Source organism: Pseudomonas chlororaphis subsp. piscium, assembly GCF_003850345.1.
GTDB classification, from domain to species: domain Bacteria; phylum Pseudomonadota; class Gammaproteobacteria; order Pseudomonadales; family Pseudomonadaceae; genus Aquipseudomonas; species Aquipseudomonas piscium.
Genome location: NZ_CP027707.1, coordinates 1495873 through 1552227, shown reverse-complemented (window position 1 = coordinate 1552227; position 56355 = coordinate 1495873). Strand labels below are relative to the sequence as shown.

The window sequence follows — 56355 nt, the reverse complement described above, 5'->3', positions numbered from 1 at the left end:
GCCAGGCGGAACAGGGTTTCGCCCTCTCTCGGGAAGGCGTTGGACATGCCGGAGACCCAGCCCTCGGCGCCCACGGCGATGCTTTCCACCACCACGTCATCCAGGCCGGCGAACAGCACGAAGCGGTCGCCCACGGCATTGCGCAGGTCGATGAAGCGCCGGGTATCGCCGGAGGAGTCCTTGAAGCAGACGATGTTTTCGCAGTCCTGCAGGGCGATCAGCACGTCCGGGGTGACGTCGTTTTTGTAGATCGGCGGGTTGTTGTAGACCATCACCGGCAGGTCGGTGCCGGTGGCGATGCTGCGAAAGTGCGCGGCGGTTTCATGGGACTTGGCCGAATACACCAGGGCCGGCATCACCATCACCCCGTCGACCCCGACCTTGGCCGCTTCGCGCACGGTGTTGCGGGCGAACTCGGTGGTGAACTCGGCGATCCCGGCGATCACCGGTACACGACCGCCGGCGGCGTCCTTGGCGACCTCGATCACCGAGAGTTTTTCCGCGGTGCTCAGCGAGGTGTTTTCGCCCACGGTGCCACACACCACCAGGCCCGACACACCGTCGGCCACCAGGTTGCGCATGACGCTGTGGGTGGCGTCCAGGTCCAGGGAAAAGTCAGCTTTGAACTGGGTGCTGACAGCAGGGAACACACCGCTCCAGTGGATGGCTTTACGGCTCATGGTCTTGTCCTTGTTAGTTGAGTCGGTCGGGGCCGACAGGCGTTGGAAACGAAAAACAGATTCCGCCTTTCGCCGCCTCGCAGCTTGAGACTTTTCCCGTCTAAGCAAGACGAAATCGGCACATTTGCCCAATCGCCCACGGACCTTTTCTGTCCATTGCGCCTGCGCACTACCCTCCTTCGACCCGCCTGAAATCCCCTGCGCCAGCAGCCGCACCGCACACCTGTAGCCGCTGCCGAGGTACGAGGCTGCGATCGGGTTGGGCGGCATTCCGACGAAGCGGCCGCCAGCCCTGTGTCCTCGGTCTCTCTGACAAACCGAGTTGCCGGGTTTACGACTGCTGCGCAGCCGATCGCAGCCTCGTGCCTCGGCAGCGGCTACAAAATTGGCGCTGTGCCGATTTCGTCATCCGCCGCAGAGAAAACCCACAAGCGATACGGCCCTTTCCCGAGCCAATCTGTAGGCCTTTTCCGTCAGGTGATGCCATGAAAAAAATAACCGTCATCGATTCACATACAGGGGGCGAGCCGACTCGCCTGGTTGTCGACGGCTTTCCCGATCTGGGCAGCGGCTCGATGGCCGAACGGCTGGCGATCCTCCAAGAGCATCACGATCGCTGGCGCACAGCCTGCGTGCTGGAACCGCGGGGCAGCGACGTGCTGGTGGGGGCCCTGCTGTGCGAACCCCAGGCGGCGGATGCCTGTGCCGGGGTGATCTTCTTCAACAACAGCGGTTACCTGGGCATGTGTGGCCACGGCACCATCGGCCTGGTGCGTTCGCTGCATCACCTGGGCCGCATCGCACCCGGCGTGCACCGCATCGAAACCCCGGTGGGCACCGTCAGCGCCACCCTGCACGACGACCTCTCGGTCAGCGTGCATAACGTGCCGGCCTACCGTTACCGCAGCGCCGTCGAGCTGCAGCTGCCCAACCACGGCACCGTCCGCGGCGATATCGCCTGGGGCGGCAACTGGTTCTTCCTGATCAGCGAGCATGGCCAGCGCATCGCCCTGGACAACGTCGAAGCCCTGACCCACTACACCTGGGCTGTGCGCGAAGCCCTGGAGGCCGCCGGTATCAGCGGTGCCGACGGTGGCGTGATCGACCATATCGAGCTGTTCGCCGACGACGAGAATGCTGACAGCCGCAACTTCGTGTTGTGCCCTGGCAAGGCCTACGACCGCTCCCCCTGCGGCACCGGCACCAGCGCCAAGCTGGCCTGCCTGGCCGCCGATGGCAAGCTGGCGCCCGGGGCGGTTTGGCGTCAGGCCAGCGTGATCGGCAGCCAGTTCAGCGCCAGCTATGAGCAGGTGGGCGAGCAGGTTATCCCGACCATTCGCGGCACCGCCCATATCAGCGCCGAAGCCACCTTGCTGATCGAAGACAGCGATCCTTTCGGCTGGGGCATCCTCTCGTGAGCGAGCCGGCCGAAGCCGATGTACTGGTGATTGGCGGCGGCATAGTCGGAGCCGCCTGTGCCCACGAAATGGCTCGCCGTGGCCTGCGGGTGCGGGTGCTCGACAACGCCAGCGGCGGCGCCACCGGCGCGGGCATGGGCCACCTGGTGGCGATGGACGACAACCCCGCCGAACTGGCGCTGAGCCGCTACTCCATCGGCCTGTGGAACCAACTGCGCGCGCACCTGCCGGCCGCCTGTGCCTACCGCAATTGCGGCACCCTGTGGCTGGCCGCGGACCCGACGGAAATGGACCTGGCCCGGGCCAAGCAGGCGACCCTGGCCCGACACGGGGTGACGGGAGAATTGCTCGACAGTACAACCCTGGCCGAGCTCGAACCCATGTTGCGCAAAGGTCTTGGCGGCGCCCTGAAGATCCCCGGCGACGGCATCCTCTACGCCCCGGCCACGGCCCATTGGCTGTTGCACAACACACCGGGGATCAGCTGCGAGCGGGCCAGGGTCAGCGCCATCGCCGCCCAGCGCGTGGAGCTGGATGACGGACGCGTGCTGCGTGCCGAGTACCTGGTGCTGGCCAACGGTCTGGCGGCGCGGAGCCTGCTGCCGCAATTGCCGCTGCGGCCGAAGAAAGGCCATCTGCTGATCACCGATCGTTACCCGCAACAGGTGTCCCACCAACTGGTGGAGCTGGGCTACGCCGCCAGCGCCCACGCCAGCAACGGCACCTCGGTGGCGTTCAATGTGCAGCCACGGCCGACCGGGCAATTGCTGATCGGCTCGTCCCGACAGTTCGACACTCTCGACCCGGCCATCGAGCCCGAGGTGCTGACACCGATGCTGCAACGGGCCGTGGCCTATCTGCCGGGGCTGGCGCAACTGAACGGCATCCGCGCCTGGACCGGCTTTCGCGCCGCCACCCCGGATGGCCTGCCGATCCTTGGCGAACATCCACGATACAAAGGCCTGTGGCTGGCGGTCGGTCATGAAGGCCTGGGCGTCACCACCGCCCCCGGCAGCGGCCGTCTGCTGGCCCATCTGATGCTCGGCGAACGGCCGGATATCGACGCCCAGGCCTATCGCCCCGAACGCTTCGCCGAGCTGACCACCACCCTGACTGGAGGCGCCCCATGATCATTTACCTGGACCGTCAGGCGCTGACCGTGGGCGATGGCCTGAGCGTCGCCGCCGCCATCGCCGGCAGCGGCGACCCTCGTACCCGAACCTCCTGCACCGGCCAGCCCCGGGCGCCCTTCTGCGGCATGGGCATCTGCCAGGAATGCCGCATGACCATCGACGGCCGGCGCCAGTTGGCCTGCCAGACCCTGTGCCGCGAAGGCATGCATGTGGAGCGCACGCCATGAACCAACAGCGCCTGACCTGCGACATCCTTATCGTCGGCAGTGGCCCGGCGGGCCTCGCTGCGGCCCGGGCGGCAAGCCGCAGCGAGCTCTCCATCGTCCTGCTCGACGACAACCCGCGCCCCGGCGGTCAGATCTGGCGCAATGGGCCAGGCGTCGCGCTCCCCGGTATCGCCCGCGAAGCCTTGCAAGTGCTGGAGCATCCGCGGCTGCGCTACCTGCCGGGCACCCGGGTGGTGGCCGGCGCCGGCGCCAATGCCCTGCTCCTGGAAAATGCCGAGCAGGCTTTGCTCGTCCAGTACCAGAGCCTGATTCTGTGCTGCGGCGCCCGCGAACTGCTGCTGCCCTTCCCCGGCTGGACCTTGCCCGGAGTGACCGGCGCAGGGGCCTTACAGGCCCTGCTGAAAAACGGCCTGGCGGTGGCTGGCGAGCGGGTGGTCATCGCCGGTAGCGGGCCGTTGCTGCTGGCCAGCGCCGCCACCGCCCGCCAGGCCGGTGCCCGGGTCGAGGCGGTCCTGGAACAAGCCCCATTGGCCGCACTGGCGACATTCACCGCCGGGCTCTGGCGCTGGCCGGCCAAGCTCGGCCAGGCCGCCGGGCTGGCCACCACAGCCTATCGCTACAACGCCCATGTGCTCGAAGCCCTGGGCGACGATCGCCTGGAAGCGGTGCGTATCCAGCAGGGCGAGCAGGTTCGGGAAATACCCTGCGAACGTCTCGCCTGCGGTTTCGGCCTGGTGCCCAACACCACCCTGGCTAGCCATCTCGGTTGCCAGCTACAGGCCAATGCCATCGCGGTAGACCGTTACCAGGGCACCAGCCTGGCTCAGGTCTACGCGGCCGGCGAATGCACCGGGGTCGGCGGCAGCGAACTGGCGAGGGTCGAAGGCGAGATCGCCGGGCTGGCCGCCAGCGGGCAGACCCAGGAGGCCACCGCGCTGATCCAGCGTCGGGCCCATTGGCAGGCGTTCGCCGAGCGAGTGAGTGAAACCTTCGCTCTGCAACCCGCGCTTCTGTGCCTGGCACGACCTGATACGCTGCTGTGCCGCTGCGAGGATGTGCCTTACGCCGCCGTGGCTGGCGAAGCGGGCTGGAGCGAGGCCAAACTGCACAGCCGCTGCGGCATGGGCGCCTGCCAGGGGCGGGTCTGCGCCACGGCGGCACAGGCCCTGTTCGGCTGGGCCGCGCCGACACCACGAGCGCCCCTGGTGCCGGCGCGGATCGAGACCTTGCTGATGGAATCATCGACGCCCGGCGTGAAGTGAAGAGCAGACCGTTGCCGCTGGCCGCCCGCCAATGGCGCCGCGGAATTCAAGGATGAGCCAGTAGACCCAAAGTCGCGGGGCGCGCCCCGCCCCCTAACAAGAGCAGCCCTTGATGATCGACACCGCTCAGCTGCACCGCCTGCCCGAAGCCATCGCCAGCCAGGCGCCCGAGGACATTCACGACCTGCTGGGCAGCATGGCCCTGGTGATCCCGCTGCTCGACACCCTGCCCAACGCGGTGTTTTTCATCAAGGACCTGCAAGCCCGCTACCTCACCGCCAACCTGACCCTGGCCCAGCGCTGCGGTTTCAAGAACGTCACGCCGCTGCTGGGCAAGACCTCGGCCGAGGTGTTTCCCGCCGTGCTCGGCCCGGTCTATACCGAGCAGGACCAGCGCGTGCTGCGCCAGGGCATCACCATCAAGGGCCAACTGGAACTGCACCTGTACGGCAGCCGCGAACCCGGCTGGTGCCTGACCCACAAGCTGCCGCTGCACGGGCGCGACGGGCGGATCATCGGCATGGCCGGCATCTCCCTCGACCTGCAGGCCGCCCGCGACGCGCACCCGGCCTACGAACGCCTGGCCGCGGTGGACCGGCATATCCGCGAGCACTACAACGAAGCCATTCGCCTCGACGACCTGACCCACATCGCCGACCTCTCCATCGCCCAGTTGGAGCGCTACTGCAAACGCATCTTCCACCTCACCCCACGGCAGATGATCCACAAGGTGCGCCTGGAACACGCCTCGCGCCTGCTGCTCGGCGAACTGCCGATCACCGACGTCGCCCTGCAATGCGGCTACACCGACCACAGCGCCTTTAGCCGCCAGTTCAAGGCCCTGACCGGCGTCAGCCCACGGCAGTTTCGGCAGAACGCCGCGCACTGACCTGGGCCCACTTTTCCTGGGGCCAGGCACTGGATAAAAGAGCATCCCGTTAGAGCCAGAAGCCCCTGGCTCATAACCTAATGTTCCATATCGGCCCCATGACTCCGCTATTTTTCATGCCCCCGCACGGCATAAGATGGCAACGAGAAAAACACCCCGGAAACGTTGAACAGCCCAGCCGCGCCTGCCCGCCCACATCGACGCCCTGGCCCCGTGATAGAAAATTTAACGGATTAAATTTCTGTGCCCACCTCCTTCAGTTCAACAGCGCGGTCCGTGTGGTCCTTTGTGGCTTTGGGGGTGTTACTCATACTTTCCGAAGCCATCTACGACCTGGTATTCGCCAACCTCGCCTACTCCATCAGCGGAACGACGCTCGCCGTTACCACCACCTACGCCGTCGGCTATAGCGCTGAAATACTGGTGACCCTGCTAGGCGCGGGTTTTATCGATCGTTTCAACAAATGGAAACTGTTCATTGCCACGCAACTGGTCAACATTGCGGTGTTTGCCCTGGCCGTTTTTGTCCTCAGGATCTACGACAGCTCCGTGGAGTGGGTGTGGTTTTTTGCCTTCTTCGTCGACCTGATCCATCAGTACTCACGGCTGATCATGTTTGCCTTGATCCCTTTCCTTTTCACCGCTGACAACATCCCCAGAATCAACGGCCTGCTCGCCACCTTCAATGGCGTCGCCAGGACCCTGGGGCCGGTCATCGGCGCCCTGGTCATCTTCAGCTTCGGCTTGTCGATCTCACTGCTGGCCTCCATTGCCTTCATGCTGGCGGCGCTCGCCTTGACGATCAGCCTGAGCGCCTTGAATGAGAAGACCTCGACCCTCGATATCTGCAGCATGTCGTTTGCCCAACGCTTCCAGGAAAGTGTCACCGGCGCGTCAAGAGCCACTGTCGATCTGTTGCGCGCTCCACGCTGGCGGTATTTCCTCGCCTCCTATGCCACCTGCCTGCTGGTGGTCAGCGTGCTGGCGCTCCTGTGGGTCCCCCTGCTGCGGGGCTTTCATGGGTTTTCCGAGGCACAGACCGGCTACCTGTTCTCCGTTGGAGCAGCAGGTGCCATAGCCGGCGGACTCGCCTTGCGCGCCAGTGGCCAGGCCTCCCGGGTGCCGGGCACGATATTGCTGTCCCACCTGATCATGATCTCGGGGGTCTGCATCACGCTATGCCTGCGCGGCAACATCTGGCTCGCGGGCACCGGCATGTTCGTATTCCAGTTCGGTACCACGCTGTATTTTCGTACCACGGCCAGTGCCATCCAGCTCACCGTGCCCAAGGAAATCATTGGCAGCTGGTATGGCTCGATCGACTTCATCAGCCGCTTTGCCGGACTCGTTGGCATTCTGCTGGCGGGTTGGGCCTACGATAAGCTCGGGACCTACGCCATCTACTCGATACTCTTACTCTTGCTGGCACTGAGCAGTTTCAACTGGCGCAGCAGTCGCCAGGCTCGCTGGTTGGTCAATACCTGAGGCTGCGCGCGCGCCCTCGGTCCGACTCGGTGCCAGGTACTGGGTATCTCAAACGGGAGATCGAGGTGACGCTGATCGCCGACCTGTCCATCGCCCAGCTGGAGCGCTACTGCACACGCATCCTCCACCTCACCCCACGGCAGATGATCCATAAGGTGCGCCTGGAACACGCCTCGCGCCTGCTGCTCGGCGAACTGCCGATCACCAACGTCGCCCTGCAATGCGGCTACACCGACCACAGCGCCTTCAGCCGCCAGTTCAAGGCCCTGACCGGCGTCAGCCCACGGCAGTTCCGCCAGAACGCTATGCACTGAAGTATTCCACGAGCCGACTCAGCCCCGACCAACACGGTCTGCGGCCGGACAAATCGTTGCATGTTTTTTTCCATCGCCAGGGCACACAAGGCCGCAGAACCCGGATGAATTTCGTGAACGCCAGGACCTGCGATGAATTATGATGCGCGCCCTTTCGGCCCGCGTATCAGCACAGGCTCACAGCGCCACCCCTCGTTCGCCATCCAAGGCCAGGAACCCTACATGCTTCACCTCAGGAGCTTCACCCGAACGCTGCATCGGCAGCAGATCAATGGCGTGACCTTCCATTTCGATCCATCCCATCGGCACGAACTGGACAGGCTGATACGGCGTTTTTTTGCCAAGCCCGAGCAATACCCCACGCTGGATATTCCGGAAGACACCCGGGGCGTCTTCCTGCTCGAAGGCGAACGCCAATGGGTGCTCAAGCGCAACCGCCTGACTCACTGGAAAAAGCAGCTGCAGAACTTCCTCGGGCTCAAGCGCAGCTTCGGCCTGCACGACCTGACCAATGAATTCATCAACCTGTCGGTGGTGTCGGGCAAATCCGCCCTCTCGCCCCAGGTCTCGGCGTTTGGCTACAAGGGGCGCTTTCCGTTCCTGCGCGAAGAGTACTTGCTGGTGGGTTTCTGGGCGGATCATTGCAGTGTCGACGACCACCTGCTGGCCCATCCCGAGCAGGCCGAAACCCTGTTGTCGGCGATCTTCCGGCTGTTCGGCCAGATGCTCGACGACGACTTCGTGCACATGGACCCCCACCCGAAAAACATTCTGGTCGCCGCCGACGGCCAACTGCGCCTGATCGACTTCGAGTGCTGCGCCCACTCGGTACTCGACCGCGACTTCAGCCTGGGTTTCCTGCTGGGTTACTTCTACCGCTTCTGGTTCCGGCGCTTCATCTCGCAGCAGGATTACGACCGGCTTTGCGAGGCCTACCTGAACGCTGCGCAACCCAACCTGGACCGCACCATCTTTCAGCCGGTGTACCAGCGCTTTCGCGACCAAAACGTCTCACGCAGCACGCGCTACCGCATCCTCACCTGCGCCCGGGCACAAGCGGCGTTCCAGCGTGAAATCAGCGGGCCCCGAGGCCAATCCGATACCCCGCTCAAACGCTCTTGATGAGCGAAGGTAGAGAGTCAGGCCGGTGGCGAATTGGGTCTGAGGGCCCAGGTCGATGGGACCAACGACGCTTTGAACATAGTTGCCAGCATCGGTCAGGTCTTTCATCTCCGTGACCGGACCATCGCCCTGCGCGCCGAGCACAGCGTGCTGACCTACAAGATCGCCATTGGCGGCGTCGAAACCTGCGAGATTACTTCATGCTGGTCGACACCCAGTGCCAGGTACTGGGGTATTTCAAACGGGAAATCGAGGTGACGCTGGCGGAGTGAGTCAGACAAAAAAGAACCGGCGTAGCCCACCGGTTCTTTAACTCGTACCAAATGAAGATTTTCTAGTCGTAATACCCGACGGTTTTTTTCAGGTGATCGGAGTACTCGTAGATCTCATCGACAGAGCTGATCGGATGACGGGTTTCATTCTTTTCCTCGTCAAAAATCCCGATGTACTTCTGTGAACGGTTGAAATGCAGGCGGCAAATCGGTTTTCGGTTGTTGTCGTCGAGCAATATACCGAAGTAGCTCTGAGTGTCCCTTTGGACGATACGCTTGGCATCGACCACAGAGCGAACCACCGCACGTACGATGTGATAGCCCTCAAGCTCCTCCAGCGTCGTCAGCACCTTATCGTCCGCTGTCTCTGCATCATCGTTATCGGCACTCCCCGCTCCGGAGGAGGAGGCAACCGAAAGAGACGGCTGGATAGCGCCACTCATTGCAGACTTGAGACGATCATTGATTTGGTCATTGAGAAATTGCCCCACCGCTTTTCGAGTCAGCTCATAAAACTGCTCACGGACTTTTTGGGTAATCACTCCGTCGTATACCCGCGATGCAAAGACTTTGACGAAGTCATCGTCTGGCTTACTAACCTGAGAAGCGATGACTTTTTTGATCTGGCTAACGTACTTCAGCTCACCTGCCGCGCTGATAATCGACTCCACATCAAAAGACGACTTGGTCAGCTTGGTCAGCTCTGGCACCGAATACTCGTCGATATCGAGCAAATCCAGTTCAAGGAAGGGTTTCTCATCCATCTTGTTGGGAGCATCCAGGTCGGTAAAAAACTTATAAACCTGGCCATTGGTAAGGATGGAAATACGCGCACTGGTGACATGGAAGTAACGAAACAATTGCGACGCATGATTGATATGCAAGGGTTCGCCGATCTTCTTGCACTCGATGAGGATCTGAACCTCCCCATCTTTCATAATCGCGTAATCGATCTTCTCGCCCTTCTTGGTTCCTATATCGCAGACAAACTCTGGCGTCACCTCCGTCGGATCGAATACGTCATAACCCAACACCGTGCTGATGAAGGGCATGACAAAAGCATTTTTTGTCGCTTCCTCCGTCTGAATAGCTGCTCCCTGCAGACGTACCTTGGCAGCAAGACTGGTTAACTTCTCGAAAAATTCCATGAGTGGCCTCTTACCTGTTTCGATCCGTGTTTTAGCGTGATGGCAAATCGACTACCACTTGATACTAGACACAAACCGCTACAAAGAAAGACGCCCCCACTCTAGAGAGAATGCCGGGATGGGCTGGTTCTCAAGCGGCTGGAGAAACCGCTGCAAGACGGCATTCAACCATCCAACTGATCCAAGGCCCGGCCAGCCTTGAGGGCCTTGGCCATTTGCAGGTGGTTTTGCAGTTTCGGCAGGGTCTCTTCGGCGAAGGCCTTGAGCTCGGGGACCTCGGTGATTTCGGCCTGTTGCTGGATCTGCTCGATGGCTTCTTCGGTGGCCTTGACCTGGCTCTCGGCATAGGCGGCATCGAAGGCTTCGCCTTCCGGAACCTCGGGGATCAAGGCCTTGGCCTTGTTGATCACTTCTTCCCGGGACGCCACGGGCAGGTCGAGTTTCCTGGCGATTTTCGCCAGGTGCTGGTTGGCGGTGGTGCGGTCGTTGATGACCAGGATGGTGTAGTCCTTGACCGCCTTGGAGGACGTCTTCTGGTGGGCCAGGCGACTGGCCTCGATGTCGGCCATGCCCTTGGCCGAGGCGTCGTCGATAAACTCCGCGGGGGATTGGGCGAACGCCGCGCTGGCGCTCAGGCCGAGCAGCAGCGCGAGGCAGGTGCGGGACAGATGGGTGGCCATGAAGCTCATGGTGTCGGCCTCCTTTGATCAGGTGGCGGCGCACGGCGCCTGCACAGAGTGAGAGTTTTCAGGCCATCGAAGGTTTGAAAAAGTTGCATCGGCCACGACGAACGGTTGCCAAAAAACCATCAGCTCCGCGGCTTCTTTCAGGCCCGGGACGGGCTCCGCTGGGCGCGCTTGGCAGCGTACATCGCCTCGTCGGCGTGCTTGAACAGCTGCTTTTCGTCATGGCCGTGTTCGGGGAACAGACCGATGCCGATGCTCGGCAGAATGCTCATCTGATGCCCATCCAGACGCAGCGGTTCGTTGAGCGCCTGGCGAATCTTCCCGGCGACGATGCCGGCATCTTCCGCATGCTGGATACAGCCGAGCAGCACCACGAACTCATCGCCACCGATCCGCGCCACGGTGTCGCTCTCGCGCACGCAAGCCTTGAGCCGGTTGGCCACGGCCTGCAACAGTATGTCGCCCACGGCATGGCCAAAGGTGTCGTTGACCTGCTTGAACCGGTCCAGATCGACGTAGAGCAAAGCCATGCGCCCGGACTCGCGACGGGCACGGGCCAGGGCGCTGCGCAGGCGTTCGCGCAGCAATTCGCGGTTGGGCAGCTGGGTCAACTGGTCGTACTGGGCCATGTACTGCAGGCGCGCATGCAGCTGCTTGCGCTCGATGGCGGTGGCGAGCTGGGCGCAGACGTATTGCAACAGCTCCTTGTCCTGCTCGGTGTATCGCTCGTCGCCCGGCGCGCTCTTGACGATCAGTGCGCCGATGGTGCCCTTCTGCGAGTTCAGCGGTACACCTAGCCAGCACGGTGAGTGCGGGTCGGCGGTGGCATCCGCCAGCGGCCCATAATCGTCAGGGGTCAGCAGCAACGGCTGGCCACTGCGGATCACCTCGGCACACAGGCTGCCGGTCAGCGTACCCGGCTGCTCCGGGCAACGCTCGCGATCGTCGACGTGATAGGGAAAGCTCAGGGCCTGGCATTGCTCGTCGTACAGCGCGACGGAGAAATTCAGCGCCGGCAGCCATTCACCGATGATCCGGTGCACGCGCCCGAACAACGCCAGCAGGTCCTCGGCGGCATGGGCCGCTTCGGAGATCGCATACAGCGCCGCCTGCCGCGACTCGGCCTGCTTGCGTTCGGTGATGTCGCGGGCCACGGCGATGCGCAGCTGGTCGACCTCGGACCAGCGCGCCGACCAGAGGATATGGGCGACCTGCCCGTCCTTGCGCAGGTAGCGGTTCTCGAAGTTGGGCATGGGTTCGCCGGCCATGATCCGGTCGGCGGCCTGCAGGGTGCGCGCGCGGTCCGCGGGGTGCACCAACTCGATCATGCGCCGGCCAACCAGTTCGTCCGGCGTGTAACCGAAAATGCGTTCGCAGGCGGCGCTGACAAAGACGAAACGACCTTCCACATCCACCGCGCAGACGGCGTCCAGCAGGAGGTCGATGAAACTGGCCAGGGGCGCGGAGTTGTTGGTTGCCATCAGGGAACGACACTGCCTGTGAAGATAAAGCGCCGAGTATCAATCCCTGGGTTCCGGCAGCGGCGCAAAGCCGCTGCTTGTCCGTGACTGTCGCAACCTTGCGAACAGCCTTTATGCCTTGTTCGCCAGCAATCCCGGAACGGCATGCAGCAAGGCGTTGATGGCAAACCCGATGAACATCACGCCGCAAAGCCGGGTGATCGCCAGTTCGTGGCGCTGATACAGGGTCCGCACCCGCCGCGCACCGACGATGCCAATGAGAATAGCGTATGCGCCGATGCCGCCGAGGAAACTGAGGAAGATCAGCCAGGGCAGCATCGACCAGTTGAGCAGCTCGGCGCGACTGGACAGCAGCGCGGTGAAAGTCGCCACCGCTACCGGGTACGCCTTGGGGTTGGTCAGGCCGAACAGGATCCCGTGCCAGAACGGCTGGCGCGCCGGACCCTGGGGCTCCTGCCCGCTGCCGCGCTGGCTGCGGATCGCCCGCAGGCCAAGCCAGAACAGATACAGGCCGCTGAGTACACCCAGCACATCGAAGGCGCTGCTGCCGATCTCCCGCGCGCCGACGATGGCGATCAGCGCGGTGCTGCACCAGACCACGTCACCCAGCAGATGCCCGCAGAGAAAGCCAGCCCCGGCCCGTCGCCCGCGCGCGGCACCAATGCCGAATACCGCCAGCACGCCAGGCCCGGGAGTAATGCCGTAGATAAAACCCGAGGCAAGGACGGCCAGTAACAGCGAAGAAGTCATGCCACACTCCGAAGCGCCGAAGGTGGCGCGGTTTTGATCGCAGGATTCTGCCGGCTTGTGCGCTCCCGCACCACCCCACAATGGTCGTCACAGCGACAGTCAGGCGTCTTGAAGCGGCGGCAGCCGGTCATTCGTCGGTAAATATCCTCATCCCGGCATAGGGTTGCTGCCGGCAGGCGCTCAAGCGCGAGGCCAGATCGCCGACATGGGCTTCCAGCTGGTGGCCGTCGGGGTCGAGAAAATAGAAAGAGGCCCCTTCGCTACGGTTGTCGCGCCACTCCCGCACGCCGGCGGCGCGCAGGCGTTGGGCGAATGCCACGAAATGCCCGGCCTCGATGCTGAAGGCGTAATGGGTGTAGTCCGGCACTTCCGCCGAGCGGTGCGATGGGTCCAGCGACAGGCACAACCACAGGCCCGGCAGCGACAGATAGGCGCCGCTGTCCCAGCTGGCGTCCAGGCGCAGGCCCAGCAGGTCGCGGTAGAACCCCAGGCTGCGGTTCAGATCGGTAACGGCGAGGGTCAGGTGGTTGAGGCCGGTCAGCATGCAAAGTCCTTGTAGGAAGAAAGTCCTGATCGTGGATGCAATGCAAGAGTATCTGACCGGCCAGGCCTGGCAAGCCGACAAACTCGGCAAAGCCTTGGCAGGGACAGGCGACTTCACAAGCCCGACGGCAGAGATGAGCCTGCTCGCGAATTAGGTCGCCCCTTCAGCGCCCGGACGCAAGCCGGTTGATCGCCTCCCCTTCGATGATCGCCGTGGGCGCGCCATGCCGGGCCACTGTGAGCATGGCCTTGCCGACCTCCTCGGTGCTGGTCACCGCGTTGGGCCAGCGTCGGCGTGCCCAGGACAGCAAGGGCCCGAACACGCTGTAGAACATCTGGTAGAAGGCCGTTTTCGACCGGATGCCGTGCAACGGCTGGATAGCCGCCGGGCGGAACAGGTAGACCGCCTTGAACGGCAAGCGCTGCAGGGCGTTTTCCGTGCGGCCCTTGACCCGCGCCCACATGACTCGCCCCTGCTCGCTGCTGTCGGTACCGGCGCCGGAAACATAGACAAAGGTCATCTGCGGATTGAGCCGTGCCAGGATAGTGGCGGCGTCCAGGGTCAGGTCGTAAGTCAGCCGGCTGTACTCCGCTTCCGCCATGCCCACAGCGGACACACCCAGGCAGAAGAAGCAGGCGTCGAAGCCCTGCAATTGCGACTCCAGCTGGCTGTAGTCGAACATATCGCGGTGCTGCAACTGGCGCAGTTTTTCATGTGTACGGCTCAGCGGCGTACGACCGATGGCCAGCACTTCCTGCACGTCGGGGGCCAGCAGACACTCACGCAAGACGCCCTGCCCGACCATGCCGGTGGCGCCGAATAGCAGAACTCTCATGGCAATACCTATTGGTTATTGAGCGGGAAAGACCAGCAGCCCATCGACGGCGACAAAGTCGCCAGCACGACCTCGGCAATATCGCGTCCCAGGCCACTCGCACTTCCCCTAATCAACCAGACTCTGGACATGACTCACTCCTGCTGCACACTAAGGTCAAGCTAATGAGTGATTACTCACTCATATTCCGCGTAAGAAAAAAGCGCAAAGGTTGCGCCTTATTTCCTGGCAATCGCATTCCACAGCGCCTCGAACCCCGCCTCGCTGTACTGCTCTTTCTGGGCGGGTTCGCGAATGATGAAGTCCACGGTGGTGTCCGCCATGGCCCCCAGGATCGCCGCGACAAAGGCCGGCGACTCGGCGCGAAACATCTCGGACACCATGCTCTCCTGGATCAGGGTATTGACCTCGACGAAGTCCTGCATGCCCCTCAACTTGCTTTGCTCGGTGACTTGCCCGCTCAGGCCGAGCAGGGTCATGACCTTGCGCTTCTGCGGCTCGGCCACGCCCCAGTCGATGTAAGCCTGCCAGACATGAAGCAGACGTTTTTTCACCGTCTCGCCGCGCGGATAATCGGGCATCATCACATCCCGCAGCTCGCTCTTGAGCTCCAGGTAAAGCTGGTTGAGCAGATCGTCCTTGGTGGCGAAGTAGTTGAACAGCGTCCCTTCGGCGACCTCGGCAGCCTTGGCGATTTTCAGCGCAGGAGAAGCCAGGCCCTGCTCGGCGAACACCTCGATGGCGGCACTGAGGATGGCGTTACGTTTGTCTGCGCTTTTGGGACGGGCCATGGGGAAGGATGTGCCTGGTGATAAATGAGTGATTACTCAGTTAAACACTGGAGGCATTTTTTTGGCAAGCCCCATTTGTGCCCTTCCTGCAGGAGCGAGCTTGCTCGCGATCGATCGCGTCAGCGATCAAGACAATGTCCCGCGTTGTCTTGACGGACATCGCGAGCAAACTCGCGCCTACAGGAAATGGGGATGGGTCAGAACGCGCTGCGGAAGATTTCTTCGATCTGGCGCTGGTCGGCGCTGCGGGGGTTGGTCAGGCCGCAGGCGTCTTTCAGGGCGTTGGCGGCCAGGACCGGAATGTCCGTCAGCTTGGCGCCCAGGTCACGCAAGCCGCTGGGGATCTCGACATCCCGGGCCAGGCCGCGAATGGCGCTGATGGCCGCCTGCGCGCCCTCCTCCGGGCTGAAGCCACGGATGTCCGCGCCCATGGCGTGGGCCACATCGGTCAGGCGTTCGGCGCAGACCATGGCGTTGAAGCTCTGCACATGGGGCAGCAGCACCGCGTTGCATACGCCGTGGGGCAAGTCGTAGAAGCCGCCCAACTGGTGCGCCATGGCATGCACAAAACCCAGCGACGCATTGTTGAAGGCCATGCCGGCGAGGAACTGGGCGTAAGCCATGTTTTCCCGGGCCACCAGGTCGCTGCCGTCGTGCACCGCCTGGCGCAGGTTCTGGCTGATCATGGTCATGGCTTTCAGCGCGCAGGCATCGGTGATCGGGTTGGCCGCGGTGGACACATAGGCTTCGATCGCATGGGTCAACGCGTCCATGCCGGTGGCGGCGGTCAGGCCCTTGGGCATGGCGACCATCAGCGCAGGGTCGTTGACCGACAGCAGCGGCGTGACGTTACGGTCGACGATGGCCATTTTCACGTGGCGCTTCTCGTCGGTGATGATGCAGAAACGGGTCATTTCGCTGGCGGTGCCGGCGGTGGTGTTGATGGCGATCAGCGGCAGCTGTGGCTTGGTCGAACGGTCGAGACCCTCGTAGTCGCTGATATGCCCGCCATTGGTGGCGCACAAAGCAATGCCCTTGGCGCAGTCATGGGGCGAACCGCCGCCGAGGGAAACCACGAAATCGCAGCCGCTCTGCTGCAATTGCGCCAAACCCTTTTCGACGTTGTCGATGCTCGGGTTGGGCTTGGCGCCGTCAAAAATCACCGAATCGATGTCCTGCATCGCCAGCTTCTCGGCAATCATGCCGGCCACCCCGGCCTTGGCCAGGCCGGCGTCGGTGACGATCAGCGCCTTGTGAAAACCGTAGTTACGAATCGCGACCATGGCCTCGTCGAGGCAGTCGATACCCATGATGTTCACGGCGGGAATGAAAAAAGTGCTGCTCATGGCGCGTCCTCCAGGCTAGGGGCGGATCAGCCGTGCCGATCCGGCAAATGCGCACAGGATCGACCCATCGGTCACGCGCGTTGTTGATCTGGCTCAAGGGTCGGTCGTGATAAAGTCGGCGCCCTGTACACCTTCTGCCTTGAGACGACGAACCGCGATGATGGATTTCCAGGAATTTGATACCGACCTTGAAGACTGGAACGCCTTGCGCGCCAGCACGCCGATCGCCGGCCTGCTGATCGGCAACGGCGCCAGCCGAGCGGTGTGGGAAGACTTCGCCTACGACTCGCTGTTCGAGAACGCCCGCACCGTCGAAGAAAAGCCCCTGAGCCAATCCGAGCTGAGCGTGTTCGACGCCCTGCAGACCCGCAGTTTCGAGCAGGTGCTGGGCGCGCTGAAAACCACCAGCCGGGTCAACAAGGCCCTGGCCGTCAGCTCCGCGGCGCCGCGCAATCGCTACTACGCGATCAAGGAAGCGCTGATCAATACCGTGCATGCGGTGCACATTCCGTGGCGCCTGGTGCAGCCGGCGGGCCTTTCGCAGATCAACCAGGAACTGCGCCGCTACCGCACTGTGTTCACTAGCAACTACGACCTGCTCAACTATTGGGCGATCCAGCACGATACCCAGGGCATCGACGACCTGTTCCAGGGCGCCGACCCGAGCTTCGACATCGGCCAGACCGCAAGCCAACAGACCCGCGTGCTGTACCTGCACGGCGGCCTGCACCTGGTGCGCAACCAGGACGGCACCGCGCGCAAGCTGGGCTCCACCGAAGGCACCCTGCTGGGCAACTTCGCCATCAACAACACCCTGAAGACCCTCGACGATGTGCCGCTGTTCGTCAGCGAGGGGCCGGTGGCGGACAAGCTCAAGACCATTCGCAGCAGCGACTACCTGTCGTTCTGCTACCAGCAGTTGCTCAACCACAGCGACGCGCTGTGCATCTTCGGCCACGAGCTCGGCCCCCAGGACAGTCACCTGGTGCAGGCGATCCGCCAGGCCGGGGTGCGGACCCTGGCGATCTCGATCCAGCCGCGCAGCAAGGCCTTTATCCAGAACCAGAAGCGGCGCTACGCCAAGCTGTTCGAGGGGATGGAGGTGACGCTGCGCTTCTTCGATTCGAAGAGCCATGCCCTGGGCGCGCCTGCGCTGTCGGTGCCGGTCGAGCGCTGAAAGCTACCCGCTATCCGTAGGAGCGAGGCTTGCCCGCGATCCAGGCACCGCGGTCTACCTGCAAGGACGCCATCGCGAGCAAGCTTCGCTCCTACAGATAACGCAGCGGGTCACTCCTCGCCGCTGTGCACCACCACCAGCAACTGCGCCTGCACCTCGCCCACCGAGCGCAGGCGGTGGGGTTTCTGCGCGTTGAAGTGCAACGCGTCGCCACGGTTGAGGATCACCCGTTCGTTCATGAAATCCACTTCCACCTGCCCTTCGTGGACAAACAGAAACTCCTCCCCCAGGTGTTCCTTGAAGCTCTTGTCGGTGAACTCCCTGGGCGGGTAGATGATGAACGGCAGCAGGCTGCGCTCGCTGACCTGATGCGCCAGCACCGCGTAACCCGGCGCCTGGTCGTTGGCCGCCAGCGATTGGCGTTCGTCGCTGCGCACCAGGCTGTAGCTGTCGAGGCTGACCTTGTCTTCGGCGAACAGCTCCTCGACGTTCACGTTCAACGCCTTGGCCAGTTTCAACGCCGCGGCGATCGAGGGCGTGTTCAGGCCGCGTTCGACTTTCGACAGGTAACTCTTGGTCATGCCGGATTTCTCGGCCAGGGCCTCCAGCGTCACGCCAAGTTTTTTTCTCAATAATTTCAAGCGGATAGACATGTAGAACGGTTAACCCATCAAGGAGGCGACGATTTGTCCTTGCCAATGACACAAAGTGTCATATAGCCTCTTTAGTGTCATTTGCTTTCACCCAACGACCTTGCGAGCAGCGGGAGCTGGCAAATCCGACGTCCATTGAAACGACCAAAGGACACCGATATGGCCAAGACATTAGCACTACCCAAAGAGCAACTGGTCAAGCAAGCCTTGACCCAGATGCAAAACACCCTGGCGGATAATACGTGGACCGACCGGCAAAAGCTGGCGCTGACTTGTCGCATCCTGTTCGAGAACGGGCACGACTCCGGCCTGGCCGGGCAGATCACCGCCCGCGGCCCGCAGCCGGGCACCTACTACACCCAGCAACTGGGCCTGGGTTTCGACGAAATCACCGCGGGCAACCTGCTGCTGGTCAACGAAGACCTGGAGGTGCTCGAAGGCCACGGCATGCCCAACCCGGCCAACCGCTTCCACAGCTGGGTGTACCGCGCCCGCCCCGACGTGAACTGCATCATCCACACCCACCCGACCCACGTCGCCGCGTTGTCGATGATCGAAGTGCCGCTGGAAATCTCCCACATGGACCTGTGCCCGCTGTACGACGACTGCGCCTTTCTCGAGGCCTGGCCGGGCGTGCCGGTGGGTAACGAAGAAGGCGAGATCATCTCCGCGGCCCTGGGCGACAAGCGCGCCATCCTGCTCTCGCACCACGGCCAACTGTCCACCGGCGCCAGCATCGAGGAAGCCTGTGTGATCGCCCAGTTGATCGAGCGCGCCGCCAAGCTGCAATTGCTGGCCATGGCCGCCGGCACCATCAAACCGATCCAGCCGGAGCTCGGCCGCGAGGCCCATGACTGGATCTCCAAGCCCAAGCGTCACGCCGCCGCCTTCAACTACTACGCTCGGCAGAACCTCAAGCAACACGCCGATTGCCTGAACTGAAACCACCTCATTCGCTAAAGGAGCGTCTCCATGTCGAACACCAACATTCACGGCATCATCGGCTACACCATCACCCCGTTCACCGCCAACAGTGAGCAACTGGACCTGGACACCCTCGGCCGCTCCATCGATCGCCTGATCGACAGCGGCGTGCATGCCATCGCGCCCCTGGGCAGCACCGGCGAAGGCGCTTACCTGAGCGACGCCGAGTGGGACCAGGTCGCCGAGTTCAGCATCCGTCACATCGCCAAGCGCGTGCCGACCATCGTCAGCGTTTCCGACCTGACCACCGCCAAGGCCGTGCGCCGCGCGCGGTTCGCCGAGGCCAAGGGCGCCGATGCGGTGATGGTCCTGCCGGCTTCCTACTGGAAACTCAGCGAAGCCGAGATCCTCGCCCACTACCAGGCCATCGGCGACAGCGTCGGCGTGCCGATCATGCTCTACAACAACCCGGCCACCAGCGGCACCGACATGTCGGTGGAGCTGATCCTGCGAATCTTCAATGCCGTGGAAAACGTGACCATGGTCAAGGAGAGCACCGGCGACATCCAGCGCATGCACAAGCTGCAACTGCTGGGCGAAGGCCAGGTGCCGTTCTACAACGGTTGCAACCCACTGGCCCTGGAAGCCTTCGCCGCCGGCGCCAAGGGTTGGTGCACCGCCGCGGCGAACCTGATCCCGCAGCTCAACCTGGACCTCTACCATGCCGTGCTGGACAACAACCTGGACCTCGCGCGCGCGCTGTTCTACCGCCAGCTGCCGGTGCTCGACTTCATCCTCAAGGGGGGCCTGCCGACCACCATCAAGGCCGGGTTGAACATGACCGGGCTGCAGGTCGGTGACCCACGCTTGCCGGTGTTCCCGCTGGGTGAGGCTGGGCGTAATCAATTGCAGGCCATGTTGAACGCAGTCCGCTGATCGGGCCTTCGCTGTAGGGGGCGATCTTGCGGGCCTCATCGCCGGCAAGCCTGGCTCCTACAGAAGCCAGGGCGTCACCCGCTTCTGTAGGAGCGGCCGGTCGACGCTCGATTGCTCGCGATCGCGGTCTATCAGGCACAACACACGCCTGGCCCCTACAAAAAAGCAGCGCCCAACAAAAAGCCCGACAGGTTGTCCTGTCGGGCCTTTTCGTTTCAGGGCAGAAGATTAAACGGTCTTGTCCTTGATGGTGGTGGTCGGACCGTTGGTCTTGACGCTTTCAATACCGCCGTCGCGTGCCGCCTCGGACGAATAGCGCTGGCTACTGCCGATGATCTGGTGGTTCGCGGCCTTGAGGTTGAAATAAGGCTTGCCGTCCTTGGAGACTTCCTTGGCGTAGCGGGCCTCGGTGGGGCTATTGGTCTGCACCGAAGCGATGCCGTTTTCGGCGGCGCTGCGGGAGGAATACAGCTCACTCGTCAAAATGGTTTCAGCGTTGCCAGCCTTGAGGACGAAGCGGAACTGCCCGTCACTGCTTTTGCTCAATTCATACCATCCAGCCATGGTCCTGCTCCTGAGTGTCCGAAGATGCGAATGCACTTCGGAGTAAAGCCTGTCTTTGCTGATTTACCAGCGTTTTGGGGTGTGTTGCTGAGGCACGCAGCATCTGACAGGAAAAACCGCATCCGGTTCATGGCATGAAACTCATGCAGACAAATAGTAATAATTCTCGATATCATTCGCGACTTTTCTGCCCGGCAGTACTTGCGAAGGATTTTCATGTCTCGCTTCAAGCCCGACCCCACCTCGGCGGACACCGTCCGCGGGTTCTATGCGGACATCCTGCATTACCTGCGTAAACGCACGGACAACGCCAGCGATGCGGCGGACATGACCCAGGACGTCTTCACCCAATGGCTCGATTACCGCGACCGGGCCAAGGTCGAACAACCCCGCGCCTTTCTGTTCCAGATGGCGCGCAACCTGCTGCGCGATCACTGGCGCCGGCAGAAGGTCAGGCACAAGGTGCACCACGAACCGCATGCAACAGAACCCGAGCCGCTGGCCGACGAACACCACGAGCCACTGCCCGCGGTCCAGCGCCTGCAACGCCTGGAGCGCTTGAAGAGCGTGCTCGCCGAACTCTCGCCGCGCCGCCGCGAAGCCCTTATGCTGCACCGCTTCGAAGGCCTGAGTCAGGCGCAGATCGCCGAACGCATGGGCATATCCCTGAGCATGGTGGAAAAACACATCGCCTTTGCCCTGCTGCACTGCAAGCAGCGCCTGGAACAGGAACACGGCAAGGAGCAAGCCCAATGACCCGCCCCCGCGACACCGAGCACGAGATCGACAGCATCGATGCCCAGGCGGCCGGCTGGTTCACCCGCAATCGCGAGGACCACAGCCAGGCCACGCGCGACGCCTTCGCGGCCTGGTCCAGCGAACCGGCCCATGCCCGGGCCTACGCCGAGTTCGAGCGCTTGTGGGCTGACCTGGCCGAACTCGAACAACTGAACCGACCGACGCCGCTGCCGCTGCGCAAAAAGCCGCGCTGGCGCCCGGCCCTGGCGGTGGCCGCCGCGCTGGTCTGCGCACTGCTGGCCATCGAGTTGGGCACGCCGCCGGCGATCTATTCGCAACAGATCGCCGCCCAGAACCAGGGCATGCGCAGCTTCAACCTGCCCGATGGCAGCACCCTGTACGTCAACGCCAACACCCGCCTGCGCATCGACTTCACGGCGCAGCAACGCAACTTCTATCTGGACCGGGGCCAGCTGTACCTGGAAGTCGCCGCCGACAAGGAACGGCCGCTGTGGGTGCATTCCGGCGCGGCCCGGGTGCGGGTGGTCGGCACCGGCTTCGATGTAAGACGCGGTGAGAAACAACTGGTGGTCAGCGTCGCCCATGGCCAGGTGGCCTTCGTTCCCGACGAACAAAAGCCCGATTCGCTGCTGCTTGGCGCCCGCCAGCGCGGGATCTATGACTACGCCAGCGGCACCTTGCGGGAACAACCCGTGAACGTCGACGAGGTCGCCGACTGGCGCGGCGGCCACCTGGCCTTTCGCAATCGCGACCTGGCCAGTCTGGTGGACGAGCTGAACCTCTATCGCCGCCAGCCGGTGCTACTGGCCGACGGCGCCCTGGGCAACTTCAAGGTCTCTGGCAACCTCGATGTGCAGGATCCGGACGCCCTGATCAAGGCCCTGCCAACCCTGATTCCGGTGAAAACCCTGGCCCTGGCCGACGGGCGTGTACGCATCGAAGCCAGGCGCTGAACTCATATGCGAATATTTTGCATTCGCATATGAGGTTTTAGTTTACTGACGCGTCTTCCTCCGGTCTGCGTTGTTTGCGCACACCTTTTCTGGCCTTTGTCGCCGCTCCGGGGGATTTCATGTTTCGCGCGTCTTATCACTTGCAGCTCATCTGTTCGCGTCCGACCTTGCTCGCCGCCTGCCTGGCGTTCAGCCTGCAGGCCCAGGCGCAAATCCAGGCAGAGCAGATCACCTTCGCCCTGCCCGCCCAACCGCTGGCAACCTCACTGAGCCAGGTGGCGCAGCAGGCGAAGATCCAGTTGCTGTTCGACGAAGAATTGCTGCGCAACGTGAAGGCCCCGGCGCTGAAGGGCGATTTCAGCCCTGAGGCGGCTATCCAGCAGCTGCTGGGCGGCAGCGAGTTCAGCCTGGTCAAGGTCGACCAGACCTACGTGGTGCGCCCCGCGGAAAACAGCAGCACCCGCAGTTCGGCGCTGCAGCTGGGCGCCATGAGCGTCATCGGCAGCGGCCTGGAAGTGGACTCCGCCACGGTCGGCCGCTCGACCCTGAACCAGGCCGAGATCGATCGCCACCAGGCCACCAACATTCCCAGCCTGATCGCCACCCTGCCTGGCGTCAGCCTCGGCGGTTCGCTCAAGCCCGGTGGCCAGACCATCAACATCTGGGGCCTGGGCGATGCCGAAGACGTGCCGATGAGTGTCGACGGCGCGACCAAGAGCGGCTTCGAACGCTACCAGCAGGGCTCGATCTTTATCGAGCCGGAACTGATCAAGCGCATCGAAGTGGAAAAGGGCCCGCACTCGCCCGAGACCGGCAACGGCGGTTTCGGCGGCACCGTGCACATGGAAACCAAGGACGCCCCGGACCTGTTGCTGGAAGGCCACGACACTGGCGCCATGCTCAAGTACGGCTACAGCAGCAACAGCCATGAGCAGGCCTACACCGGCGCGGTGTACGGACGCACCGAGGACCGGCGTTTCGACGCCCTGGCCTACTGGACCAAACGCGACGGCGACGACATGAAGCTGGCCAGCGCCCAGCCGGACCCGCGCAACGCCTACCCGATCAACCCCAAGCGCCTGCCCAACACCGCCCAGGACCTGGACGGCGAGCTGTTCAAGCTGAACATGCAGCTGACCGACGAACATCGCCTGGGCTTGAGCTACATGCGTTCCAACAGCGATATCTGGGCACCCTTCTCGGCCAAGAGCTACCCGACGCCACCGACCCAGAACGATATCGACAAGTACGGCTACGACGGCGCCACCCGGCGCTTCCTGGCCCAGCGCAATACCATCGACACCACCTGGCAGGCCAAGTACCAGTACACGCCGCTGGACAACCCGTGGATCGACTTCGAGGCCAAGTACTCCGACTCCAAGACCGACCAGACCGACGAGCGCGGCCCGAACGCTTACGCCCAGCCGGCTTCCGGTGGCCGCAAGATCACCGTGGGTTACGAGGACAAGATCCTCTCGCTGAAAAACACCAGCCGCTTCAGCACCGGCCCGCTGGAGCATGCCCTGACTAATGGCATCCAGATCCGCAAACACAACCGCGAAGTGGACATGTGGATGCCGGGCAAGACCTATGAGGTGCCCAAGTACAACTACGGGCATTACCAACCGGGCTTCATGCCCCATGGCAAAGTCGACAACAACGCCTTCTATATCCAGGACGCCATCACCCTGGGCAACTTCACCCTGACCCCGTCCCTGCGCTACGACCATGTGCGCAACCGCGGGCAGAAAAACGACGCGCCGGTCTACAACAGCCCCAACCCGGTGGTCGGTCACGATTACGGCGACAAGACCTACACCGGCTGGTCGCCACGGCTGTCGGCGTTCTGGACGGTCACCCCGCAATTCGCCCTGTTCGCCGACTACAGCAAGACCTGGCGCGCGCCGGTGATCGACGAGCAGTACGAAGTCCAGGCGGCCGGCACCACCCGCTCCTCCACCAGCCGCGACCTCGACCCGGAGCGCATCACCGCGTTGCGCGCCGGTAACATCACCAGCTTCTCCAATGTGTTCAGCGATGCCGATACCGTGCAGATCCGCACCACGGTGTTCCGCAATGAGATCAAAGACGAAATCATGAAGAACCTCGGGATCGGCTGCCCCGAGCAACTGAGCAGCGGCAAGAACATCGGCCAGGTGTGCAACCAGCCGACCATCGGGGTCTACCGCAATATCGGCGACCTGACCATCAAGGGCTTCGAAGTCGAGAGCTTCTACGATTCGACCTACCTGTTCGGCTCGCTGTCCTACTCCTGGATCACCGGCAAGCATGAAGGCGCCTACACCAACCCCTGGGGGCCGAATGTCTGGGCCCGGGACATCCCGCCACGCAAGTGGGTCGCCACCCTGGGGGTGAAAATCCCGCAGTGGGATGCGCAAGTGGGCTGGCAGGGCCAGTGGGTACGCCAGACCGACCGGGTGCCGAGCGATATCTACCCGAGCGGCCCGGCCAGCGCCTCGGGCGACTCCTACTGGGACCAGTACGAGAACAAGCGATACAACGTGCAAGGCCTGTTCGCCAACTGGAAACCGCAGCAGCCGTACCTCAAGGGCACCGAGGTCAACTTCACCCTGGACAACATGTTCAACCGCGATTACCGCCCGCCCCTGAGCGGTGAAAACGCCTCGAGCCTGGGGCGCAACGCCAAGATCAGCGTGACGCGGTTCTTCTGAACCGGGTGCGGGCAAGCCTCTGTAGGAGCCAGGCTTGCCCGCGATAGCGGTACGTCAGACACACCTCATTGCCTGCATCGCCGGCAAGCCTGGCTCCTACAGAAGCTGGAAGTCCTGCGACCAGCATGGCCCGGACCATCGCAGCCTCGCAGGCTCGGCAGCGGCTACAGGGTTGCGGGGTTATTTGGTGGCGCTACGCACCACGCTGAATTCCGGCGTGGCGCTGCGGCGCTGGCTCAGGTAGCGGGTGCAGCTGACCCGTAGGAAGGAGGCGAAATTCACCACTTCGCCGCGGTAGTCCATCACCTCTTCGTAGAGTTTGGCGATCAGCTGGTTGGTGGTCATGCCATCGACTTCGGCGATTTCGCTGAGGATGTCCCAGAACTGGTTCTCCAGGCGCAGGGTGGTGACCACCCCGCAGATGCGCAGCGAGCGCGAACGGGACTCGTAGAGGATCGGGTCGGCTTTGACGTAGAGCTCGCACATGATGGGCGTTCCCCTGTTGGAAGTAGGACGATGGCGCTGCTTCCTGACAGAAAAGCAGCGCCGGCGAGTCATCCGTTTACAGCGTGATCTTGGTGCCCAGCAAACCGAGGAAACCGGCCAGCCAGCTGGGGTGCGCCGGCCAGGCCGGGGCAGTCGCCAGATTGCCTTGAACGTGGCTGTCCGTCACCGGGATATCGATGTAGGTCCCGCCGGCCAGGCGCACTTCCGGGGCACAGGCCGGATAGCCGCTGCACTCGCGGCCTTCGAGAATGCCCGCCGCGGCCAGCAGCTGGGCGCCGTGGCACACGGCGGCGATCGGCTTGCCGGCCTGGTCGAAGGCCTGCACCAGTTGCAGGACTTTTTCGTTCAGCCGCAGGTACTCCGGGGCACGCCCGCCGGGTATCAGCAGCGCGTCGTAAGCGGCCGCCTCGACCTTGGCGAAGTCGAAGTTCAGGGCGAACTGATGGCCCGGTTTTTCGCTGTAGGTCTGGTCGCCTTCGAAGTCGTGGATCGCGGTGCGCACGGTCTGCCCGGCCTTTTTGTCCGGGCACACCGCATGCACGGTGTGGCCGACCATCAGCAGCGCCTGGAACGGCACCATCACTTCGTAGTCCTCGACGTAATCGCCGACCAGCATGAGGATTTTTTTCGCGGCCATGGAGATGACTCCTCTTCAAGGGGAAACAGGAGTGTTCAAGGTAGTCCTTATCCGCGAGGTCGGGTAATAACCCGGTACTACGCCTCACCCCAGAAACGCATAAATACCCCGGTCCCGTAGGAGCGAGGCTTGCCCGCGATAGAGGCGACGCGGATTGCCTGACACACCGCGCTATCGTTCATCGCGAGCAAGCTTCGCTCCTACAGAAGCAGGAATGCGTGAACTGTACGGACAACTCTGCGTACAGCTGTAACAGGGCGCTCCTGCGGGTTTATGGCTAGATAAACGCACCTGCCCTTCCCTATAAAAAACGGTTGTCATCATGTCTTCCCGCGAAAACACCGGCATGGCCCTGGGCCTGCTCGGCGTGGTCATTTTCAGCCTGACCCTGCCCTTCACCCGCATCGTGGTGCAGGAACTTCACCCACTGCTCAATGGCCTGGGACGGGCGCTGTTCGCGGCGATCCCGGCGGCGCTGCTGTTGCTCTGGCGGCGGGAAAAGTGGCCGACCTGGCATCAGATCAAGGGCCTGAGCCTGGTGATCGCCGGGGTGATCCTGGGGTTTCCGGTGCTGTCGGCCTGGGCCATGCAGACCCTGCCGGCCTCCCACGGCGCGCTGGTCAATGGCCTGCAACCCTTGTGCGTGGCGCTGTACGCGGCGTGGCTGTCCCATGAGCGGCCGTCGAAAGCCTTCTGGGGCTGTGCCGCATTGGGCAGCGCCCTGGTCCTGGGTTACGCGCTGATCAGCGGTGCCGGCAGCATCCAGGCCGGCGACTTGCTGATGCTCGGGGCGATCGCGGTCGGCGGCCTGGGTTATGCCGAAGGTGGCCGGCTGGCCAGGGAGATGGGCGGCTGGCAGGTGATCTGCTGGGCGCTGGTGCTGTCGACGCCGTTGTTGATCGGCCCAGTGTGGTACCTCGCGGCGCAGCATCAGGGTGCGGTTTCGGCGAAGACCTGGTGGGCCTTCGGCTACGTGGCGCTGTTCTCGCAGTTCATCGGCTTTTTTGCCTGGTACGCCGGGCTGGCCATGGGTGGCATCGCCCGGGTCAGCCAGATCCAGCTGCTGCAGATCTTCTTCACCATCGCCTTCTCGGCGCTGTTCTTCGGCGAACAGGTGGAACCGGTCACCTGGCTGTTCGCCGTCGGCGTGATCCTTACCGTGATGCTCGGGCGCAAGACTGCTGTGCGCCCGGCACCGCTGATCACCGCGAAACTGTAGCCGCTGCCGCAGGCTGCGATCGACGGCGTAGCCGGCGCAAAGGCGGTATCCCGGCCCTGTCAGATGTAGCGCGTCGCCTGGTTTGCGGCCCCTTCGGTGCCGATCGCAGCCTGCGGCAGCGGCTACAGGCGCGTGATCAGCCCAGGTAGCCGTCGGCCCGCAACAGGGTTTCCAGGCAGTGTTCGCTGATGTGGTAGAAGGCCTTGAGCTCGCCGATCTTCGCCAGCAGCTGGGTCGGGTCCTGGGGTTCGGCGCGTTTGACCGCGAGGATCATCTTGTTCTTGTTGGTGTGCTCCAGGGAGATGAATTCGAAGACCTTGGTCTCGTACCCGCAGGCTTCGAGGAACAGCGCGCGCAGGCTGTCGGTGACCATCTCCGCCTGCTGGCCCAGGTGCAGCCCGTATTGCAGCATCGGCTTGAGCAGCGCCGGGCTCTGCATCTGCGGGCGGATCTGTTTGTGGCAGCACGGCGAGCACATGATGATCGACGCGCCGGAGCGAATGCCGGTGTGGATCGCGTAGTCGGTGGCGATATCGCAGGCATGCAGGGCGATCATCACGTCCAGCTCGCTCGGCGCCACGCTGCGCACGTCGCCGCATTTGAACTCCAGGCCCTGGTGGTCCAGGCGCACCGCCGCGGCGTTGCACAGGGTCACCATGTCTTCGCGCAGTTCGACGCCGGTCACCTGCCCTTGCGCCTGCAAGGTGTTGCACAGGTAGTCGTGGATGGCGAAGGTCAGGTAGCCCTTGCCGGAACCGAAGTCGGCGACCCGCACCGGCTGTTGCAGGTCGATCGGCGACGAACTCAGCGCATGGCTGAAGACCTCGATGAACTTGTTGATCTGCTTCCACTTGCGCGACATCGCCGGGATCAGCTCGTGCTGCTTGTTGGTCACCCCCAGGTCGGTGAGGAAGGGCCGGCTCAACTCCAGGTAGCGATTCTTCTCGCGGTTGTGCTCGGCGGACGGTACTTCGCGCTGCTGCTGGGCCTTGCCCTTGAACAGCGAGCTTTTGCCCTTCTTGCTGTATTCGAGCTGCACTTCATCGGTGAGCGACAGCAAGTGCGCGTTCTTGAACGACGCCGGCAGCAGCCCGGCGATCAGCGCCACGCCTTCGTCCAGGGGGAAGTTCTTGGTGATGTCGCGGGTCTTGTAGCGGTAGACGAAGGACAGGCACGGCTGCTCCTTGACCGTCAGCTGCTTGATGATCAGCCGCTGCAAATCCGCCTCGGCCCCCACATGCTTGGCCAGCACCAGTTTGATAAAGGCGTTCTGCGCCAGGCTGGTTTCCAGCAGATCGAGAAACTGGGCGTGATGATCCGGCGCGAGGCTGGCGGAGGTTGCGGTTGCAGACATGTAAAAGACGCCTCGGGCGATGCGGGGTGTGAATCGGGGAATGGCGGGTATTTTAGGGGGGATGGCCCGCCGGGGCACGGAGTTATTTACCCGGCGGTGCAGAATTCCACGGGATTGGGCTTCCTGTAGCCGCTGCCGCAGGCTGCGCAAGGTCCGCAGGACCTCCAGCGATCTTGAGAACGCCACGGCCTTTCGGCCGATCGCAGCCTGCGGCAGCGGCTACAGAAAATCAGGCCAGGACCACCAGCCGGTTGGGCAGCTCGTTGCGCACGTGGGTCACCGGCACATGCACCTTGAGCAGTTCGCCGCAGGCCTCGATGCAGGTAATGAAGCCTTGCAGGGTCTGCCCCTGTTTCACCTGCTGGGTGAAGGCCTGGACGATGGCGTCCCAGGTCTTGTCGTCGAGGCGCTTGGAAATGCCCTCGTCCACCAGGATCTCTACATAGCGCTCGGCTTCGCAGACGAAGATCAGCATCCCGGTGCTGCCGACGGTATGGTGCAGGTTCTGTTCGAGAAACTGGCGGCGGGCCAGGTTCGAGGCGCGCCAGTGGCGTACCGAGCGTGGAATCAGGCGGGTGGTGATCCGTGGAATGCGGAACACCAGGCAGAGCAGGATAAAGGTCGCCCACTGCACCAGCAGCAACAGGTGCATGCTCATCCAGCCGGTGGCGTAATGCACCACGCCCGGAACGATCAGCGCCAACAGGCTGGCCCAGAGCAAGGGGATATAGGCGTAGTCGTCGGCGCGGGCGGCCAGCACGGTGACCAGTTCGGCATCGGTCTGCTGCTCGACCCGGGCGATCGCCTCGGCGACCTGCCGTTGTTCGTACTCACTCAGTAGTGCCATGTCTTCCCATACTCATTAATTATTTTTAGTCACCAGCCGCCCGACGATCCGCCGCCGCCAAAGCTACCACCGCCACCGCTGAAGCCCCCGCCGCCTCCGCCGCCAAAGCCTCCGCCACCAAAACCGCCCCCGCCAAAACCACCGGAACCGCCACGCCCGCCGCCACCGCTGGGCAGGATGCCGAGCAACTGGCAGACGAAGATCGTCACGATAAACAGCAGCACCAGGAACACCAGGGCACCGGGATGCCGATCGAAAAACTCACCGCCGCGCTCGCCGCCACCGTCATAGGCGGTGCTCGGCTCGTCCAGTGGATTGCCGCCCAGCACCAGTAACATGGCCGACACGCCGTCGCTGATGCCTTTGCTGAAATTGCCGGTCTTGAAGGCCGGGGTGATCACCTGATGGATGATCACCGAACTTTGCGCGTCGGTCAGGCGGTCTTCCAGGCCGTAACCGACTTCAATGCGCAGCTTGCGGTCATCGCGGGCGACGATCAACAAGGCGCCGTTATTCTTGTCCTTCTGGCCGATGCCCCAGTAGCGCCCCAGTTGATAGCCGAAGTCCTCGATGCTGGTGCCTTGCAGGTCCGGCAGGGTCACGACCACCACCTGCTCGCCAGTGGACTGCTCGTGGGAGGTCAGCTCCTGGGTCAGTTGCTGGCGCACCGCCGGCTCGATCATCTGGGCGTTGTCCACCACCCGCCCGCTCAGCGCCGGGAACTTCAGCTCGGCCTGGGCCGTTATCGCAAACACCCAGAGCAACAGCACCAGGCCAACTCTCAACACGCGCATTGGAACCTCATCCGTGGTAACGCCGGGTCGGATCCCGTGGCCGTTCGCACGGCCCAGGGTCAACCGCTGCTGATCAGAACTTCACTTCTGGCGCTTTGTCGGCGTCGGGGCTGGTGGCCTCGAAGGTCTCGCGCACCGGCAGGTCGCTGTACATCACGCTGTGCCACAGGCGGCCGGGGAAGGTACGGATCTCGGTGTTGTACTTCTGCACCGCGAGGATGAAATCGCGACGGGCCACGGCGATGCGGTTCTCGGTGCCTTCGAGCTGCGACTGCAGGGCCAGGAAGTTCTGGTTGGCCTTGAGGTCCGGATAACGCTCGGACACCACCATCAGCCGGCTCAAGGCGCCGGTCAGCTGGTCCTGGGCCTGCTGGAACTGCTTGAGTTTTTCCGGGTTGTCCAGGGTGCTGGCGTCGACCTGGATCGAGGTGGCCTTGGCCCGCGCCTCGATCACCGCAGTCAGGGTCTCCTGCTCATGCTTGGCGTAGCCCTTGACCGTTTCCACCAGGTTGGGAATCAGGTCGGCGCGCCGCTGGTACTGGTTCTGTACCTGGCCCCAGGCCGCCTTGGCCTGTTCGTCGAGGGTCGGGATGTTGTTGATCCCGCAGCCGCTGAGCAGGCTGCTGAGCAACAGCAATGCCATCACGGGCCAGCTTGAGCGCAGGCTCTGTCGTACGTTCATAGTGGTGACGCTCCTTGCAACCTAGGGGATGGAACCTGTAACCCTTTGAATCGAGTGCATCGACATAATCTGCCGCCACCACTGGATTGCATCGGGCCAATCGGCTAAAAGATGCCCAGCGCGAAAAAGAGTTCAGAAGTGTGCTGCATTTATCCGAACAACAATAGTCGTTCCTTATTAGCCGCTCTCCCAATTTTCGGCCGCTCGACGCGTACTGATCGCGTCTGTTTTAGGCCCTAGAGAACAATATTCATGAAGAAGCTGTGTTTGCTGGGCTTGCTGGTCAGCCTGGCCAGTCACCCTGCCCTGGCCACCACCACGCCGGTATCGGCCCAGGAAAAACCCTTTTCCGATGCCGTCCTGCAGAACAAGGACGCCTTCATCGACAACCTGCTCAAGCAGATGACCCTCGATGAAAAGATCGGCCAGTTGCGCCTGATCAGCATCGGTCCGGAAATGCCCCGCGAGATGATCCGCAAGGAAATCGCCGCCGGCCGCATCGGCGGTACCTTCAACTCCATCACCCGCCCGGAAAACCGGCCGATGCAGGACGCGGCCATGCGCAGCCGGCTGAAGATCCCGATGTTCTTCGCCTATGACGTGATCCACGGCCACCGCACGATTTTCCCGATTCCCCTGGCCCTGGCGTCGAGCTGGGACATGGACGCCATCGGCCGCTCCGGGCGCATCGCCGCCCAGGAAGCCAGCGCCGACAGCCTGGACATCACCTTCGCGCCGATGGTCGACATCTCCCGCGACCCGCGCTGGGGCCGCACCTCCGAAGGCTTCGGCGAAGACACCTACCTGGTCTCGCGCATCGCCAAGGTGATGGTCAAGGCCTACCAGGGCGACAGCCCGAAGAACGCCGACAGCATCATGGCCAGCGTCAAGCACTTCGCCCTGTACGGCGCGGTGGAAGGCGGTCGCGACTACAACATCGTCGACATGAGCCCGGTGAAGATGTACCAGGACTACCTGCCGCCCTACCGCGCCGCGATCGACGCGGGTGCCGGCGGGGTGATGGTGGCGTTGAACTCGATCAACGGCGTGCCGGCCACCTCCAACACCTGGCTGATGAACGACCTGCTGCGCAAGGAGTGGGGCTTCAAGGGCCTGGCGGTGAGCGACCACGGCGCCATCGTCGAACTGATGCGCCACGGCGTCGCCAAGGACGGCCGCGAAGCCGCCAAGCTGGCGATCAAGGCCGGCATCGACATGAGCATGAACGACTCGCTGTACGCCAAGGAACTGCCGGGGCTGATCAAGTCCGGTGACGTCAGCCAGCGCGACCTGGACAACGCCGTGCGCGAAGTGCTGGCCGCCAAGTACGACATGGGCCTGTTCGCCAACCCCTACCTGCGCATCGGCAAGGCCGAGGAAGACCCGGCCGAGACCAACGCCGAAAGCCGCCTGCACCGCAGCGACGCCCGCGATGTGGCACGCCGCAGCCTGGTGCTGCTGAAGAACGCCAACGACACCCTGCCGCTGAAAAAGGCCGGCAAGATCGCCCTGGTCGGCCCGCTGGCCAAGGCGCCGATCGACATGATGGGCAGTTGGGCCGCCGCCGGCGTGCCGGCGCAGTCGGTCACCCTGTTCGACGGCATGAGCAATGCCCTGGGCGACAAGGCGCAGCTGATCTACGCCCGTGGCTCGAACATCACCGCCGACAAGGCAGTGGTCGACTACCTGAACTTCCTCAACTTCGATGCCCCGGAAGTGGTGGACGATCCACGCCCGGCCCAGCAACTGATCGACGAAGCGGTGAAGGCCGCGCAGCAGGCTGACGTGGTGGTGGCGGCGGTGGGCGAATCGCGGGGCATGTCCCACGAATCCTCGAGCCGTACCGACCTGCACATCCCGGCCAGCCAGCGCGAGCTGATCAAGGCCCTCAAGGCCACCGGCAAGCCGCTGGTGCTGGTGTTGATGAACGGCCGTCCACTGGCGCTGCTCGACGAGAACGAGCAGGCCGACGCGATCCTGGAAACCTGGTTCAGCGGCACCGAAGGCGGCAACGCCATCGCCGATGTGCTGTTCGGCGACTACAACCCGTCCGGCAAGCTGCCGATCACCTTCCCGCGTTCGGTGGGGCAGATCCCGACCTACTACAACCACCTGACCATCGGCCGGCCGTTCACCCCGGGCAAGCCAGGCAACTACACCTCGCAGTACTTCGACGACACCACAGGTCCCCTGTTTCCGTTCGGTTATGGCCTGAGCTACACCACCTTCAGCCTGTCGGACATGGCCCTGTCGTCGACCATGCTGAACAAGAGCGGCAAGCTCGACGCCAGCGTGACCCTGAAGAACACCGGCAAGCGCGACGGCGAAACCGTGGTGCAGCTGTATATCCAGGACGTCGCCGGCTCCATGATCCGCCCGATCAAGGAACTGAAGGACTTCCAGAAAGTGCAGCTCAAGGCCGGCGAACAGAAGGTGATCCGCTTCAGCATCAGCGAAGACGACCTGAAGTTCTACAACGCCCAGCTCAAGTACGCCGCGGAACCGGGCGAGTTCAAGGTCGAGATCGGCCTGGACTCCCGGGACGTCAAGCAACAGAGCTTCGAACTGCTGTAACCCTCCCCCTCAACCTCGCTCCTGCCCATGTAGGAGCGAGGCTTGCCCGCGATAGCGATTTCCCTGACACACCGCGTTGCCCACATCGCCAGCAAGCTTGGCTCCTACAGAAGCACAAGCCAGGCCAGGACTGGTTCAGTCGCGGCGATTGAGCAGGTTCACCACCAGCCGGTCCACCCAGCCCCAGATCCGCTGCTTGATCCGCCGCCACAGCGGGCGCTTCTTCCAGGCTTCGAGGCTGACTTCCTGGCTCTGCTCGAAGTCGGCGAGGAAGCTCGCGGTCACCGCGTCGGTGAGCGGCAGGTCGAGGGCTTCGAGGTTGGCCTCGAGGTTGAAGCGCAGGTTCCAGTGATCGAAGTTGCACGAGCCAATGCTCACCCAATCGTCGATCAGCACCATCTTCAAGTGCAGGAAACGCGGCTGGTATTCGAAGATCTTCACCCCGGCCCGCAGCAAGCGCGGGTAATAACGATGCCCGGCATACCGCACCGATGGGTGATCGGTGCGCGGCCCAGTCAGCAGCAGGCGCACATCCACCCCGCGTCCCGCCGCACGCCGCAGGGAGCGCCGGACCTTCCAGGTCGGCAGGAAATACGGGGTCGCCAGCCAGATCCGCCGTTGCCCGCTGTTCAGTGCGCGCACCAGCGATTGCAGAATGTCCCGATGTTGCCGGGCGTCGGCATAGGCCACCCGGCCCATGCCCTCACCTTGCGCCGGCACCCGCGGCAGGCGTGGCAGACCGAAGTTCGACGCCGGCTTCCAGGCGGTGCGATGGCGGTTGGCGATCCACTGCCGGTCGAACAGGATCTGCCAGTCGAGCACCAGCGGCCCGCTGATTTCCACCATGACCTCATGCCAGTCGCAGCTGTCCTGCAGCGGGTTCCAGAATTCATCGGTCACCCCGGTGCCGCCGACCACCGCCAGCTCCTGATCCACCAGCAGCAACTTGCGGTGGTCGCGGTACAGGTTGCGCACCCCGCGGCGCCAGCTCAGGCGATTGTAGAAACGCAGTTCGACCCCGGCGCCCATCAGGCGCTGGCGCAGGCCCATGGTGAAGGCCAGGCTGCCGTAGTCATCGAACAGACAACGCACCCGCACCCCGCGCTCGGCGGCCTGGGTCAGGGCCTGGACCATGGCTTCGGCACAAGCGCCCGCCTCCACCAGATACAGTTCCAGTTCCACCTGCTCACGGGCACGGGCAATCGCCACCAGCATCCGCGGGAAAAAACTCGGACCGTCGATCAGCAACTCGAAGCGATTACCTTCACGCCAGGGAAAGACCGCGCCTGCCATATCAGCGCGCCGTGAAGATCAGCACCGCACCCACCGGCACCGACAGACTGATCGCCGACAGACCGGCCGCCTTGCGCAGGGTTTCGAGCCCCGGCAGCAGGTCGAAATCGGCAGCATTGAGCACCAGCGGCTCCAGGGTCACCACCTGGAAGCGACGGTCGTCCAGGCGCGTGGCCAGGAGTTCGGCGGTGTATTCGTGCTGTTTGCCGTGCAGGGTGACGTTGACCGGCAGACGCAGTTCGATCTGCGCGCCGGGCGCCAGGTCGTTGATCGGCCGCAGGTTGATCTGCGCATTGATCAGGGCATCGGGGTGCCGGTCGATCTCGAACAGCTCCTTGCGCATGCGCTCGTCGCGCAGCGGAATCCCGCTGTTGATTGAGTCCAGCTCGACTTCCAGCTGCGCCATGCCCTTGGCGTCGACCTTGCCGTGCAGGACCAGGAAGCGCTGGACTTCGGAAACATTGGCGTTTTTGGTGGTGACGAAAGACAGGCGCGAGGACTCATTGTCCAGGTACCAGTTGGCCTGGGCCGGCCAGGCCGCGCAGGCCAGCAGCAAAGCGGCCAGGGCCTTGGGGAAAGAGGCGTTGAACATGGAAGACTCATGGGGTCGAGAAATCTGAGCCGAACCTTAACCGGCCCGCGTGCGCTTGCAAACAGCGACAGGGCCGTGAACGGCGAATACTCGGAGTGCATAAAGACGAAAAAGATCCCCAGTCCCCTGTAGCCGCTGCCGCAGGCTGCGATGGGCCTGGGCGGCATTCCGACGCAGCGGCCCCGAACAGGGCAGCCGGTGGTCCGGATACGCCGTAATGCCAAGCCGAGCGGCTGAGTCTAGATCAAGCTGCGCTCGACATCCTGGACAGTCGCCTCGAGGCTGGCCAGGTGCAGGCTCAGCACCCGCTCCACCGGCGCCTGGTCCATCGGCCAGTGCAGGGCCATGCTGCCCACCAGCCGGCCCTGGTCACGAATCGGCAAGGCCACGGCGCGGATCAGGAACGGCAGCCGCACCGGGTACTCCCAATAACCCTCGGTGCGCTGGCCGAACCCCTGATGCTGGGATTGTTCGCAGGCGCGGTACTGGTCCTCCTGGGGCACCCGGTCGCGGACGGCCAGGCGCTGGACCTGCTCGTGATCCAGCTCGGCCAGGCACGCCTTGCCCATCGCCGAATGGAACAGGCTCGAATAGTGGCCGACGATCTGGCAGTTATGCGGATAACGCTTGCGCAGCACCGCCGGGATCGAACTTTCCATGACCTCCAGGCGCTCGCCGTCGAAACACGACAGGTCGACCACCAGCCCGGTGCGCTCGCTCAACGCCTGCAACCAGGGCGCGGCGCGCTCCACCAGCTGCCGTTTGAAGCGTTGCTGCTGGTCGCCGAACAGCCGCCTGGCGCACAGCCGGTAACGCCGGTCGCTCAGGCCGCGATAGATCCAGCCCTGCTCCTGCAACGTCAGGAGCATGCGCGACACCGTGGCCTTGGGCAGCGCCGTCAGGTAGTGCAGTTCCTCCAGGCCCAGGGCCTGGTGCTGGCCCAGCAGTTCGACGATCGCCAACGCCCGTTCGACCGAACGCACACTGCCGGTTTCTACCTTGCTGGCCATATGCCGACCTCCCTGATAAGCAGATGGATAAGCGTTTTACGCAGCAAGATGCGGGCCCGATAACCCCGCACACCTCGGTTCGAGGGTTACAACGGATGACCAGGCGGCCGGCGCCTGACCCACTGCGTCAGCAGTTCGTGGGCATGACCGAGCTGCAACACCGCCCGGTCGGCCTGGGCCGGGCCGATGATCTGCACGCCCATGGGCAGGCCCGCCGGATTGAAGCCGACCGGCACGCTGAGGCTCGGCAGGCCGGCCAGGGTCGGGCCGATCACCACCTCCATCCAGCGATGGTAGGTGTCCATCTCCCGCCCTCCGACAAAGCGTGGCCACGGCACCCCTGCATCGAAAGGGAACACCTGGGCGCTGGGCAACAGCAGGAAATCGTAACGTTCGAACAGGCGCTCCAGGGCCCGGTACCAGTCGCTGCGAACCTGCGAGGCGCGGTAGACATCCGCCGCGCTCAGGCCCAGCCCGCCCTCGACCTCCCACTGTGCCTCGGGCTTGAGCAGCTGGCGCTTCTGCGGGTCGGCATACAGCGGCCCCAGGTTGCCCTGGACCAGCCAATGCCGGTGCACCAGCCAGCACTGCCACAGCGCGGCCATGGAAAACTCCGGCTGGCAGGCTTCGACCTCGCAACCCAGTTGGCGAAAGTCCCCCAGCGCCGACTCGCACAGCGCCAGCACGCCATCGTCCATGGCCAGGTAGCCGTCGAAGTCCCCCAGCCAGCCCAGGCGCACGCCGCGAAAGTCCCGCTGCAAGGGCTCGTTGAAGATCGCCGGGTCGTCCTTGAGCGACAAGGGCACCCGCGGGTCGTACCCGGCCTGAGTGGCGAGTAGGCGGGCGATATCGGCCACGCTGCGGCCCATCGGTCCCTCGGTGGCCAGTTGCTGGACGAACAGCTCCGGCGCCGGGCCATGGGGTACCCGACCCTGGGACGGGCGCAGGCCAAAGACGTTGTTGAAGGCCGCCGGGTTGCGCAACGAGCCCATCATGTCGCTGCCATCGGCCACCGGCAGCATGCGCAGCGCCAGGGCCACCGCCGCCCCGCCACTGCTGCCACCGGCATTCAGCCTCGGGTCATAGGCGTTGCCGGTGGTGCCGAACACCTTGTTGTAGGTCTGCGAGCCCAGGCCGAACTCCGGCACGTTGCTCTTGCCGACGATGATCGCCCCGCTGGCCCGGACCCGCTCCACGCAGATGGCGTCGTGGGCCGGTATCTGTTCGGCGAACAGCGGCGAGCCCAGGGTCGTGCGCAGCCCGGCGGTGGCCGCCAGGTCCTTGATCGCCTGGGGCATGCCGTGCATCCAGCCCAGGGATTGGCCCCGGTCCAACTGACGGTCGCGCTCCTCGGCCTCGGCCAGCAATACCTGGCGCTCGCGCAGGGACACCAGGGCATTGACCCGGGAGTTGCAGCGCTCGATCCGGTCCAGGTAGGCCGACATCACTTCGCGACAGGAAAACCTGCGGGCGTGGATCGCCCGGGACAGTTCGACGGCGCCCAGCTCAACGATGGGCCCAAAGTCTTGTGCTGCGATATCCATCAAGGCTTCACCCCGAAATTCAGTGCGCTCGGTTTCTTCTCCCTGGGTGCCTCATGCAGGCAATAAGTGCCCAGCAGCGTCAGCACGCAGGCAAACAATACATAAAACGCCGGGGCCACCGGGGTACCCAGCACCTTGCTGAGCCAGGTCACGATCAGCGGGGCAAAGCCGCCGAAGACCATGACCGCCACGTTGTAGGCCACCGACACCCCGGTGGAACGTACTTGCACCGGGAACTGCTCGGCCAGCGCCGTCGGCGCCGGGCCGAAGAAGCCGCCGATGGCGCTGCACAGCAGCACCTGCATCACCAGCAACCGCTCGATCGAGGGCGCCGCGGCCACCCAGACGTACAGCGGGTACACCATGACAAAAAACGCCAGGGTGAAGGCCAGCAACACCGGACGCCGTCCCAGCCGGTCCGACAGGGCGCCGGACAACGGAATCACCACCGTCATCAGCGCCACCGCGAACATCTGCACCAGCAACACCTGGTCCAGCGGCAAGCCGAGGTTCTTGTGGGCGAAGGTCGGCATGTTCACCAGCACCACGTAGAACGACACCGTCGCACCACAGGCCAGGCCCATGGACACCAGGATGCTGCGCCGGTGCTCGCGTAGCACCTGCATCAGGCCCGGGCCGTTGCCACGTACCTGCTTGCGGGCCTCGACGAAGGCTTCCGGCTCTTCCATGTACTTGCGGATCCACAGGCCCACCGGACCGATCAGCAGGCCGATGACGAACGGCAGGCGCCAGCCCCACAGATCGAGGTCCTCGGGCGAGAACAGATGGGTGACCAACGCCACCATCGCCGCCCCGGAGAACACCGCCAGGCATTGCCCGACCAGTTGCCAGGAGCCGTACAGGCCCTTGCGATGCGCCGGCGCGCTTTCCACCAGGAAAGCCGTGGCGCTGGCGTATTCGCCACCGGTGGCGAAGCCTTGCAGCATGCGCGCGACGACGATCATCAGCGGCGCGCCCATGCCGATGGCCGCGTAGTTGGGGGCAAAGGCGATCAGGGCGATGGAAACCGTCATCAGGCGGATGATCAGTTGCATGGCGGCCTTGCGGCCTTTGCGGTCCGAATACATGCCCAGCAGGACGCCTCCCACCGGGCGCATGAAAAAGCCCACGCCGAAGGTGGCCAGGGCCATCAGCAGCGAGGCGTACTCGTCGTCGGAGGGGAAAAACTGCCGGGCGATGATGCTGGCCAGAAAGCCGTAGACGATGAAGTCGTACCACTCCAAGGCGTTGCCGATCACGGCGGCGACCACTTGCCGGGTACGCGAAACACTGGATCTCGGGGTATGCATGAGCGCTGTCCTTCTATTTTTGTCGGGCCTCTCGGGTAACGAGTCGAGCCTTTATGGGAAGTGCCGGGCGCCACGGGCACCCGATTCAGCGGCAGAAGAAAGGGAAAACTCAGGCCGGCTCGAGCCAGCTCTCGGCCAGCGCGGCCCAATAGGCGGCGCCGGTCAGCAGGATGTCGTCGTTGAAGTCGTAGCCGGGGTTGTGGACCATCGGCCGGGACAGGCCGTTGCCGATGAACAGGTAGCTGCCGGGGCAACGCTGCAGCATCCAGGCGAAGTCTTCGCTGCCCATCAGCTTGCGGGTGTTGCCGTCGACCGCCTGCTCGCCCAGCAGCGCCACCCCGACCTGACGGGCGAATTCGGTCTGCTCCGGGCTGTTGACCAGCACCGGATAGGCCGGGCGATGTTCGATGCTGGCGGAGCAGCCGAAGCTCTGGGCCTGGGTGTGGATGATCGTCCTGACCCGTTCGAGCATCTGCTCGCGCACCGGCGCGTTCAGCGCCCGCAGGCTCAGGCGCAGCAGCGCCTGTTGCGGGATGACGTTGGCCGCCTCGCCGGCCTGCAGCGCACCCACCGTCACCACCGCCGCCTCCTGGGCATCGATGTTGCGCGCCACCACGGTTTGCAAGGCCATCACCACACTGGCCGCAGCCACCAGCGGATCGACCGTCAGGTGCGGCATCGAACCGTGCCCGCCCACGCCTTCGAGGGTCACGGTGAGCAGGTCCTGGGAGGCCATCATCGGCCCTTCACGAAAGCCCAGGTGACCGGCCGGCAGCCCCGGCATGTTGTGCATGCCGAACAGCGCATCGCAGGGGAAACGCTCCAACAGGCCGTCGGCGAGCATCGCTTCGGCGCCGCCCTGGCCTTCTTCGGCCGGCTGGAAAATCAGGGTCAGGGTGCCGTCGAACTGGCGCGTGGCCGCCAGGTAGCGCGCCGCGCCGAGGAGCATGGCGGTGTGGCCATCGTGCCCGCAGGCATGCATGCACCCGCTGTGGCGGCTGCTGTAGGCCACGCCGCTGTTCTCGATGATCGGCAAGGCGTCCATGTCGGCGCGCAGGCCCAGCCGGCGTGGGCTGCTGCCGTTGCGCAGCACACCGACCACGCCGGTCTTGCCGATACCGCTATGCACTTCATAACCCCACTCCTCCAGGGAACGGGCGACCAGCGCCGAGGTGCGGTTCTCCTCGAAGCCGAGTTCGGGATGGGCGTGGATGTCCTGGCGAACGGCGCGCAGGTCGCTGGCGACATCGTCGAGCCAGGCAAAGATATGCGGGAAACGGGTCATGACGTATCTCCTTGGCCGGGTGTAATCCCGTTCTTTTTTTCGGAGCGTCTCACGGTGCAACAAGGCGTGATCGCGGCGTGCCCTCAGATAACCGCGAGCCGTCGCCTGCGACAATCGAATGTGGTTCCACAGGGTGGAACCTTGTGCGGGGAGCCAGTAAACATGGGGCTGACAGCCCCGGGAAAGGATTACCGATCTTTGCGTGGCGCCGTTCAGGGCTCCAGTCGACAGCCCTGGCGCTCACTCAGCCAGACAGCGCTGTGGCTGCGTCCCAGGCCGCTGGCGCTCACCCGCTTGTGCTCGGCATCGTCCCGCAGACTTTTGAGCGGCAGGTACTGCTGCACATAACCTTCGCAGTACTCGGCAGCGTTGTGCATCACGTAGCGGCAGGAACAGTACTCCTTGGCGCTGTAGGCGCTGAGGATGTCCGGGAAGGCCCGCAGGGCGACCCGCTCGCTCCAGCCCCAGCCGAACAAGGCCAGCAGCGCCAGCAACAGCAGGCTGGCGAAGGGATGGCGCACGACCCACGGACGCCGGCTCATGGCTGCACCTGCCGGGCGAAGGCCGCCAGGGCCAGTTTGAGCAACTGGTTGTGGCTATAGCTGCCGTCGCGGTCGTCGGCATAACGCACGATCACCAGCCCGGCGCTGGGGATCACGTACAGCGCCTGCCCCCAATGGCCCAACGCCGCGAAGGTATCGGCCGGCGCGTCCGGCCAGGGCGATGGGGCGCCGCCGACGGCGCGATTGAGCCACCAGTGGCCGCCGGGCACCAACTCGTCCTGGTTCGCCTGATAACCGGCGAACGGTGTACGACTGAATTCGACCCAGTCCCTGGGCAACAACTGGCGCTCGCCCCAGCGTCCGTCACGCAACATCAACAGGCCGACCCGTGCCAGGTCCCGTGCGGTGAGGTAGGCATAGGACGAACCGACGAAGGTCCCGCTGGCGTCGCTTTCCCACACGGCGTGGGTAATGCCCAGGGGCTCGAACAGCGCCTGCCATGGATAGTCGGCGTAACGCTGGGCTCCCAGCATGCCTTTCAGGGCCGCCGACAGCAGATTGGTGTCGCCGCTGGAATAACGAAACACCTGCCCCGGCGCGCTGAAGGCCGGGTGCTCGGCGGTAAAGGTCGCCATATCGCCGTGGCCACGGGTGTAGAGCATGGCCACCACCGAGGACTTCAGCGGCGCGTACTCGTAGTCCTCCTGCCAATCCAGGCCCGAGGCCCAGTGCAACAGGTCAGACAGGCTGATCTCCGGGTGCTGGCGCAACGCCGGAAGGAAGCGGGCGGCCTTGTCCTGCAACTGGAAACGCCCTTCGCCATAAGCCACGCCCAGTACCGCGGCCAACAGGCTTTTGCTGATGGACCAGGTCAGGTGCGGGGTGTCGGCACTGCTCGGACCGGCGTAACGCTCATAGATCAACTGGCCGTCGCGGATCACCAGCAAGGCATCGCTGCGGATGCCCAGGCGGGTCGCGTCGTTGCGAGGGGCGAAGGCGTATGTCTCCAGCGCCTCGAGGGCCGGGCCGCTGACTACGGGGCCCTTGCTCCATTGCGCGCCGGGCCAGTTCTCGGCCCAGGCCGGTGGGAGCATGAATAGCAGCGCAAGCAGCAGGGTCGAGCCTTTGAGCATGGCGGGAACTCGGGCAAGGGAACCCGCTGAGGGTAGACCAGGGAGATGACAGTTTTTTGCCACCCGCGGCCCTTCCTTTATAAGGCCAGCGCCTTGGCCAGGCGTTTGCTCCGCGCCCCCGCCGCCAGGTCCAGCACCGCCCGATCGCGCGTCCACAATTCGGCCCACTGCGCCGGGCCATCGGCAAAGGCCTGTTCAAGGGCCGGCTTGAGCCCGTCGAACTGGGCGAACAGCCCGCCCAGCAACACATGCCCGCTGCTCAGCGAGGGGTTCTGCCGGCTAACTTCCGCGCAACCGGCGAGCAAGGCCAGCAATTGCAGGAGCAGGGTCTGCGGCCAGTCGTTGTCCTGGCCAACGCCATACAGCCAGGCCGTCATGGCGCTGAGCACATAGATGTCTTCCAGGGTGCGGAAGGGTTTGACGTAGGCATCCCAACCGTCGCCCGCCAGCAGTTCGCACAGGGCGTTATCCAGTTGCAGGCGGCCGTGACTGATGTCCGGCATCAGCGGGATCGCCGGCAGCTTGTCGACCTTGACCCCAGGCTCGCCGGCGTAGACCACCGCCAGGCTCAGGCGCGGCGATTCGCCTTGCGCTTCGCAGCGGGCGGCGATCAGCAGCCAGTCGGCGGCATCGCCGGCGGTGACGAAGTCCTTGCGCCCGCTCAGGTGCAGGTCCTGCAGCCGGGTCTGCATATCGGCCGGGCGCAGGCTGCGCTGCTCGGTGGCGCACAGGGCGCCCAGGCTCAGCGGCGCGCTGGGCCAAAGCATGCGCAAGGCCGCCTGGTAGCCCACCAGGAAGGCCAGCCCCGGGGTGGCCATCAGCCGCCCGCCGCGCACCGCCAGCTCGAAGGGCGTCACGGGCCCCGGCTCCTGTAATAACAGCTCCTGTAACAACGCGGCATAACCTTCGGCCAGGTCCGGGTGGGCGGGCAGTCGGCGACGGCTGTGCAGCAGGGCTTGCCAGGGCATAAGCGGGTCCTCAGGGGCTGTCATATAAGCATCACCAAAGCTTCATGGCGATGACACCGGGGCTACATAGCCTGACTTTGCACAACAAAGTCGATCGGCTGCAACCCAAGGCGGGTCAGTGGCCCGCACGGAGATTCACAATGACTCAGATCGCCCGCATCAGCGACACCGGCAATGAACGCCGCCTGCAAGCCGAGCGCCTGGTTGGCGCCGCGGCCCTGCAAGAAGCCCAGGCCCTGCGCTTCAACGTCTTCAGCGGCGAGTTCAACGCCAAACTGAAAGGCGCTGAGCTGGGTCTGGACATGGATGACTATGATGTCCACTGCAGCCATATCGGCGTGCGTGACTTGAACAGCGGCCGCCTGGTCGCCACCACCCGCCTGCTCGACCACCAGGCCGCCAGCAGCCTGGGGCGTTTCTACAGTGAAGAAGAATTCAGCCTGCACGGCCTGGTCCAGCTCAAGGGCCCGATCCTGGAGATCGGCCGTACCTGCGTCGACCCGGCCTACCGCAACGGCGGCACCATCGCCGTGCTCTGGGGCGAACTGGCCGAAGTGCTCAACCAGGGCGGCTACAGCTACCTGATGGGCTGCGCCAGCATCCCGATGCAGGACGGCGGCGTGCAGGCCCACGCGATCATGCAGCGCCTGCGCGAACGCTACCTGTGCACCGAACACCTGCGCGCCGAACCGAAGAACCCGCTGCCGAACCTCGACATCCCGTCCAACGTCATCGCCGAGATGCCGCCGCTGCTCAAGGCCTACATGCGCCTGGGCGCGAAGATCTGCGGCGAGCCGTGCTGGGACCAGGACTTCCAGGTGGCCGACGTGTTCATCCTGCTCAAGCGCGACGAGCTTTGCCCGCGCTACGCCCGCCACTTCAAGGCAGCCGTGTGATGCGCCGGCTGCGGGTCTACGGGCGCATCGCCCGCGTGCTGCTGGTGGTGGCGCTGGGCCTGAGCATGGCCTGCGTGTTCGGCGTGTTCGAGCGCCTGGGCATCGCCAATTCCATGGTCCGGCGCCAGCGCTGGTCGCGCTTTTTCATGGCGCGCCTGAGCAATGCCCTGCCCTTCGGCGTGACGGTGCACGGCGAGTTGCCGAAACAGCCGATGCTGTGGGTCAGCAATCATGTGTCCTGGACCGATATCCCGTTGCTCGGCGCGCTGACGCCGCTGTCGTTCCTGTCCAAGGCCGAAGTGCGCACCTGGCCGGTCGCCGGCTGGCTGGCCGCCAAGGCTGGCAGCCTGTTTATCCGCCGTGGTTCGGGCGACAGCCAGTTGATCCGCAAACAGATGACCCGCCATCTGCAGCAGACCCACCCGCTGCTGATGTTCCCCGAAGGCACCACCACCGACGGCCGTAGCCTGCGCACCTTCCACGGTCGCCTGCTGGCCAGCGCCATCGAAGCCGACGTGGCCTTGCAGCCGGTGGCCATTCGTTACCTGCGCGATGGCGATATCGATCCGCTGGCGCCGTTCATCGGCGATGATGATTTGCTGTCGCACCTGATGCGCCTGTTCGCCAACGACCAGGGTCGGGTGGAAATCCATCTGCTCAAGCCGATTGCCTGCCAGGGCCAGGAGCGCGCCGCGTTGGCGTTCCAGGCGCAACAGGCGGTGCAAAAGGTCCTGTTTGGCGATATCGCCCAGCCAGCCGAACCACGGCGTGCCGGCGACCTGATCGCTGCCTGACCCTGGGGGGAGCCGGCTTGCCGGCTCCTACCGCGACTGTATGTGTTGCGCGGCGAACGCCTGCAACTGCGGGTAGAACGCCCGGAAATCCTCGCTCAACGGCTGGTACAGCCGCTCCAGCTCGCCCATCGCCGCCGCCAGCTCTTCCGGGCGAGACAGGCGCCGGGCAATCCCCTGCAACACCTGCTCCAGCACCTCGAATTCCCGGTAGGAACCCAGCCAGTCATGGGCGGCCATGTGCGGCGCGATCTGCGCCAGGCGCCCGGGTAACCGGGGTTCGCCCGCCAGCACCCGGTACACGTCCGAGGTGAACAATTCCAACGGCCGGTCGGCATAGAGCGCCCAGTCCCGGGCCAGGCAGTGGTCGAAAAACACGTCCAGCACGATGCCGGCGTAACGCCGGCGGGTCAGGGAAAAACGCGACAGCGACTCGCCCACCAGCGGATGGCGGTCGGTAAAGATATCGATGCTGCGATGCAGCTGGATCGCCGCCTCGATTTCCGGGTCGAACTGGCCCTGCAGGCGTCCTTTGACAAAGTCGCCATACAGACTGCCGAGTAATTGACCGGGGCGCTGGCCGCCGAGGTGCAGATGTGCGAGATAATTCATTCGCGCAGCTTAGCACCGCGCCTCACATATCGTTATAACCCGATATACCGATTAACGCTGATCTCAGATCAAAATCATATTGGTATATCGCGAAATAGCGATTTAAAGTTCGCCTCATCGCGATATAACGTTTTACGGAAAACGAGCACCGCCATGTCCATCGACCTCGACGAAATAATAAAAGCCCTGGCGCACCCAGTACGACGAGACATCCTTATCTGGCTCAAGGACCCGAAGGTCCAGTTCCCCGATCAGACCCACAACCACGAGTACGGCATCTGCGCCGGACAGATCGACCAACGCTGCGGCCTGTCGCAGTCGACCGTGTCCGCGCACCTGGCGACCTTGCAACGGGCGGGCCTGATCAGCAGCCAGAAAGCCGGCCAATGGCACTTTTTCAAACGCAACGAGGATGTGATCCAAGCCTTCCTCGAAGCGCTCACCAAAGAACTCAGCAGTCGACGCTGACAAGGACCCGACAATGCCCCTCTCGCTCCTCATCCTGGCCTTGAGCGCCTTCGCCATCGGCACCACCGAGTTCGTCATCATGGGCCTGCTGCCCGATGTGGCGAATGACCTGGGTGTGTCGATCCCTGGCGCCGGCTGGCTGGTGACCGGCTACGCCCTGGGCGTGGCCATCGGCGCGCCCTTCATGGCCCTGGCCACCGCCAGGCTGCCGCGCAAGGCCGCCCTGGTAGCGTTGATGGGGATTTTCATCGTCGGCAACCTGCTGTGTGCGCTGGCCAGTGACTACGACGTGCTGATGTTCGCCCGTGTGGTCACCGCCCTGTGCCATGGCGCCTTCTTTGGTATCGGTTCGGTGGTCGCGGCAGGCCTGGTGCCCGCCAACAAGCGTGCCTCCGCCGTGGCCCTGATGTTCACCGGCCTGACCTTGGCCAACGTGCTCGGCGTACCGCTGGGCACCGCCCTGGGCCAACAGGCCGGCTGGCGTTCGACCTTCTGGGCAGTGACCCTGATCGGCGTGATTGCCCTGATCGGGCTGATCCGCTTCCTGCCGGCCAAGCGCGACGAAGAGAAGCTCGACATGCGTTCGGAACTGATCGCCCTCAAGGGCGCCGGGATCTGGCTGTCGCTGAGCATGACCGCGCTGTTCTCCGCCTCGGTGTTCACCCTGTTCACCTATGTCGCCCCGCTGCTGGGCGAGGTGACCGGCGTCTCGCCCCAAGGCGTGACCTGGACCCTGGTGCTGATCGGCCTGGGCCTGACCCTGGGCAACATCATCGGCGGCAAGATGGCCGACAAAAGCCTGTCGGGAACCCTGGTCGGCGTGCTGATCGCCATGGCCGTGACCAGCTCCGTGCTGACCTGGACCAGCGTCGCGCTGATCCCCACCGAAGTCACTCTCTTCCTCTGGGCCACCGCCTGCTTCGCCGCGGTGCCAGCCCTGCAGGTCAACGTGGTGACCTTCGGCAAGGCCGCGCCGAACCTGGTGTCCACGCTGAACATCGGCGCCTTCAACATCGGCAACGCCCTGGGCGCCTGGGTCGGGGGCAGCGTCATCGCCCACGGCTACGGCCTGGTCAACGTGCCGCTGGCCGCCGCCGCGCTGGCGGTCCTGGCCCTGCTGGTGACGCTGATTACCTTTCGCCAGGGCGGCAATGCCGAACTGGCTCCTGCGACCAACTGATACGTTCATCTAAAGAAGGGTGTATTTCATGACGACTATTTTCGATCCGATCAAACTCGGCGACCTCGAGCTGGCCAACCGCATCATCATGGCGCCGCTGACCCGCTGCCGCGCCGACGAAGGCCGCGTGCCGAACGCGCTGATGGCCGAGTACTACGTGCAACGCGCCTCCGCCGGCCTGATCCTCAGCGAGGCCACCTCGGTGACCCCGATGGGCGTCGGCTACCCGGACACCCCGGGCATCTGGTCCAACGACCAGGTGCGCGGCTGGAGCAACGTGACCAAGGCCGTTCACGGCGCGGGCGGCAAGATCTTCCTGCAACTGTGGCACGTGGGCCGGGTTTCCCACCCGAGCTACCTGAACGGCGAAGCGCCGGTCGCGCCAAGTGCCATCCAGCCCAAGGGCCATGTCAGCCTGGTACGCCCGCTGGCTGACTTCCCTACCCCGCGTGCCCTGGAAACCGCTGAAATCGCCGATATCGTCGACGCCTACCGCGTCGGCGCCGAGAACGCCAAGGCCGCCGGTTTCGACGGCGTGGAAATCCACGGCGCCAACGGCTACCTGCTGGACCAGTTCCTGCAAAGCTCCACCAACCAGCGCACCGACCAGTACGGCGGTTCCCTGGAAAACCGTGCCCGCCTGCTGCTGGAAGTGACCGACGCCGCCATCGAAGTCTGGGGCGCCGGCCGTGTTGGCGTACACCTGGCGCCACGGGCCGACTCCCATGACATGGGCGACGACAACCTGGCCGAAACCTTCACCTATGTCGCTCGCGAGCTGGGCAAACGCGGTATCGCCTTTATCTGCTCCCGCGAGAAAGAAGGCGCCGACAGCCTCGGCCCACAACTGAAAGAAGCCTTCGGCGGCCCGTACATCGCCAACGAACGTTTCACCAAGGACAGCGCCAACGCCTGGCTGGCCAGCGGCAAGGCCGATGCCGTGGCCTTCGGTGTGCCCTTCATCGCCAACCCGGACCTGCCGGCCCGCCTGAAGGCCGATGCGCCGCTGAACGACGCGCGTCCTGAACTGTTCTATGGCAAGGGCCCGGTCGGCTATATCGACTACCCGACGCTGTAAGGCGCTTCAATTAAAAAGCCCCGGACTCGCGAGAGCCGGGGCTTTTTCATGCGCGCTCACCTGTAGGAGCAAAGCTTGCTCGCGATAAACCCAAGGGCAACGGGTAGCTTCAGGCACACCGCGTTATCCTTGACCACCATCGCGAGCAAGCTTCGCTCCTACAAGGGCGGGGCGCGATCAGTTGCGCTTACGCTGGCCCCAGGCCACGGCCAGGCCGCTGAGGCAGATCACCGCGATCCCGACTATGCCGAAGCTGTCCGGGGTGTGATCGAAAATCAGGTAGCCGTACATGCCGGCGAACAGGATCTGCCCGTAGCTGAATGGCGCCAGCATTGCCGGCGCGGCATGGCGGAAGGCCTGGGTCAGCAACAGGTGGCCGAGCATGCCGCAGGTACCGAGGCCGATCATGAACAGGGCATGCCACAGGGTCGGCGTACTCCAGAAGAACGGCAGCGCCGCACTCATGATCAGGCTGTTGAGAATCCCGGTGAGGAAGTTGCTGGTGGTGGGGCTGTCGACCCCGCTGAGCTTGCGGGTGAGCAATTGGTAGAAGCCGAAACACAACGCCGAGCACAGCGGCAGCAGGATCGCCGGGGTGAACAAGGCGCCGCCCGGACGAATCACAATCAAGACCCCGACGAAACCGGCCAGCACCGCCAGCCACTGGCTGCGGGTCACCCGTTCGCCCAGCAGCGGCACGGACAACGCGGTGACTAGCAAGGGCGCGAGGAAGTTGACCGCGGTGGCCTCGGCCAGGGGGATATAACGCAGGCCGGTGGTGAAAAACAGGCTGGTGCCGATCAGGCACAAGGCACGCAACAGTTGCAGGCCAGGCCGCTTGGTACGGACCACGGCGGAAAAACCGCTGCGCGGCACGAACACCACCAGCATCAACAGCGTGTGCACCACATACCGGGCCCAAACCACCATGACGATGGGGTAGAAGCCGGACAGGTATTTGGACAGGGTGTCATGACTGGCGAACAGCAAAACCGCCAGGCAAATCAGTGCTATACCTTTTACCGGCTGCTCGGCGCCCTTGTAAGCCGCGGTACTCACACTCATTCACATACTCGCAACAATTTCCCTACAAAATACGTAGCTCGCTATCTATCAAGATAAAGCCGGCACGTATATAAAGGCATCCCGGTGAGCCGTGACGAATGAAACATCGCGTTTTATAACGCGCAAACGTTGACATCTGCCGACGTAATTCCGCATTTTGTCTCAATTACGCAGGCTGGAACTCAGGCGCAGCATGTCCAATCCGGTATCGATCCAGCGCTCCGCTTCCTTATGGAGTTCGAAGCTGTCCGGCGCCAACAGCCACTGATAAAGAATGCCATCAATATAGGCGTGGATACTGATGGCCGCCCGGGCAGTATCGAGATTCTCGGGCAGTTGTCCCCGCTTCACGGCATTGCGCAACCCCAGCTCGATATGCACGTTGCAATCCAGGCTGGCCGCGCGACGCTGGCGCCGCATGTCGCACATTTCATCGGTGATTTCGCACTTGTGAAACAAAATCTCATTAATGCGTCGGGTTTTCGGGTCCAGGGCAATTTGATGAAACAAATGAATCAGCAGCTTGCGCATGCACCCCAGCGGGTCGACTTCCTCTTCGTCTTCACTCGCCCTGGCCATTTCATTCAACGGCTCGCGCAAGGTATCGAGCATGGCCTGCACCAGATCCGCCTTGTTGCTGAAGTGCCAGTAAATAGCTCCACGCGTGACACCGGCCAACGCCGCGATATCGGCCAGGGTGGTACGCGCCACACCGCGCTCGTAGAAGGCTTTTTCGGCCGCCTCGAGTATCTGTTTGCGGGTTTCTTGAGCTTCCTCTTTGGTACGACGGACCATGGCAGTAAACCTCGATCAGGATGTTTCAGCGATGCATGAAACTCATCTGAATAAATATGGAACGGCATCTCGGGTGCCGTTTGCCCAGCCTACAATTCAACGTTTGCAACGGCTTTTGTAACCGAATGGGTACGTCGCCAAGGTATTTACAAACAACCATGAACGTAAGTATATTCCTTAGCAAGCTACTTATCCACTCAGCACTCGTTTTTTACCCTTCCACTTTTCGAGTGCGCATTTTGCGCGCCTGACCCGAGGATCTTCATGCAACTCAAGCCAGCTGTTACCGCTCTGGTCACTGCCGTCGCCCTGGCATCGCTGCTCAGCGGATGTAAAAAGGAAGAGGCGGCTCCAGCCCCACAAGCCCCTCAGGTCGGCGTAGTCACCCTGCAACCTCAAGCCTTTACCCTGACGTCCGAGCTTCCAGGGCGCACCACTGCGTTCCGGATCGCCGAGGTCCGTCCTCAGGTCAACGGCATCATTCTCAAGCGTCTGTTCAAGGAAGGCGGCGACGTCAAGGAAGGTCAGCAGCTCTACCAGATCGATCCGTCGGTCTATGAGTCGACCCTCAAGAGCGCCCAGGCCAACCTGCAATCGACCAAGTCGATCTCCGATCGCTACAAGCAACTGGTCGACGAGCAAGCCGTAAGCCGCCAGGAATACGACACTGCCGTCGCCAACCGCCTGCAATCGGAAGCCTCGCTGCAGAGCGCCCAGATCGACCTGCGCTACACCAAGGTGCTGTCGCCGATCTCCGGGCGTATCGGCCGTTCTTCGGTCACCGAAGGCGCATTGGTCAGCAACGGCCAGTCCAGCGCCATGGCAACCATCCAGCAACTCGATCCGATCTACGTCGACGTCACCCAGTCGTCGGTCGAACTGCTCGAGCTGCGCCGCGAGCTGGAAAGCGGTCGCCTGCAGAAGGCCGGCGACAACGCTGCCAAGGTCAAGCTGACCCTGGAAGACGGCAGCCAGTACAAGCTCGACGGCAAGCTGGAGTTCTCCGAAGTGTCGGTCGACGAAACCACCGGTTCCGTGACCCTGCGCGCGGTGTTCCCGAACCCGGAACACACCTTGCTGCCAGGCATGTTCGTGCATGCGCAACTGCAGGCCGGCGTGAATGCCGCGGCGATCCTCGCCCCGCAACAAGGCGTGACCCGCGACCTCAAGGGCACACCGACCGCGCTGGTGGTTGGCCCGGACAACAAGGTTGAACTGCGTCAGCTCAAGGCCAGCCGCACCGTCGGCAACCAGTGGCTGATCGAGGACGGCCTGAAGGCCGGTGATCGCCTGATCACCGAAGGGCTGCAATTCGTCCGACCTGGCGTCGAAGTCAAAGCCAGCGAAGCGACCAACGTTCCAGCAAAAAACCCGGCCACTGCACAGGCAACTGACAAAGCTGCAGGCGGCAAAGGGGAGTAAACCATGTCGAAATTTTTTATCGACCGTCCGATTTTCGCCTGGGTAATCGCCCTGGTGATCATGCTGGTCGGGGCTCTATCGATCCTCAAATTGCCGATCAACCAATACCCGAGCATCGCGCCACCAGCGATCGCCATCTCCGTGACCTACCCAGGCGCTTCCGCACAGACCGTGCAGGACACCGTGGTCCAGGTCATCGAGCAGCAGCTCAACGGTATCGACAACCTGCGTTATGTGTCCTCGGAAAGTAACTCCGACGGCAGCATGACCATTACCGCGACCTTCGAGCAGGGCACCAACTCGGACACCGCGCAGGTTCAGGTGCAGAACAAGCTGAACCTGGCCACCCCGCTGCTGCCGCAAGAAGTGCAGCAACAGGGTATCCGCGTAACCAAGGCGGTGAAGAACTTCCTGTTGGTGATCGGTGTGGTTTCCGAGGACGGCAGCATGTCCAAGGACGACCTCTCGAACTACATCGTGTCCAACATGCAGGACCCGATCTCGCGGACCGCGGGCGTGGGTGACTTCCAGGTGTTCGGTGCCCAGTACGCCATGCGTATCTGGCTCGACCCGGCCAAGCTGAACAACTTCAACCTGACTCCGGTTGACGTGAAAACCGCCGTGGCGGCGCAGAACGTCCAGGTGTCGTCCGGCCAGATCGGTGGTTTGCCAGCCCTGCCAGGCCAGCAACTGAACGCCACCATCATCGGCAAGACCCGCCTGCAGACTGCCGAGCAGTTCAAGGCCATCCTGCTGAAAGTCAACGCGGACGGCTCGCAAGTGCGTCTGGGCGATGTCGCGGATGTGGCCCTGGGGGGTGAAAACTACTCCGTCAGTGCCCAGTTCAACGGTGCCCCGGCTTCCGGCCTGGCCGTGAAACTGGCCAACGGCGCCAACGCCCTGGACACCGCCAAGGCTCTGCGCAAGACCATCAGCGACCTGGAGCCGTTCTTCCCGGAAGGGATGAAAGTGGTCTTCCCGTACGACACCACCCCGGTGGTGACCGAGTCGATCAAGGGTGTGGTCGAGACCCTGGTCGAAGCGATCGTGCTGGTGTTCCTGGTGATGTTCCTGTTCCTGCAGAACTTCCGCGCCACCGTCATCACCACCATGACCGTTCCGGTGGTGTTGCTGGGTACCTTCGGCATCCTCGCGGCCGCCGGGTTCAGCATCAACACCCTGACCATGTTCGGCATGGTGCTGGCCATCGGCTTGCTGGTGGACGACGCCATCGTCGTGGTGGAAAACGTCGAGCGGGTGATGGCCGAGGAAGGCCTGTCGCCCAAGGAAGCGACCAAGAAGTCCATGGGCCAGATCCAGGGCGCCCTGGTCGGTATTGCCCTGGTACTGTCGGCGGTACTGCTGCCGATGGCGTTCTTCAGCGGCTCCACCGGTGTGATCTACAAGCAGTTCTCGATCACCGTGGTCTCGGCCATGGCCCTGTCGGTACTGGTTGCCCTGATCTTCACCCCGGCCCTGTGCGCCACCATGCTCAAGGCCATTCCCCATGGCGAACACGCCGCGCCGAAACGCGGCTTCTTCGGCTGGTTCAACCGTACCTTCGACCGCAGCGTCAAAAGCTACGAACGTGGCGTGGGCAATATCCTGCGGCACAAGGCGCCTTACCTGCTGGCCTACGCGCTGATCGTGGTCGGCATGATCTGGCTGTTCGCCCGTATCCCGACTGCGTTCCTTCCGGAAGAAGACCAGGGCGTACTGTTCGCCCAGGTACAGACCCCGGCCGGTTCCAGTTCCGAGCGGACCCAGGTGGTCGTCGATGAAATGCGCGCCTACCTGCTGGACAAGGAAAAGGACACCGTGGCCTCGGTCTTCACCGTGAACGGCTTCAACTTCGCCGGTCGTGGCCAGAGTTCGGGTATGGCGTTCATCATGCTCAAGCCGTGGGACGAACGCTCCGTGGAAAACAGCGTGTTCAACCTGGCCGCGCGTGCCCAGCAGCACTTCTTCAGCTTCCGCGATGCGATGGTGTTCGCCTTCGCCCCGCCGGCGGTACTGGAGCTGGGTAACGCCACCGGTTTCGACGTGTTCCTGCAGGACCGCGCCGGTATCGGCCACGAGAAACTGATGGAAGCCCGCAACCAGTTCCTCGGCATGGCGGCGCAGAGCAAGGTCCTGTCCCAGGTGCGTCCGAACGGCCTGAACGACGAGCCGCAGTACCAGCTGGAAATCGATGACGAGAAGGCCAGCGCCCTGGGCGTGACCATCTCCGACATCAACAACACCTTGTCGATTGCCCTGGGCAGTAGCTACGTCAACGACTTCATCGACCGCGGTCGGGTGAAGAAGGTGTACATCCAGGGTCAGCCTAACGCGCGCATGAGCCCCGAGGACCTGAAGAAGTGGTACGTGCGCAACAGCGCCGGGACCATGGTGCCGTTCGCCTCCTTCGCCAAAGGCACGTGGATCTACGGTTCGCCGAAACTGGCCCGTTACAACGGCGTAGAAGCGGTGGAAGTCCTGGGTGCCCCGGCGCCGGGCTACAGTACCGGTGAGGCCATGGCCGAAGTCGAAGCCATCGCCAAGAAGCTGCCGGCCGGTGTCGGTATCTCCTGGACCGGTCTGTCCTACGAGGAGCGTCTGTCGGGCTCGCAAGCGCCTGCGCTGTACGCCTTGTCGCTGCTGATGGTGTTCCTGTGTCTGGCGGCGCTGTATGAAAGCTGGTCGATTCCGATCGCGGTCATGCTGGTGGTGCCGCTGGGGATCATCGGTGCGCTGATGGCGACCAGCCTGCGCGGCCTGTCCAACGACGTGTACTTCCAGGTGGGGCTGTTGGTGACCATCGGTCTGGCGGCGAAAAACGCCATTCTGATCGTCGAGTTCGCCAAGGAACTGCACGAACAGGGCCGCAGCCTGGTCGACGCGGCGATCGAAGCCTGCCGCATGCGTCTGCGTCCGATCGTCATGACCTCCCTGGCCTTCGTACTCGGTGTGGTACCGCTGGCCATCTCCACCGGCGCAGGCTCAGGTAGCCAGCATGCGATCGGTACAGGGGTGATTGGCGGTATGCTCACCGCGACTGTCCTGGCGATATTCTGGGTGCCTTTGTTCTTCGTCACCGTGTCCTCGATGAGCCGCCGCAAGGCAATCGAAACGGAAACTACTGAAACTCCTGAAGAGGCTGGCCAATGAGCAAGTCGCTACTCTCCCTCGCAATCACCGCCACCGTGCTGAGTGGTTGCTCGCTGATACCGGATTATCAGCAGCCGCAAGCGCCGGTCGCGGCGCAATACCCGCAAGGGCCGGCCTATTCGCCTGCGGAGGCTGCCAACCAGGCAGCCGCCGAACAGGGCTGGCGGCAGTTCTTCCATGACCCTGCCCTGCAGCAGCTGATCCAGACCGCGCTGGTGAACAACCGCGACCTGCGGGTCGCGGCGCTGAACATCGACGCCTACGCCGCGCAGTACCAGATCCAGCGCGCGGACCTGTTCCCGGCGATTTCGGCCACCGGCAGCGGCAGCCGTCAACGTACCCCGGCACGGATGTCGCAGACCGGTGAAGCGGCCATCTCCAGCCAGTACTCGGCCACCCTGGGTGTCAGCGCTTATGAGCTGGACCTGTTCGGTCGCGTTCGCAGCTTGAGCGAGCAGGCCTTGCAGACCTACTTCTCCAGCGAAGAAGCCCGGCGCAGTACGCAGATCAGCCTGGTGGCCAGCGTGGCCAACGCCTACCTGACCTGGCAGGCCGACAAGGAACTGCTGAAGCTGACCCAGGACACCCTGGCGGCCTACGAGGAGAGTTACCGCCTCACCTCGCGCAGCAACGAAGTCGGCGTGGCCTCGGCCCTGGACCTGAGCCAGGCGCGGACCTCGGTGGAGAACGCCCGGGTGCAACTGGCGCGTTATACCCGCCAGGTGGCCCAGGACGAAAACAGCCTGACCCTGCTGCTGGGTACCTCGATCCCGGCCAACCTGCCGAGCGCGCAGCCGTTGTCGGCCGACCTGCTCAGCGAGTTGCCGGCCGGCCTGCCGTCGGAACTGCTGCAACGTCGTCCGGACATCCTCGCCGCCGAGCACAACCTGAAAGCCGCCAACGCCAGTATTGGCGCGGCACGCGCGGCGTTCTTCCCGAGCATCAGCCTGACGGCCAATGCCGGGACCTTGAGCCCGGACATGGGCGGCCTGTTCAAGGGCGGCTCGGGCACCTGGTCGTTCGCACCACAGATCAATATCCCGATCTTCAACGCCGGCAGCCTGCGCGCCAGCCTGGATTACTCGAAAATCCAGAAAGACATCAACGTGGCGCAGTACGAGAAGTCCATCCAGACCGCCTTCCAGGAAGTCTCCGATGGCCTGGCCGCACGTCAGACCTACAACCAGCAGTTGCAGGCCCAGCGTGACTTCGTCAACGCCAACCAGGACTACTACCGTCTGGCCGAGCGTCGCTACCGCATCGGTGTCGACAGCAACCTGACCTTCCTCGACGCCCAGCGCTCGCTGTTCAGCGCACAGCAAGCGTTGATCACCGACCGGCTTGCGCAGCTGACCAGCGAGGTCAACCTGTACAAGGCCCTGGGTGGCGGTTGGAACGAGCAAGGTTCGCAGAAAGCGGAAGTGAGCAAAGAGGCACCGCCACTGAAGCTGTTCTGAGTGCATGACGCTTGAAAAAAGCCCACCTTTCGGTGGGCTTTTTTATGGGCCGAAAACGGCCGTCACTTGTGTTCGTTAATCGCCCAAAACCCGCCAAGGCCAATTGAACAGGGCCGTTGATCCAACGCACCATTCCCCGCACCTACA

At 63.6% G+C, this 56355-nt stretch carries 52 protein-coding genes and 1 pseudogene (1 of these 53 only partly in view); 24 read left to right on the top strand and 29 right to left on the bottom strand.

The window, feature by feature from the left end; translation table 11 throughout:
* Nucleotides 1-680, bottom strand: partial view of a dihydrodipicolinate synthase family protein gene (locus C4K38_RS07100; RefSeq protein WP_053277787.1) — the 5' portion only. Its footprint begins 241 nt before the window's first position; the window shows 680 of its 921 coding nt (coding positions 1-680); the start codon lies at nt 678-680; the stop codon falls past the left edge of the window.
* 485 nt (nt 681-1165) lie between these two features.
* Here C4K38_RS07100 and C4K38_RS07095 point away from each other — a divergent pair, with 485 nt between their 5' ends.
* The 8 genes and pseudogenes from C4K38_RS07095 (at nt 1166) to C4K38_RS07060 (ending at nt 8530) form a co-directional block, all read left to right on the top strand.
* A complete protein-coding gene (locus C4K38_RS07095) occupies nt 1166-2098 on the top strand; it encodes a 4-hydroxyproline epimerase (RefSeq protein WP_053277786.1) in 933 nt (310 codons plus the stop codon).
* On the top strand, nt 2095-3228 hold the full coding sequence (locus C4K38_RS07090; RefSeq protein ID WP_053277785.1) for an NAD(P)/FAD-dependent oxidoreductase: 1134 nt from the start codon (nt 2095-2097) through the stop codon (nt 3226-3228). The genes C4K38_RS07095 and C4K38_RS07090 overlap by 4 nt, the downstream gene beginning before the upstream one ends.
* Nucleotides 3225-3458, top strand: coding sequence for a 2Fe-2S iron-sulfur cluster-binding protein (locus C4K38_RS07085; RefSeq protein WP_023968126.1), 234 nt, complete (start codon nt 3225-3227; stop codon nt 3456-3458). Before C4K38_RS07090 ends, C4K38_RS07085 begins: the two co-directional genes overlap by 4 nt.
* On the top strand, nt 3455-4720 hold the full coding sequence (locus C4K38_RS07080) for an NAD(P)/FAD-dependent oxidoreductase (RefSeq protein ID WP_053277784.1): 1266 nt from the start codon (nt 3455-3457) through the stop codon (nt 4718-4720). Before C4K38_RS07085 ends, C4K38_RS07080 begins: the two co-directional genes overlap by 4 nt.
* A gap of 112 nt (nt 4721-4832) precedes the next feature.
* Entirely contained in the window at nt 4833-5609 is a 777-nt protein-coding gene (locus C4K38_RS07075; protein WP_053277783.1) for an AraC family transcriptional regulator, read from the top strand.
* A 288-nt stretch (nt 5610-5897) separates the two neighbouring features.
* Nucleotides 5898-7094 carry an MFS transporter gene (locus tag C4K38_RS07070; protein WP_053278330.1) on the top strand — a complete coding sequence of 399 codons (1197 nt, stop codon included), beginning with the start codon at nt 5898-5900 and terminating at the stop codon, nt 7092-7094.
* A gap of 62 nt (nt 7095-7156) precedes the next feature.
* A pseudogene (locus C4K38_RS07065) lies at nt 7157-7408 on the top strand (helix-turn-helix domain-containing protein); the annotation flags it as partial.
* Between the two features lie 222 nt (nt 7409-7630).
* Entirely contained in the window at nt 7631-8530 is a 900-nt protein-coding gene (locus tag C4K38_RS07060) for an AarF/UbiB family protein (protein ID WP_053278329.1), read from the top strand.
* 334 nt (nt 8531-8864) lie between these two features.
* Here C4K38_RS07060 and C4K38_RS07055 read toward each other — a convergent pair whose 3' ends face one another.
* The 8 genes from C4K38_RS07055 to yiaY form a co-directional block, all read right to left on the bottom strand.
* Nucleotides 8865-9950, bottom strand: coding sequence for a type I restriction endonuclease (locus tag C4K38_RS07055; RefSeq protein ID WP_016702104.1), 1086 nt, complete (start codon nt 9948-9950; stop codon nt 8865-8867).
* A gap of 164 nt (nt 9951-10114) precedes the next feature.
* Nucleotides 10115-10639 (bottom strand): DUF4142 domain-containing protein, encoded by a 525-nt coding sequence (locus C4K38_RS07050; protein ID WP_053277780.1) that lies wholly within the window; start codon nt 10637-10639, stop codon nt 10115-10117.
* Between the two features lie 137 nt (nt 10640-10776).
* Nucleotides 10777-12117, bottom strand: coding sequence for a sensor domain-containing diguanylate cyclase (locus C4K38_RS07045; protein WP_053277779.1), 1341 nt, complete (start codon nt 12115-12117; stop codon nt 10777-10779).
* A 111-nt stretch (nt 12118-12228) separates the two neighbouring features.
* The gene (locus tag C4K38_RS07040; RefSeq protein WP_009047449.1) at nt 12229-12867 is read right to left on the bottom strand and encodes a LysE family translocator; all 639 of its coding nucleotides are present in this window, start codon (nt 12865-12867) and stop codon (nt 12229-12231) included.
* A 127-nt stretch (nt 12868-12994) separates the two neighbouring features.
* A complete protein-coding gene (fos, locus tag C4K38_RS07035; RefSeq protein WP_053277778.1) occupies nt 12995-13411 on the bottom strand; it encodes a fosfomycin resistance glutathione transferase in 417 nt (138 codons plus the stop codon).
* A 163-nt stretch (nt 13412-13574) separates the two neighbouring features.
* Nucleotides 13575-14246 (bottom strand): NAD-dependent epimerase/dehydratase family protein, encoded by a 672-nt coding sequence (locus C4K38_RS07030; RefSeq protein ID WP_053277777.1) that lies wholly within the window; start codon nt 14244-14246, stop codon nt 13575-13577.
* Between the two features lie 218 nt (nt 14247-14464).
* Nucleotides 14465-15037, bottom strand: coding sequence for a TetR/AcrR family transcriptional regulator (locus tag C4K38_RS07025; RefSeq protein ID WP_053277776.1), 573 nt, complete (start codon nt 15035-15037; stop codon nt 14465-14467).
* A 197-nt stretch (nt 15038-15234) separates the two neighbouring features.
* The gene (yiaY, locus tag C4K38_RS07020) at nt 15235-16383 is read right to left on the bottom strand and encodes an L-threonine dehydrogenase (protein WP_053277775.1); all 1149 of its coding nucleotides are present in this window, start codon (nt 16381-16383) and stop codon (nt 15235-15237) included.
* A gap of 157 nt (nt 16384-16540) precedes the next feature.
* On the opposite strand from yiaY, the gene C4K38_RS07015 reads away from it, so the two are divergent.
* On the top strand, nt 16541-17560 hold the full coding sequence (locus tag C4K38_RS07015; RefSeq protein ID WP_053277774.1) for a DUF4917 family protein: 1020 nt from the start codon (nt 16541-16543) through the stop codon (nt 17558-17560).
* A 110-nt stretch (nt 17561-17670) separates the two neighbouring features.
* On the opposite strand, the gene C4K38_RS07010 is transcribed toward C4K38_RS07015, so the two are convergent.
* Entirely contained in the window at nt 17671-18213 is a 543-nt protein-coding gene (locus tag C4K38_RS07010) for a helix-turn-helix domain-containing protein (RefSeq protein ID WP_007922237.1), read from the bottom strand.
* 159 nt (nt 18214-18372) lie between these two features.
* On the opposite strand from C4K38_RS07010, the gene C4K38_RS07005 reads away from it, so the two are divergent.
* Together C4K38_RS07005 and C4K38_RS07000 are read left to right on the top strand one after the other, a co-directional pair.
* Nucleotides 18373-19155 carry an aldolase gene (locus C4K38_RS07005; RefSeq protein WP_025803956.1) on the top strand — a complete coding sequence of 261 codons (783 nt, stop codon included), beginning with the start codon at nt 18373-18375 and terminating at the stop codon, nt 19153-19155.
* Between the two features lie 30 nt (nt 19156-19185).
* Nucleotides 19186-20073 (top strand): dihydrodipicolinate synthase family protein, encoded by an 888-nt coding sequence (locus tag C4K38_RS07000; protein ID WP_053277773.1) that lies wholly within the window; start codon nt 19186-19188, stop codon nt 20071-20073.
* 228 nt (nt 20074-20301) lie between these two features.
* Here the strand turns inward: C4K38_RS07000 and C4K38_RS06995 are convergent, their stop codons facing one another.
* Entirely contained in the window at nt 20302-20637 is a 336-nt protein-coding gene (locus C4K38_RS06995) for a YegP family protein (RefSeq protein WP_025803954.1), read from the bottom strand.
* Between the two features lie 216 nt (nt 20638-20853).
* Here C4K38_RS06995 and C4K38_RS06990 point away from each other — a divergent pair, with 216 nt between their 5' ends.
* The 3 genes from C4K38_RS06990 (at nt 20854) to C4K38_RS06980 (ending at nt 25042) form a co-directional block, all read left to right on the top strand.
* Nucleotides 20854-21393 (top strand): RNA polymerase sigma factor, encoded by a 540-nt coding sequence (locus C4K38_RS06990; RefSeq protein ID WP_053277772.1) that lies wholly within the window; start codon nt 20854-20856, stop codon nt 21391-21393.
* Nucleotides 21390-22349: a FecR family protein gene (locus C4K38_RS06985; RefSeq protein WP_053277771.1), complete on the top strand. Its 960-nt coding sequence runs from the start codon at nt 21390-21392 to the stop codon at nt 22347-22349. Before C4K38_RS06990 ends, C4K38_RS06985 begins: the two co-directional genes overlap by 4 nt.
* A 119-nt stretch (nt 22350-22468) precedes the next feature.
* Nucleotides 22469-25042, top strand: a complete 2574-nt coding sequence (locus C4K38_RS06980; protein ID WP_053277770.1) for a TonB-dependent receptor — start codon at nt 22469-22471, stop codon at nt 25040-25042.
* 180 nt (nt 25043-25222) lie between these two features.
* On the opposite strand, the gene C4K38_RS06975 is transcribed toward C4K38_RS06980, so the two are convergent.
* Together C4K38_RS06975 and C4K38_RS06970 are read right to left on the bottom strand one after the other, a co-directional pair.
* On the bottom strand, nt 25223-25528 hold the full coding sequence (locus C4K38_RS06975) for a ribbon-helix-helix domain-containing protein (protein WP_053277769.1): 306 nt from the start codon (nt 25526-25528) through the stop codon (nt 25223-25225).
* A gap of 76 nt (nt 25529-25604) precedes the next feature.
* Complete coding sequence (locus tag C4K38_RS06970) at nt 25605-26186, bottom strand: DJ-1/PfpI family protein (protein WP_053277768.1); 582 nt, start codon at nt 26184-26186, stop codon at nt 25605-25607.
* 322 nt (nt 26187-26508) lie between these two features.
* Between C4K38_RS06970 and C4K38_RS06965 the strand changes: the two genes are divergently transcribed.
* Nucleotides 26509-27405 (top strand): DMT family transporter, encoded by an 897-nt coding sequence (locus tag C4K38_RS06965; RefSeq protein ID WP_053277767.1) that lies wholly within the window; start codon nt 26509-26511, stop codon nt 27403-27405.
* 136 nt (nt 27406-27541) lie between these two features.
* On the opposite strand, the gene C4K38_RS06960 is transcribed toward C4K38_RS06965, so the two are convergent.
* From C4K38_RS06960 to C4K38_RS06945, 4 genes are all read right to left on the bottom strand, one after another.
* Nucleotides 27542-28759, bottom strand: coding sequence for a class I SAM-dependent methyltransferase (locus C4K38_RS06960; protein ID WP_053277766.1), 1218 nt, complete (start codon nt 28757-28759; stop codon nt 27542-27544).
* Between the two features lie 229 nt (nt 28760-28988).
* Nucleotides 28989-29606: a TPM domain-containing protein gene (locus C4K38_RS06955; RefSeq protein ID WP_053277765.1), complete on the bottom strand. Its 618-nt coding sequence runs from the start codon at nt 29604-29606 to the stop codon at nt 28989-28991.
* Nucleotides 29607-29635: 29 nt separating this feature from the next.
* Nucleotides 29636-30400, bottom strand: a complete 765-nt coding sequence (locus C4K38_RS32695; protein WP_053277764.1) for a TPM domain-containing protein — start codon at nt 30398-30400, stop codon at nt 29636-29638.
* A 73-nt stretch (nt 30401-30473) separates the two neighbouring features.
* The gene (locus tag C4K38_RS06945; RefSeq protein WP_053277763.1) at nt 30474-31082 is read right to left on the bottom strand and encodes a LemA family protein; all 609 of its coding nucleotides are present in this window, start codon (nt 31080-31082) and stop codon (nt 30474-30476) included.
* Between the two features lie 252 nt (nt 31083-31334).
* Here C4K38_RS06945 and bglX point away from each other — a divergent pair, with 252 nt between their 5' ends.
* Nucleotides 31335-33656: a beta-glucosidase BglX gene (gene bglX / locus C4K38_RS06940; RefSeq protein WP_053277762.1), complete on the top strand. Its 2322-nt coding sequence runs from the start codon at nt 31335-31337 to the stop codon at nt 33654-33656.
* A gap of 135 nt (nt 33657-33791) precedes the next feature.
* On the opposite strand, the gene C4K38_RS06935 is transcribed toward bglX, so the two are convergent.
* The 9 genes from C4K38_RS06935 to C4K38_RS06895 all read right to left on the bottom strand — a co-directional run bounded on the left by C4K38_RS06935 (nt 33792) and on the right by C4K38_RS06895 (nt 43294).
* Nucleotides 33792-34949, bottom strand: coding sequence for a phospholipase D-like domain-containing protein (locus C4K38_RS06935; RefSeq protein WP_053277761.1), 1158 nt, complete (start codon nt 34947-34949; stop codon nt 33792-33794).
* Between the two features lies 1 nt (nt 34950).
* The gene (locus C4K38_RS06930; RefSeq protein ID WP_053277760.1) at nt 34951-35541 is read right to left on the bottom strand and encodes a YceI family protein; all 591 of its coding nucleotides are present in this window, start codon (nt 35539-35541) and stop codon (nt 34951-34953) included.
* 239 nt (nt 35542-35780) lie between these two features.
* Complete coding sequence (locus tag C4K38_RS06925) at nt 35781-36551, bottom strand: IclR family transcriptional regulator (protein ID WP_053277759.1); 771 nt, start codon at nt 36549-36551, stop codon at nt 35781-35783.
* An 86-nt stretch (nt 36552-36637) separates the two neighbouring features.
* A complete protein-coding gene (locus tag C4K38_RS06920; protein WP_053277758.1) occupies nt 36638-38095 on the bottom strand; it encodes an amidase in 1458 nt (485 codons plus the stop codon).
* Nucleotides 38095-39405 carry a citrate-proton symporter gene (locus tag C4K38_RS06915; RefSeq protein ID WP_053277757.1) on the bottom strand — a complete coding sequence of 437 codons (1311 nt, stop codon included), beginning with the start codon at nt 39403-39405 and terminating at the stop codon, nt 38095-38097. Before C4K38_RS06915 ends, C4K38_RS06920 begins: the two co-directional genes overlap by 1 nt.
* A 109-nt stretch (nt 39406-39514) precedes the next feature.
* A complete protein-coding gene (locus C4K38_RS06910; RefSeq protein ID WP_053277756.1) occupies nt 39515-40690 on the bottom strand; it encodes a M20 aminoacylase family protein in 1176 nt (391 codons plus the stop codon).
* A gap of 212 nt (nt 40691-40902) precedes the next feature.
* On the bottom strand, nt 40903-41232 hold the full coding sequence (locus tag C4K38_RS06905) for a hypothetical protein (RefSeq protein ID WP_053277755.1): 330 nt from the start codon (nt 41230-41232) through the stop codon (nt 40903-40905).
* A complete protein-coding gene (locus C4K38_RS06900) occupies nt 41229-42326 on the bottom strand; it encodes a serine hydrolase domain-containing protein (protein WP_053277754.1) in 1098 nt (365 codons plus the stop codon). The genes C4K38_RS06905 and C4K38_RS06900 overlap by 4 nt, the downstream gene beginning before the upstream one ends.
* Before the next feature lie 77 nt (nt 42327-42403).
* A complete protein-coding gene (locus C4K38_RS06895; RefSeq protein ID WP_053277753.1) occupies nt 42404-43294 on the bottom strand; it encodes an acyl-CoA dehydrogenase family protein in 891 nt (296 codons plus the stop codon).
* A gap of 140 nt (nt 43295-43434) precedes the next feature.
* On the opposite strand from C4K38_RS06895, the gene olsB reads away from it, so the two are divergent.
* Together olsB and C4K38_RS06885 are read left to right on the top strand one after the other, a co-directional pair.
* On the top strand, nt 43435-44190 hold the full coding sequence (gene olsB, locus C4K38_RS06890) for an L-ornithine N(alpha)-acyltransferase (RefSeq protein ID WP_007926556.1): 756 nt from the start codon (nt 43435-43437) through the stop codon (nt 44188-44190).
* Nucleotides 44190-44984 (top strand): lysophospholipid acyltransferase family protein, encoded by a 795-nt coding sequence (locus C4K38_RS06885; RefSeq protein ID WP_038581586.1) that lies wholly within the window; start codon nt 44190-44192, stop codon nt 44982-44984. The genes olsB and C4K38_RS06885 overlap by 1 nt, the downstream gene beginning before the upstream one ends.
* A gap of 27 nt (nt 44985-45011) precedes the next feature.
* Here C4K38_RS06885 and C4K38_RS06880 read toward each other — a convergent pair whose 3' ends face one another.
* A complete protein-coding gene (locus C4K38_RS06880; RefSeq protein WP_053277752.1) occupies nt 45012-45593 on the bottom strand; it encodes an acyl carrier protein phosphodiesterase in 582 nt (193 codons plus the stop codon).
* 153 nt (nt 45594-45746) lie between these two features.
* On the opposite strand from C4K38_RS06880, the gene C4K38_RS06875 reads away from it, so the two are divergent.
* Genes C4K38_RS06875 through C4K38_RS06865 form a run of 3 tightly spaced genes read left to right on the top strand, consistent with a single transcriptional unit; the run spans nt 45747 to nt 48319 of the window.
* On the top strand, nt 45747-46061 hold the full coding sequence (locus tag C4K38_RS06875) for an ArsR/SmtB family transcription factor (protein ID WP_025806770.1): 315 nt from the start codon (nt 45747-45749) through the stop codon (nt 46059-46061).
* Between the two features lie 13 nt (nt 46062-46074).
* Entirely contained in the window at nt 46075-47241 is a 1167-nt protein-coding gene (locus C4K38_RS06870; RefSeq protein ID WP_053277751.1) for an MFS transporter, read from the top strand.
* A 28-nt stretch (nt 47242-47269) separates the two neighbouring features.
* Nucleotides 47270-48319: an alkene reductase gene (locus tag C4K38_RS06865; protein WP_053277750.1), complete on the top strand. Its 1050-nt coding sequence runs from the start codon at nt 47270-47272 to the stop codon at nt 48317-48319.
* Nucleotides 48320-48496: 177 nt separating this feature from the next.
* On the opposite strand, the gene C4K38_RS06860 is transcribed toward C4K38_RS06865, so the two are convergent.
* Entirely contained in the window at nt 48497-49384 is an 888-nt protein-coding gene (locus tag C4K38_RS06860) for a DMT family transporter (RefSeq protein WP_053277749.1), read from the bottom strand.
* Nucleotides 49385-49546: 162 nt separating this feature from the next.
* A complete protein-coding gene (emhR, locus tag C4K38_RS06855; RefSeq protein ID WP_053277748.1) occupies nt 49547-50179 on the bottom strand; it encodes an efflux system transcriptional repressor EmhR in 633 nt (210 codons plus the stop codon).
* Nucleotides 50180-50443: 264 nt separating this feature from the next.
* On the opposite strand from emhR, the gene emhA reads away from it, so the two are divergent.
* From emhA to adeC, 3 genes are read left to right on the top strand one after another with little or no spacing between them, the layout of a single operon-like run.
* Nucleotides 50444-51601: an efflux RND transporter periplasmic adaptor subunit EmhA gene (gene emhA, locus C4K38_RS06850; RefSeq protein WP_053277747.1), complete on the top strand. Its 1158-nt coding sequence runs from the start codon at nt 50444-50446 to the stop codon at nt 51599-51601.
* 3 nt (nt 51602-51604) lie between these two features.
* Nucleotides 51605-54751 (top strand): efflux RND transporter permease subunit EmhB, encoded by a 3147-nt coding sequence (emhB, locus tag C4K38_RS06845; RefSeq protein ID WP_053277746.1) that lies wholly within the window; start codon nt 51605-51607, stop codon nt 54749-54751.
* A complete protein-coding gene (adeC, locus tag C4K38_RS06840) occupies nt 54748-56208 on the top strand; it encodes an AdeC/AdeK/OprM family multidrug efflux complex outer membrane factor (protein ID WP_053277745.1) in 1461 nt (486 codons plus the stop codon). The genes emhB and adeC overlap by 4 nt, the downstream gene beginning before the upstream one ends.
* Nucleotides 56209-56355: the final 147 nt, after the last annotated feature.

Bases quoted from the DNA above. Each gene is read 5' to 3' on its own strand.
- C4K38_RS06965 (WP_053277767.1), top strand. From the start codon at position 26,509: ATGTCTTCCCGCGAAAACACCGGCATGGCCCTGGGCCTGCTCGGCGTG.
- C4K38_RS07075 (WP_053277783.1), top strand. From the start codon at position 4,833: ATGATCGACACCGCTCAGCTGCACCGCCTGCCCGAAGCCATCGCCAGC.
- C4K38_RS07080 (WP_053277784.1), top strand. From the start codon at position 3,455: ATGAACCAACAGCGCCTGACCTGCGACATCCTTATCGTCGGCAGTGGC.
- C4K38_RS07060 (WP_053278329.1), top strand. From the start codon at position 7,631: ATGCTTCACCTCAGGAGCTTCACCCGAACGCTGCATCGGCAGCAGATC.
- C4K38_RS06955 (WP_053277765.1), bottom strand. From the start codon at position 29,606: ATGGCACTACTGAGTGAGTACGAACAACGGCAGGTCGCCGAGGCGATC.
- C4K38_RS07015 (WP_053277774.1), top strand. From the start codon at position 16,541: ATGATGGATTTCCAGGAATTTGATACCGACCTTGAAGACTGGAACGCC.
- C4K38_RS07000 (WP_053277773.1), top strand. From the start codon at position 19,186: ATGTCGAACACCAACATTCACGGCATCATCGGCTACACCATCACCCCG.
- C4K38_RS06960 (WP_053277766.1), bottom strand. From the start codon at position 28,759: ATGTCTGCAACCGCAACCTCCGCCAGCCTCGCGCCGGATCATCACGCC.
- C4K38_RS06910 (WP_053277756.1), bottom strand. From the start codon at position 40,690: ATGACCCGTTTCCCGCATATCTTTGCCTGGCTCGACGATGTCGCCAGC.
- C4K38_RS32695 (WP_053277764.1), bottom strand. From the start codon at position 30,400: ATGCGCGTGTTGAGAGTTGGCCTGGTGCTGTTGCTCTGGGTGTTTGCG.
- C4K38_RS07085 (WP_023968126.1), top strand. From the start codon at position 3,225: ATGATCATTTACCTGGACCGTCAGGCGCTGACCGTGGGCGATGGCCTG.
- C4K38_RS06935 (WP_053277761.1), bottom strand. From the start codon at position 34,949: ATGGCAGGCGCGGTCTTTCCCTGGCGTGAAGGTAATCGCTTCGAGTTG.
- C4K38_RS06915 (WP_053277757.1), bottom strand. From the start codon at position 39,405: ATGCATACCCCGAGATCCAGTGTTTCGCGTACCCGGCAAGTGGTCGCC.
- C4K38_RS07055 (WP_016702104.1), bottom strand. From the start codon at position 9,950: ATGGAATTTTTCGAGAAGTTAACCAGTCTTGCTGCCAAGGTACGTCTG.
- emhA (WP_053277747.1), top strand. From the start codon at position 50,444: ATGCAACTCAAGCCAGCTGTTACCGCTCTGGTCACTGCCGTCGCCCTG.
- C4K38_RS07010 (WP_007922237.1), bottom strand. From the start codon at position 18,213: ATGTCTATCCGCTTGAAATTATTGAGAAAAAAACTTGGCGTGACGCTG.
- C4K38_RS06865 (WP_053277750.1), top strand. From the start codon at position 47,270: ATGACGACTATTTTCGATCCGATCAAACTCGGCGACCTCGAGCTGGCC.
- C4K38_RS06925 (WP_053277759.1), bottom strand. From the start codon at position 36,551: ATGGCCAGCAAGGTAGAAACCGGCAGTGTGCGTTCGGTCGAACGGGCG.
- C4K38_RS06900 (WP_053277754.1), bottom strand. From the start codon at position 42,326: ATGCTCAAAGGCTCGACCCTGCTGCTTGCGCTGCTATTCATGCTCCCA.
- C4K38_RS07050 (WP_053277780.1), bottom strand. From the start codon at position 10,639: ATGAGCTTCATGGCCACCCATCTGTCCCGCACCTGCCTCGCGCTGCTG.
- olsB (WP_007926556.1), top strand. From the start codon at position 43,435: ATGACTCAGATCGCCCGCATCAGCGACACCGGCAATGAACGCCGCCTG.
- C4K38_RS07040 (WP_009047449.1), bottom strand. From the start codon at position 12,867: ATGACTTCTTCGCTGTTACTGGCCGTCCTTGCCTCGGGTTTTATCTAC.
- emhB (WP_053277746.1), top strand. From the start codon at position 51,605: ATGTCGAAATTTTTTATCGACCGTCCGATTTTCGCCTGGGTAATCGCC.
- C4K38_RS06990 (WP_053277772.1), top strand. From the start codon at position 20,854: ATGTCTCGCTTCAAGCCCGACCCCACCTCGGCGGACACCGTCCGCGGG.
- C4K38_RS06860 (WP_053277749.1), bottom strand. From the start codon at position 49,384: ATGAGTGTGAGTACCGCGGCTTACAAGGGCGCCGAGCAGCCGGTAAAA.
- C4K38_RS06885 (WP_038581586.1), top strand. From the start codon at position 44,190: ATGCGCCGGCTGCGGGTCTACGGGCGCATCGCCCGCGTGCTGCTGGTG.
- C4K38_RS06930 (WP_053277760.1), bottom strand. From the start codon at position 35,541: ATGTTCAACGCCTCTTTCCCCAAGGCCCTGGCCGCTTTGCTGCTGGCC.
- adeC (WP_053277745.1), top strand. From the start codon at position 54,748: ATGAGCAAGTCGCTACTCTCCCTCGCAATCACCGCCACCGTGCTGAGT.
- C4K38_RS07095 (WP_053277786.1), top strand. From the start codon at position 1,166: ATGAAAAAAATAACCGTCATCGATTCACATACAGGGGGCGAGCCGACT.
- bglX (WP_053277762.1), top strand. From the start codon at position 31,335: ATGAAGAAGCTGTGTTTGCTGGGCTTGCTGGTCAGCCTGGCCAGTCAC.
- emhR (WP_053277748.1), bottom strand. From the start codon at position 50,179: ATGGTCCGTCGTACCAAAGAGGAAGCTCAAGAAACCCGCAAACAGATA.
- C4K38_RS06995 (WP_025803954.1), bottom strand. From the start codon at position 20,637: ATGGCTGGATGGTATGAATTGAGCAAAAGCAGTGACGGGCAGTTCCGC.
- C4K38_RS07030 (WP_053277777.1), bottom strand. From the start codon at position 14,246: ATGAGAGTTCTGCTATTCGGCGCCACCGGCATGGTCGGGCAGGGCGTC.
- C4K38_RS06975 (WP_053277769.1), bottom strand. From the start codon at position 25,528: ATGTGCGAGCTCTACGTCAAAGCCGACCCGATCCTCTACGAGTCCCGT.
- C4K38_RS06895 (WP_053277753.1), bottom strand. From the start codon at position 43,294: ATGCCCTGGCAAGCCCTGCTGCACAGCCGTCGCCGACTGCCCGCCCAC.
- C4K38_RS07025 (WP_053277776.1), bottom strand. From the start codon at position 15,037: ATGGCCCGTCCCAAAAGCGCAGACAAACGTAACGCCATCCTCAGTGCC.
- C4K38_RS06985 (WP_053277771.1), top strand. From the start codon at position 21,390: ATGACCCGCCCCCGCGACACCGAGCACGAGATCGACAGCATCGATGCC.
- C4K38_RS06880 (WP_053277752.1), bottom strand. From the start codon at position 45,593: ATGAATTATCTCGCACATCTGCACCTCGGCGGCCAGCGCCCCGGTCAA.
- C4K38_RS06905 (WP_053277755.1), bottom strand. From the start codon at position 41,232: ATGAGCCGGCGTCCGTGGGTCGTGCGCCATCCCTTCGCCAGCCTGCTG.
- C4K38_RS06875 (WP_025806770.1), top strand. From the start codon at position 45,747: ATGTCCATCGACCTCGACGAAATAATAAAAGCCCTGGCGCACCCAGTA.
- C4K38_RS06945 (WP_053277763.1), bottom strand. From the start codon at position 31,082: ATGAACGTACGACAGAGCCTGCGCTCAAGCTGGCCCGTGATGGCATTG.
- C4K38_RS06920 (WP_053277758.1), bottom strand. From the start codon at position 38,095: ATGGATATCGCAGCACAAGACTTTGGGCCCATCGTTGAGCTGGGCGCC.
- C4K38_RS07005 (WP_025803956.1), top strand. From the start codon at position 18,373: ATGGCCAAGACATTAGCACTACCCAAAGAGCAACTGGTCAAGCAAGCC.
- fos (WP_053277778.1), bottom strand. From the start codon at position 13,411: ATGCTGACCGGCCTCAACCACCTGACCCTCGCCGTTACCGATCTGAAC.
- yiaY (WP_053277775.1), bottom strand. From the start codon at position 16,383: ATGAGCAGCACTTTTTTCATTCCCGCCGTGAACATCATGGGTATCGAC.
- C4K38_RS07045 (WP_053277779.1), bottom strand. From the start codon at position 12,117: ATGGCAACCAACAACTCCGCGCCCCTGGCCAGTTTCATCGACCTCCTG.
- C4K38_RS06870 (WP_053277751.1), top strand. From the start codon at position 46,075: ATGCCCCTCTCGCTCCTCATCCTGGCCTTGAGCGCCTTCGCCATCGGC.
- C4K38_RS06980 (WP_053277770.1), top strand. From the start codon at position 22,469: ATGTTTCGCGCGTCTTATCACTTGCAGCTCATCTGTTCGCGTCCGACC.
- C4K38_RS06970 (WP_053277768.1), bottom strand. From the start codon at position 26,186: ATGGCCGCGAAAAAAATCCTCATGCTGGTCGGCGATTACGTCGAGGAC.